At 44.8% G+C, this 57,671-nt stretch carries 52 protein-coding genes and 2 riboswitches (1 of these 54 running past the window's edge); of the genes, 37 read left to right on the forward strand and 15 right to left on the reverse strand.

Features of this window, described 5'->3' with window-relative positions; genetic code table 11:
* The 4 genes in view from anmK to LCL96_RS17115 are tightly spaced (at most 12 nt apart) and all read right to left on the reverse strand, a layout consistent with a single transcriptional unit that may run on beyond the window.
* Window positions 1–927: the 5' portion of an anhydro-N-acetylmuramic acid kinase AnmK gene (gene anmK, locus LCL96_RS17100; RefSeq protein WP_224943144.1), read on the reverse strand. The gene continues 237 nt to the left of window position 1, outside the view; 927 of the gene's 1,164 nt are visible here — the first part of the coding sequence; the start codon lies at window positions 925–927; its stop codon lies off the left edge, out of view.
* Window positions 920–1,834, reverse strand: a complete 915-nt coding sequence (locus LCL96_RS17105; RefSeq protein WP_224943147.1) for a BadF/BadG/BcrA/BcrD ATPase family protein — start codon at window positions 1,832–1,834, stop codon at window positions 920–922. The genes anmK and LCL96_RS17105 overlap by 8 nt, the downstream gene beginning before the upstream one ends.
* Entirely contained in the window at window positions 1,835–2,932 is a 1,098-nt protein-coding gene (locus tag LCL96_RS17110) for a DUF871 domain-containing protein (RefSeq protein WP_224943149.1), read from the reverse strand.
* 12 nt (window positions 2,933–2,944) lie between these two features.
* Window positions 2,945–3,283 (reverse strand): PTS lactose/cellobiose transporter subunit IIA, encoded by a 339-nt coding sequence (locus LCL96_RS17115; RefSeq protein ID WP_224943152.1) that lies wholly within the window; start codon window positions 3,281–3,283, stop codon window positions 2,945–2,947.
* Between the two features lie 160 nt (window positions 3,284–3,443).
* On the opposite strand from LCL96_RS17115, the gene LCL96_RS17120 reads away from it, so the two are divergent.
* From LCL96_RS17120 to LCL96_RS17150, 7 genes are all read left to right on the forward strand, one after another.
* The gene (locus LCL96_RS17120; protein ID WP_224943156.1) at window positions 3,444–4,310 is read left to right on the forward strand and encodes a MurR/RpiR family transcriptional regulator; all 867 of its coding nucleotides are present in this window, start codon (window positions 3,444–3,446) and stop codon (window positions 4,308–4,310) included.
* A gap of 2 nt (window positions 4,311–4,312) precedes the next feature.
* Window positions 4,313–4,618, forward strand: a complete 306-nt coding sequence (locus LCL96_RS17125; protein WP_060673327.1) for a PTS sugar transporter subunit IIB — start codon at window positions 4,313–4,315, stop codon at window positions 4,616–4,618.
* A 27-nt stretch (window positions 4,619–4,645) separates the two neighbouring features.
* Window positions 4,646–5,926 (forward strand): PTS sugar transporter subunit IIC, encoded by a 1,281-nt coding sequence (locus tag LCL96_RS17130; protein WP_224943159.1) that lies wholly within the window; start codon window positions 4,646–4,648, stop codon window positions 5,924–5,926.
* Window positions 5,927–6,137: 211 nt separating this feature from the next.
* Complete coding sequence (locus LCL96_RS17135; protein ID WP_224943162.1) at window positions 6,138–6,428, forward strand: hypothetical protein; 291 nt, start codon at window positions 6,138–6,140, stop codon at window positions 6,426–6,428.
* Between the two features lie 16 nt (window positions 6,429–6,444).
* Entirely contained in the window at window positions 6,445–7,776 is a 1,332-nt protein-coding gene (locus tag LCL96_RS17140) for a 6-phospho-beta-glucosidase (protein ID WP_224943165.1), read from the forward strand.
* A 390-nt stretch (window positions 7,777–8,166) separates the two neighbouring features.
* Window positions 8,167–9,090 carry a DMT family transporter gene (locus LCL96_RS17145; protein ID WP_224943167.1) on the forward strand — a complete coding sequence of 308 codons (924 nt, stop codon included), beginning with the start codon at window positions 8,167–8,169 and terminating at the stop codon, window positions 9,088–9,090.
* Window positions 9,091–9,108: 18 nt separating this feature from the next.
* Complete coding sequence (locus tag LCL96_RS17150; protein ID WP_224943169.1) at window positions 9,109–9,660, forward strand: cysteine dioxygenase; 552 nt, start codon at window positions 9,109–9,111, stop codon at window positions 9,658–9,660.
* A 38-nt stretch (window positions 9,661–9,698) separates the two neighbouring features.
* Here the strand turns inward: LCL96_RS17150 and LCL96_RS17155 are convergent, their stop codons facing one another.
* Window positions 9,699–11,255, reverse strand: a complete 1,557-nt coding sequence (locus tag LCL96_RS17155) for a glycoside hydrolase family 10 protein (RefSeq protein WP_412103596.1) — start codon at window positions 11,253–11,255, stop codon at window positions 9,699–9,701.
* 270 nt (window positions 11,256–11,525) lie between these two features.
* Between LCL96_RS17155 and mnmH the strand changes: the two genes are divergently transcribed.
* From mnmH to LCL96_RS17220, 13 genes are all read left to right on the forward strand, one after another.
* Window positions 11,526–12,569, forward strand: a complete 1,044-nt coding sequence (gene mnmH / locus LCL96_RS17160; protein ID WP_224943173.1) for a tRNA 2-selenouridine(34) synthase MnmH — start codon at window positions 11,526–11,528, stop codon at window positions 12,567–12,569.
* Window positions 12,570–12,674: 105 nt separating this feature from the next.
* The gene (locus LCL96_RS17165) at window positions 12,675–13,025 is read left to right on the forward strand and encodes a MerR family DNA-binding transcriptional regulator (protein WP_224943175.1); all 351 of its coding nucleotides are present in this window, start codon (window positions 12,675–12,677) and stop codon (window positions 13,023–13,025) included.
* The gene (locus LCL96_RS17170) at window positions 13,018–13,473 is read left to right on the forward strand and encodes an SRPBCC family protein (protein WP_224943177.1); all 456 of its coding nucleotides are present in this window, start codon (window positions 13,018–13,020) and stop codon (window positions 13,471–13,473) included. The genes LCL96_RS17165 and LCL96_RS17170 overlap by 8 nt, the downstream gene beginning before the upstream one ends.
* Before the next feature lie 492 nt (window positions 13,474–13,965).
* Window positions 13,966–18,564 carry a glutamate synthase large subunit gene (gene gltB, locus LCL96_RS17175; RefSeq protein WP_224943180.1) on the forward strand — a complete coding sequence of 1,533 codons (4,599 nt, stop codon included), beginning with the start codon at window positions 13,966–13,968 and terminating at the stop codon, window positions 18,562–18,564.
* Between the two features lie 17 nt (window positions 18,565–18,581).
* Window positions 18,582–20,069 carry a glutamate synthase subunit beta gene (locus LCL96_RS17180; RefSeq protein WP_224943183.1) on the forward strand — a complete coding sequence of 496 codons (1,488 nt, stop codon included), beginning with the start codon at window positions 18,582–18,584 and terminating at the stop codon, window positions 20,067–20,069.
* 650 nt (window positions 20,070–20,719) lie between these two features.
* The gene (gene nagE, locus LCL96_RS17185; RefSeq protein ID WP_224943186.1) at window positions 20,720–22,162 is read left to right on the forward strand and encodes an N-acetylglucosamine-specific PTS transporter subunit IIBC; all 1,443 of its coding nucleotides are present in this window, start codon (window positions 20,720–20,722) and stop codon (window positions 22,160–22,162) included.
* Window positions 22,163–22,439: 277 nt separating this feature from the next.
* Complete coding sequence (locus LCL96_RS17190) at window positions 22,440–23,156, forward strand: DUF2161 domain-containing phosphodiesterase (RefSeq protein WP_224943189.1); 717 nt, start codon at window positions 22,440–22,442, stop codon at window positions 23,154–23,156.
* Window positions 23,157–23,262: 106 nt separating this feature from the next.
* Window positions 23,263–25,134: a squalene--hopene cyclase gene (gene shc, locus LCL96_RS17195; RefSeq protein WP_318246439.1), complete on the forward strand. Its 1,872-nt coding sequence runs from the start codon at window positions 23,263–23,265 to the stop codon at window positions 25,132–25,134.
* Window positions 25,135–25,192: 58 nt separating this feature from the next.
* A complete protein-coding gene (locus LCL96_RS17200; RefSeq protein WP_224943192.1) occupies window positions 25,193–26,131 on the forward strand; it encodes a heme-dependent oxidative N-demethylase family protein in 939 nt (312 codons plus the stop codon).
* Window positions 26,128–26,610, forward strand: a complete 483-nt coding sequence (locus tag LCL96_RS17205; protein WP_224943195.1) for a hypothetical protein — start codon at window positions 26,128–26,130, stop codon at window positions 26,608–26,610. Before LCL96_RS17200 ends, LCL96_RS17205 begins: the two co-directional genes overlap by 4 nt.
* Window positions 26,607–27,560 carry a PDR/VanB family oxidoreductase gene (locus LCL96_RS17210; RefSeq protein ID WP_224943198.1) on the forward strand — a complete coding sequence of 318 codons (954 nt, stop codon included), beginning with the start codon at window positions 26,607–26,609 and terminating at the stop codon, window positions 27,558–27,560. Before LCL96_RS17205 ends, LCL96_RS17210 begins: the two co-directional genes overlap by 4 nt.
* A gap of 135 nt (window positions 27,561–27,695) precedes the next feature.
* A complete protein-coding gene (locus LCL96_RS17215; RefSeq protein ID WP_224943201.1) occupies window positions 27,696–28,271 on the forward strand; it encodes a sigma-70 family RNA polymerase sigma factor in 576 nt (191 codons plus the stop codon).
* Complete coding sequence (locus tag LCL96_RS17220; protein WP_224943204.1) at window positions 28,268–28,963, forward strand: DUF3600 domain-containing protein; 696 nt, start codon at window positions 28,268–28,270, stop codon at window positions 28,961–28,963. The genes LCL96_RS17215 and LCL96_RS17220 overlap by 4 nt, the downstream gene beginning before the upstream one ends.
* A 57-nt stretch (window positions 28,964–29,020) precedes the next feature.
* On the opposite strand, the gene LCL96_RS17225 is transcribed toward LCL96_RS17220, so the two are convergent.
* The 3 genes from LCL96_RS17225 to LCL96_RS17235 form a co-directional block, all read right to left on the reverse strand.
* Window positions 29,021–29,206 (reverse strand): hypothetical protein, encoded by a 186-nt coding sequence (locus tag LCL96_RS17225; RefSeq protein WP_219167074.1) that lies wholly within the window; start codon window positions 29,204–29,206, stop codon window positions 29,021–29,023.
* Window positions 29,207–29,301: 95 nt separating this feature from the next.
* A complete protein-coding gene (locus LCL96_RS17230; protein WP_224943214.1) occupies window positions 29,302–30,552 on the reverse strand; it encodes a helix-turn-helix domain-containing protein in 1,251 nt (416 codons plus the stop codon).
* A 108-nt stretch (window positions 30,553–30,660) separates the two neighbouring features.
* Window positions 30,661–31,323 carry a VC0807 family protein gene (locus LCL96_RS17235; protein WP_224943217.1) on the reverse strand — a complete coding sequence of 221 codons (663 nt, stop codon included), beginning with the start codon at window positions 31,321–31,323 and terminating at the stop codon, window positions 30,661–30,663.
* A gap of 205 nt (window positions 31,324–31,528) precedes the next feature.
* Here LCL96_RS17235 and LCL96_RS17240 point away from each other — a divergent pair, with 205 nt between their 5' ends.
* Window positions 31,529–33,592: a hypothetical protein gene (locus LCL96_RS17240; protein WP_224943220.1), complete on the forward strand. Its 2,064-nt coding sequence runs from the start codon at window positions 31,529–31,531 to the stop codon at window positions 33,590–33,592.
* Between the two features lie 12 nt (window positions 33,593–33,604).
* On the forward strand, window positions 33,605–35,575 hold the full coding sequence (locus LCL96_RS17245; protein WP_224943222.1) for a beta-propeller fold lactonase family protein: 1,971 nt from the start codon (window positions 33,605–33,607) through the stop codon (window positions 35,573–35,575).
* 37 nt (window positions 35,576–35,612) lie between these two features.
* Here LCL96_RS17245 and LCL96_RS17250 read toward each other — a convergent pair whose 3' ends face one another.
* Complete coding sequence (locus LCL96_RS17250; RefSeq protein WP_224943225.1) at window positions 35,613–35,987, reverse strand: hypothetical protein; 375 nt, start codon at window positions 35,985–35,987, stop codon at window positions 35,613–35,615.
* A gap of 318 nt (window positions 35,988–36,305) precedes the next feature.
* On the opposite strand from LCL96_RS17250, the gene LCL96_RS17255 reads away from it, so the two are divergent.
* From LCL96_RS17255 to LCL96_RS17265, 3 genes are read left to right on the forward strand one after another with little or no spacing between them, the layout of a single operon-like run.
* Window positions 36,306–37,190 carry an ABC transporter permease subunit gene (locus LCL96_RS17255; RefSeq protein ID WP_224943227.1) on the forward strand — a complete coding sequence of 295 codons (885 nt, stop codon included), beginning with the start codon at window positions 36,306–36,308 and terminating at the stop codon, window positions 37,188–37,190.
* Window positions 37,183–38,187, forward strand: a complete 1,005-nt coding sequence (locus LCL96_RS17260) for a hypothetical protein (RefSeq protein ID WP_224943230.1) — start codon at window positions 37,183–37,185, stop codon at window positions 38,185–38,187. Before LCL96_RS17255 ends, LCL96_RS17260 begins: the two co-directional genes overlap by 8 nt.
* An 11-nt stretch (window positions 38,188–38,198) precedes the next feature.
* Window positions 38,199–38,453 carry a hypothetical protein gene (locus tag LCL96_RS17265; RefSeq protein ID WP_224943233.1) on the forward strand — a complete coding sequence of 85 codons (255 nt, stop codon included), beginning with the start codon at window positions 38,199–38,201 and terminating at the stop codon, window positions 38,451–38,453.
* A 32-nt stretch (window positions 38,454–38,485) separates the two neighbouring features.
* On the opposite strand, the gene LCL96_RS17270 is transcribed toward LCL96_RS17265, so the two are convergent.
* The gene (locus LCL96_RS17270) at window positions 38,486–38,959 is read right to left on the reverse strand and encodes an acyl-CoA thioesterase (RefSeq protein ID WP_224943236.1); all 474 of its coding nucleotides are present in this window, start codon (window positions 38,957–38,959) and stop codon (window positions 38,486–38,488) included.
* A gap of 152 nt (window positions 38,960–39,111) precedes the next feature.
* Window positions 39,112–39,303, reverse strand: a riboswitch (cobalamin riboswitch).
* Between the two features lie 81 nt (window positions 39,304–39,384).
* Here LCL96_RS17270 and LCL96_RS17275 point away from each other — a divergent pair.
* The 4 genes from LCL96_RS17275 (at window position 39,385) to LCL96_RS17290 (ending at window position 42,659) form a co-directional block, all read left to right on the forward strand.
* Window positions 39,385–39,639: a zinc ribbon domain-containing protein gene (locus LCL96_RS17275; RefSeq protein ID WP_224943239.1), complete on the forward strand. Its 255-nt coding sequence runs from the start codon at window positions 39,385–39,387 to the stop codon at window positions 39,637–39,639.
* 31 nt (window positions 39,640–39,670) lie between these two features.
* Window positions 39,671–40,603 carry an AraC family transcriptional regulator gene (locus tag LCL96_RS17280; RefSeq protein WP_224943242.1) on the forward strand — a complete coding sequence of 311 codons (933 nt, stop codon included), beginning with the start codon at window positions 39,671–39,673 and terminating at the stop codon, window positions 40,601–40,603.
* 13 nt (window positions 40,604–40,616) lie between these two features.
* The gene (locus tag LCL96_RS17285) at window positions 40,617–40,985 is read left to right on the forward strand and encodes a DUF1761 domain-containing protein (protein ID WP_224943244.1); all 369 of its coding nucleotides are present in this window, start codon (window positions 40,617–40,619) and stop codon (window positions 40,983–40,985) included.
* A 183-nt stretch (window positions 40,986–41,168) separates the two neighbouring features.
* Window positions 41,169–42,659, forward strand: coding sequence for a flotillin family protein (locus LCL96_RS17290; protein WP_224943247.1), 1,491 nt, complete (start codon window positions 41,169–41,171; stop codon window positions 42,657–42,659).
* Between the two features lie 252 nt (window positions 42,660–42,911).
* Here the strand turns inward: LCL96_RS17290 and ade are convergent, their stop codons facing one another.
* Window positions 42,912–44,657, reverse strand: a complete 1,746-nt coding sequence (ade, locus tag LCL96_RS17295) for an adenine deaminase (protein ID WP_224943250.1) — start codon at window positions 44,655–44,657, stop codon at window positions 42,912–42,914.
* A 77-nt stretch (window positions 44,658–44,734) separates the two neighbouring features.
* A riboswitch (purine riboswitch) is annotated at window positions 44,735–44,836 on the reverse strand.
* Window positions 44,837–45,261: 425 nt separating this feature from the next.
* Here ade and LCL96_RS17300 point away from each other — a divergent pair.
* From LCL96_RS17300 to LCL96_RS17330, 7 genes are all read left to right on the forward strand, one after another.
* Window positions 45,262–45,732, forward strand: a complete 471-nt coding sequence (locus tag LCL96_RS17300) for a DinB family protein (RefSeq protein WP_224943253.1) — start codon at window positions 45,262–45,264, stop codon at window positions 45,730–45,732.
* A 121-nt stretch (window positions 45,733–45,853) separates the two neighbouring features.
* Window positions 45,854–47,242 (forward strand): bifunctional metallophosphatase/5'-nucleotidase, encoded by a 1,389-nt coding sequence (locus tag LCL96_RS17305; protein WP_224943255.1) that lies wholly within the window; start codon window positions 45,854–45,856, stop codon window positions 47,240–47,242.
* A gap of 118 nt (window positions 47,243–47,360) precedes the next feature.
* Window positions 47,361–48,323, forward strand: coding sequence for an alpha/beta hydrolase (locus LCL96_RS17310; RefSeq protein ID WP_224943257.1), 963 nt, complete (start codon window positions 47,361–47,363; stop codon window positions 48,321–48,323).
* Between the two features lie 12 nt (window positions 48,324–48,335).
* Window positions 48,336–49,436 carry a threonine aldolase family protein gene (locus LCL96_RS17315; RefSeq protein ID WP_224943546.1) on the forward strand — a complete coding sequence of 367 codons (1,101 nt, stop codon included), beginning with the start codon at window positions 48,336–48,338 and terminating at the stop codon, window positions 49,434–49,436.
* Between the two features lie 229 nt (window positions 49,437–49,665).
* Window positions 49,666–51,063: an FAD-binding oxidoreductase gene (locus LCL96_RS17320; RefSeq protein WP_224943259.1), complete on the forward strand. Its 1,398-nt coding sequence runs from the start codon at window positions 49,666–49,668 to the stop codon at window positions 51,061–51,063.
* The gene (locus tag LCL96_RS17325) at window positions 51,060–52,040 is read left to right on the forward strand and encodes a bile acid:sodium symporter family protein (protein ID WP_224943261.1); all 981 of its coding nucleotides are present in this window, start codon (window positions 51,060–51,062) and stop codon (window positions 52,038–52,040) included. Before LCL96_RS17320 ends, LCL96_RS17325 begins: the two co-directional genes overlap by 4 nt.
* A gap of 92 nt (window positions 52,041–52,132) precedes the next feature.
* Window positions 52,133–52,498, forward strand: coding sequence for a PH domain-containing protein (locus LCL96_RS17330; RefSeq protein ID WP_224943548.1), 366 nt, complete (start codon window positions 52,133–52,135; stop codon window positions 52,496–52,498).
* A gap of 127 nt (window positions 52,499–52,625) precedes the next feature.
* Here LCL96_RS17330 and LCL96_RS17335 read toward each other — a convergent pair whose 3' ends face one another.
* The 4 genes from LCL96_RS17335 to LCL96_RS17350 form a co-directional block, all read right to left on the reverse strand.
* Window positions 52,626–53,633: a FecCD family ABC transporter permease gene (locus tag LCL96_RS17335; RefSeq protein WP_224943263.1), complete on the reverse strand. Its 1,008-nt coding sequence runs from the start codon at window positions 53,631–53,633 to the stop codon at window positions 52,626–52,628.
* A complete protein-coding gene (locus tag LCL96_RS17340; RefSeq protein ID WP_224943554.1) occupies window positions 53,630–54,637 on the reverse strand; it encodes a FecCD family ABC transporter permease in 1,008 nt (335 codons plus the stop codon). Before LCL96_RS17340 ends, LCL96_RS17335 begins: the two co-directional genes overlap by 4 nt.
* Window positions 54,638–54,707: 70 nt before the next feature.
* Window positions 54,708–55,628: an iron-hydroxamate ABC transporter substrate-binding protein gene (locus tag LCL96_RS17345; protein WP_224943273.1), complete on the reverse strand. Its 921-nt coding sequence runs from the start codon at window positions 55,626–55,628 to the stop codon at window positions 54,708–54,710.
* Window positions 55,579–56,424 carry an ABC transporter ATP-binding protein gene (locus tag LCL96_RS17350; protein WP_224943275.1) on the reverse strand — a complete coding sequence of 282 codons (846 nt, stop codon included), beginning with the start codon at window positions 56,422–56,424 and terminating at the stop codon, window positions 55,579–55,581. Before LCL96_RS17350 ends, LCL96_RS17345 begins: the two co-directional genes overlap by 50 nt.
* A gap of 184 nt (window positions 56,425–56,608) precedes the next feature.
* On the opposite strand from LCL96_RS17350, the gene LCL96_RS17355 reads away from it, so the two are divergent.
* Window positions 56,609–57,658, forward strand: a complete 1,050-nt coding sequence (locus LCL96_RS17355) for an NAD(P)/FAD-dependent oxidoreductase (protein ID WP_224943278.1) — start codon at window positions 56,609–56,611, stop codon at window positions 57,656–57,658.
* The last annotated feature ends 13 nt before the right edge of the window (window positions 57,659–57,671 follow it).

Below are 57,671 nucleotides of genomic sequence, written 5' to 3' on the forward strand. Positions count from 1 at the left end.
GATGATCACCTCTTTAATGGGGTGTTCTGGGAAGATGAACGTCTTATACGCATCCGAAATAGAAAGGGCGGTAAAGTAGGTGGCTGTCGCTACCAGATCTTCTTTCGACAGATCGCCATATTCCTGAAGGATCCGGTTCACGAACACCTCACCAAACAGTTCCCGCCCTGTGGATTTAGGCGGTGCTTTCTTGAAAAATTCCTTTTCCCATGCCATCCATGCCCTTGCGGCTTCCGGATGTATAGTGCCATTGGCTGCAATCGTTCCATCTTCGTCATAAGACAAGCCGAATAGCTTCTCACAAAGTCCATCCATCACCATATTTCCGGGGCCGGTATCGAACGCGAATACGTCATCTAGGGAACAATCTTTCGGTAGGACCGTCACATTTCCTATCCCTCCGATATTCTGTAGTAGTCTGCCTTCGTCCTTTCTTCGGTAAAGGAGGAACTCTGTATATGGGACGAGTGGAGCACCTTCTCCTCCTGCCGCCATATCCATGGAACGGAAATTGGACACGACCTGTGTATTGGTCCTATAGGCAATCACGCTCGGTTCCCCGATTTGAAGGGTGGAAGCAACCAAATCCTCCGTGTGAAACGGTTGATGATAGACCGTTTGGCCATGGGAACCGATAAAGCTGAGGTCTTCTACTGAAATGTTAGCTTCCAGACACACCTTCAATACGGCATCTGAGTAAACCTCCCCTAATTCAAAGTGAAGGCTTGATAGGAGGGGAGTGGAGGAATCGGTGGGACTCATCACATCAAAGATTTTCTTTTTTACCTGCTGCGGGAAGGAAATGGTTGAATAATGAACCAGCTCCACCACCGTATCCGTACCGGCTCCCTCAATGGAAACAAGGGCTGCATCCACTCCGTCAACAGACGTACCGGACATTAATCCTACTGCTAAACGCTTACTCACATCTAAACCTCCCTGCCTGTATGGCTTCAATTACATCCACTGCACCAGTCGCAGGGGATGTGGAATCGACGATAAAGGTTGTATCGTTAAACCGTTTTAAGATCGTTTCTTTAAAAGAGGATTGCACAACCGGATTCTTCTCAAGGACACTGCCTTTTAGTGCTATGATCGGTTTTGAATCAATCTGTAACTTCTCGATTAATGCGACGGTTTGCCGGGCAAGCTGTTCGCCGGCTGTTTGTAATAAATGAAGCGCACTTCCATCGCCAGCTTCTGCTTCCTTGTGGATCACTTTCGTGAGTTGGGCAATTTCCCCTTTTGAAGAAGCATAGATGAATCCCTTTAATCCTTTGGCATCCTTTGCGTTGATTTCGTTCAGCAGGCTGCGGGAGAGGGGGGAGAGAGGAATGCCGCAGTCCCATTCATCTGCAATCTGCTTACTTGCCTGGATGGCGAGGTGATACGCACTGCCTTCATCCCCGATCAGATGACCCCATCCCCCTGTGGTCCCTTCCTGGTTCCCATTCCGTCCATAACAAATGGATCCCGTGCCTGCGATGGTCATTACACCATCCCGGTTCCCGATCAAACTAAAGTAGGCAAGAGTAGCATCATTTAAAAGAATAATAGGAAGGGAGGTCATTCTACTCAATTCTGCCTGAATTCTTTGTGATAGATTTCCAGAACCTCCTCCCGCCATCCCGATCACAATATGAGTGACCCCATCGGACGCGGAATGCTCCAGGCATTGTTGGACGACGGATGATAGATTTCTCAAAGCTTCCTCATAGGAAACAGAAGGGTTTCCGTGGCCTGATAAGCTTTGGAATAGGATCGTCTTATCCATATTCATAACAAGACCTTGAACCTTTGTTCCTCCTGCATCGATTCCTATCACTCTAGTCATCTATTGAAACTTCCCTGATTGAAAGGCAAATTTGGCCCAAGGCTTCAGATAATCCAACAAGAAAATTTCTTCTTCGCGGATTCGTCCCACTACGTTCGTTTTGCCGGAATTCTCCATATCCTGAAGGGCAATCTGTAGTTCGCCGGCGTATTGGGCATACAGATCATTCTCAATGATGATATCGCCGCGTTTGATGTCGGCCGTGTTATGAGGCGTAAATTCCCTTCCTCTATATTTGACCCTGCTTTGAGTGGAACGGATCATGTAATCCGATACGTCTCCCCGGTAAAAGTGAGGTTCTTCAAAGATGATCGTTTTTTCTAAATCGGTGGTCGTTTCATGGGTGTGGACGGTAAAGGTCAGCTTCGATGTGTTCAGTGAGCTGAGGAGCTGCATTTCCTGCTCTGATGCGTAGGCGTTACTGATGATGACGTCATCAATCAACCCGGTGGCAAATAGATGCTTCGCCTGCACATCAATAGGAAGAGAACGGTGCATTTCAAGCGTCGGCAATCCTTCCGTGACCGGCCAGGGACCGAATGTGGCGTCGGAGGAAGACACAAAGGCTGCTGTTCTCATGCCGAAGTCTTTGAATTTCTGACTGCAGTCGATAAAGAAAGTATAAGATAAGCCGGAGTAGCGGTGCGGATAAAAATTATGACATCCTAATAATTGATCCTTATTGGGCTGGTACGTCATGATATTATCAATGTATTTCGTGGCATTGCTCATATTCAGTTCGATTTTTAAATCATGGGGGTTGTACGACATCATCGCTTCTTCATGGCCGGTATATCCCAGGTCAAGCCGGATTCCGTGAGCACCGAGTTCTGCAAAGAAGGAAAGGTCATCGTAAGAGATATTCAGTTCCTTGAAAATACGGGGGCTGATGTCGGCTATGACTTCCATGTTTTTCTCACGGGCAAATTTGATTGTTTCTTTGAAGTTCGAGATGATCCCATTCTTGTCCCCATCAACGGATAATAAGCAGGTAAACACACGCTTAAAACCGTAAGAAGCTGCCAGTGCCAGATATTCTTTATCTTTTTCTGTGGTAGAATGGTTTGGATAGATGGAAACGCCAAGTCTTTTACTCATGGGGATGCCTCCTTAATTCGATTTGCTTTCAAGTGTGTGGATTCTCTTTAACATTGGAATCATTTGTTCAATCAGGGACAATTCACTGATTGAAGTCATCAAGTGATCCTGTGCATGAATCATGAGAAGGGATTTCTCAAATTCTTCGCCGTTGATTTCGGCCTGGATCAGGCTGGTTTGCGTCTTGTGGGCTTTATTCAATTCTTCATGGGCGGTTTTGATCATTTCTTCCGCTTCATCAAATTTTCCCTCATGTGCCTTTGCAAGGGCTTCATAAGCGGTACTTTTCGCATTCCCGCCGTTTGATATAATTTCAAAGATCTCCATTTCCACGTTGCGGATTTCTGCCATCCTGTATTCCTCCCTAATCCTTTTTAGAACTCTTTTCTACCAAAATTGTAAAATAAAAGTTTAAATATTTTAAAATAATATTGAAATTTAATTTCATTATCGCATATAATCATATTAAACTGAAAGCCTTTTCAAAACAATCATTTTTTTGGAGGTGACCATGACAGAATTCCAGGTTTTAAAACACATCAAAAGTCAGATGGAAAACTATACTCCGTCTGAAATAGCAGTTGCTCAATACGTGCTGGAGTTTCCAGAGAAAGTAATGGAAATGACCACAAAGCAACTATCGCAGTCTTGCGGCAGCAGTGAAGCTGCCATCATCCGATTCTGCAAACGGATCGGGATCAACAGCTTCAGCGGCTTGAAAATCGAGCTCGCCAAAAGCACGAACATCGAAGAAACAAAGAGTCATGACATCAATACGCTCCTTCATTTTGAAGATAATCTTGAAACGGTCTTCAATAAGGTATTGGTCAATACTTACCAAGCCATCAAAAATACGGAAAAGCTTTTTTCCATTGATGAACTGGATCGTGCAGTGAACGCCTTTCACGAAGCCGAAAGAGTATATCTGTATGGAGTCGGCGGTTCTGCTGTAGTGGCGGAAGATTTCACACAAAAATTGTTGAGGCTGAATTATCTGGCGTTTCAGGCAAGTGATATCCATGTTCAGATGATGATGGCTGCGAACTTAACGGAAAGAGACGTTTTGTTCGTCGTTTCCACTTCAGGTCAGACAAAAGAAATATTGAAGCTGATGAACGTCGCGCAGGAAAAGGGAGCCACCATCGCCCTCTTGACCCAGCACGGGAAATCACCGGCAAGGAAGCTCGCCGATATCGTCCTGACAATTTCCGAGGAGGAACACAACATCCGAATCGGGACCATGACGGCAAGAATTGCTCAACTCGTCGTGATCGATGCTTTATTCGTGGCATTATGCATGAAAAAAGGACATGGCGTTTACGAGCAAATTATCCATACACATGAAGTGGTTCAGCGAATGAAAGAGGAGGAGGAATAGGGATGAAAGTATTATTCGTATGCTCTGGGGGAATGTCCAGCGCAATCGTTGTCAATGCCCTGAAGAAAGAAGGGACAAAAGAGGGGATCGAAATGGAGGTCCATGCCATCGGAACAGGGGAAGTATCCGAGGAAATCTCAAAGGGATGGGATGTATGTATGGTAGCACCTCAGATCAGACACCGTTTTGACCAGGTAAAGAAAGCCGCCGATGAAGCCAACGTTCCGTGCGGGCCGATTCCTCCGCAGGCATACACGCCACTTGGCGGGCCGACTTTACTGAAAACAGTAAAAGAGTTGACCAATTAATTAAATAGGAAACAAGGGGGTAATAACATGCAAAAGTTTGTGAACTTTCTAGAGAACAATTTGTCAGGTCCAATGGCCAGACTCTCTGAACAAAGGCATTTGCAAGCAATCCGGGATGGGGTTATTTCAGCACTGCCATTTATTATCGTCGGTTCATTCTTTTTGATCTTAGCGTTCCCGCCACTGCCGGACGCCGGAGTATTCGGCGACATCAAGCAGTGGGCCGCAGACAACATTGTCGAAATCCTGATTCCTTACAGACTGACCATGTTCATTATGTCGCTCTATATAGCCTTCGGGATCGGATACAATCTCTCGAAAAGCTATAAACTGGATCCATTATCCGGTGCACAGATTTCAGTGGCAGCACTGCTTTTAACCATTACACCTAAAGTAATGGACGGGGAAGGCTGGGTCCTTCCGATGACCAACCTTGGTGGACACGGATTATTCGTTGCCATGGTCGTTTCAATCCTTGCTGTCGAGATCCTCAGATTCTGTAAAACAAAGAACATCACAATCAAAATGCCTGAGCAAGTACCGGCATCCGTTTCACGAAGCTTTGAAGCACTTATACCTGTAGCAATTGTTATCTTATTAGTTTCCGGGGTTACAGTATTAGCCGGAGTCGATCTTCACCACATTGTCGAAGTGGCTGTTGCTCCTTTAGTTACAGCAGGTGACAGTATCTTTGGCGTATTGGTTCCTGTATTCCTGATTGATTTCTTCTGGTCATTTGGGATTCACGGTGTATCTGTCGTAGGAACAGTAGCACGTCCGCTTTGGGAAGTATTCCTCGTGAACAATGCAGATGCTGTTGCCAGCGGCGGTACCATTCCACATATCGCTCCAGAAACGTTCTACCAATGGTTCATCTGGATCGGTGGATCAGGAGCAACCCTTGGCTTAGTTCTTGCCATGGTATTCTTTTCACGCTCCAAGTATTTAAAAGCACTAGGGAAAACATGTCTTGTACCAGGTCTTTTCAATATTAATGAACCAGTGATCTTCGGTGCTCCGATCGTATTAAATCCGATTCTGATCATTCCTTTCATCACAGTTCCATTGATCACGGCAACCATATCGTATGTGGCAACCGTCGTGGGATTAGTATCACCAACCTACATCATGCCGCCATGGACACTCCCTGCACCAATCGGAGCATACCTGGCAACAGGTGGTGACTGGAGAGCGATCGTCATGGTTCTGATCAACATCGGAATCTCATTCGCAATCTATTTCCCATTCTTGAAAATGTACGACAAAAAAATGCTGAAAATGGAAGATAACGAGCAGCAAGCGGCATAAAAGAAAAACGTAAGGGGCTCGCCCTGAGGCGACAAGCATAAGGCGAACTAACCGGAAAGGCGCTCTTTGCCTTTTTGGTTAGTTTGACTTATGACCTCGAGGGACTAGCTGCCGGAGTTTTACAAAAAAGCAACTCTGAATATGTTTTATACAAAACAGAAGTGGGGGTCCTAGGATTCCCACTTCTTTACTAGCGTCAGGAGGGAAGGAAATGACAGAAACAGTTGTGCCAAAGAGGATCGGTTTCAGGAGTGTGTTTGTACTATTGATCTCTGTGTCTATCGGACTTTTACTTCTTTCTAAACCATTGATGAATACCGGGTTGGCAAAAGAGTGGAGTGTGTTTTTAGCAACAGGAATTTCGGCAACAGCTGGACTTTCACTGATTCTATTGAAAATCGAAGGTCCTGTTGAGAATGCGTCCATTAAAAAGAAACGGATCGTATTAGCGCTTGTGGTCAGTTTCACCATTAGTTTCATTTTGGCCTTTGTGGCCAAGTAAACAGGAGGCATTCACAATGGAAAACGGAATCAAGATCGTTACGATCGGCGGGGGTTCAAGCTATACTCCCGAGTTTGTGGAAGGGTTGATCAAGCGCTATGATGAGCTACATGTTCGTGAGCTATGGCTGGTGGATATTGAAGCAGGGAAAGAAAAGTTAGACATTGTTGGAAGCCTGGCCAGGAGAATGGTGAAAAAAGCGGGATTACCGATGGAAATCCATCTAACATTAGATAGGAGAGAAGCGTTGAGAGGTGCTGACTTTGTCACCACGCAGATGCGGGTGGGGCAGTTGAAAGCACGGATCCAGGATGAACGTCTCCCGATCAAGTATGGGATGATCGGTCAGGAAACGAATGGGGCAGGTGGATTATTCAAGGGAATGAGGACGATTCCGGTCCTATTGGAAATCTCGGAAGACATGCAGGAGCTTTGTCCGGATGCCTGGCTGATCAATTTTACGAATCCTGCAGGTATGGTGACGGAAGCACTGCTGCGTTACGGGTCTCATCCTAAGGTCGTGGGTGTCTGCAATCTTCCGATCAACACGAAAATGACTTTGGCCCGGCTACTAGGCGTAGAGGTTGAACGCCTGGAGATCGACTTTGCCGGTCTTAATCATATGGTTTACGGATTGGACGTGCGGGTGGATGGTGAGAGCGTATTGGATGAAGTGCTGGACATCATGAGCGATCCTGAGAAACAGGTAAGTATGAAAAATATTGCCCCGCTTCCGTGGGAACCTGGTTTTATCAAGAGTCTAGGCATCATTCCATGTCCGTATCACCGTTATTTTTATAAAACCGGAGATATTTTAGAAAAGCAGTTAGAAGAATTCAAGACGGGTACAACACGTGCAGAAGTTGTTCAGCAATTGGAGAATGAGCTGTTTGAGCTTTATAAGGATGAACACTTGGCGGTTAAGCCTCCACAGCTTGAAGAACGGGGAGGAGCCTATTACAGCGACGCAGCATGCAATCTCATCTCTTCCATCTATAACGATCGTGGGGACATTCAGACCCTGAACGTCCGCAATGATGGAGCACTCAGTGATTTGCCACGGGAATCGGCCGTCGAAGTAAACTGTGTCGTAACGAAAGCGGGACCGAAGCCGGTTCCTGTCGGAGAACTTCCCGTTTCCGTAAGTGGTCTCGTTCAGCAAATCAAATCCTTTGAACGGGTAGCTGCAGAAGCATCCGTCACCGGTTCTTATGAGAAGGCATTGCTTGCCATGACGATCAATCCTCTAGTTACGAGTGACGTGAAGGCGAAGCAGTTGCTGGATGAAATGTTAGAGGCACATAAAGAGTATTTGCCACAGTTTGATGGGGAATTGACACATAGATAATGGCAGGTAGCGTCCCGAAGCGTGATTTGGGACGTTTTTTGTTGCAGGGTGGGGACTTATTATCGAGTTTGGCCGGTTTATTATCGACTTTTCGGATATATTATCGAGTTTGGACCATTTATTATCGACTTTGACAATATATTATCGACTTTCCCCCTTTTATTATCAACTTCCAATCCATAAACAAATGCCTGCACCAGAGCTGCTTCCCGTTTATTTTCAAAAACATGATACTTATTTTCAAAACTGCCGCTTTTATTTTCAATATCCAGGATATATTTTCAAAACAGACCAACTTATTTTCAAATCCATCCAACCACCCATACATCTTTCCCTTGGACGAGCATACCTTGATAAAAAGAACCCATGCTCAGAAAGGATGCCCCGTCCATGATTCCAGTCAAAGCAAAGGTTGCCGCCTCTTTATATGCCACAATGTCCATCAGCTTCTGGGGGATATCCTTCGTATCGACGAAAGCGGTGCTGGATACCCTTGATCCGTATACTCTCCTCGTTCTCCGGTTTGCGATCGGAGCACTGTTTCTATTCATGCTGTTACTTTTAAAAAGATATCGAATCACCATTCCCCTGAAGTATATTCCTCACCTGATCATACTGGGTGTACTCGGGGTCTTCATTCATCAAGTCATCCAGGCTTCGGCCTTGCTTACGATCGATGCTTCATCAGCAGGATGGATGATTTCATTTTCTCCTGTGTTCACCGTCCTCCTCTCTATGGTGTTTCTACATGAAAAAATGACTATCCCCAAAGCGGTGGGGATGGTCGTTGCGATTACGGGTGTGTTGATGGTGACGACAGCGAGGAGCGGGCAGTCTATCGGTTTTGCAGTCAATATCGGGTACATCCTGATGATTCTCAGTACACTGAACTGGGCCATCTACTCCGTGCTGCTGAAGAAACTTCAGATCGAGCTGCCATCTCTCGTCATCACATTTTATATGAGTCTGCTCGGTTTGAGTTTGACCATCCCTTTTCTGATCCGGAACCGGGGGTGGGAAGGGATGTCCCTTTTATCACATGTGGAATGGGCCCACTTGATGTTCCTTGGTGTGTTTGTCTCAGGTATCGCGTATTGGTATTGGGCGAAAGCTCTGGAAGTATTGGATGCTTCCAAGGTGTCGATGTTTCTGTATTTGGAACCTGTCACTACTCTCATAGCGGCGATTCTTCTCCTGCACGAGAAAATTTTCTTCATAAGCATCTTGGGGGGCGTCATAATTATAATAGGAGTTGTTATTGTAAATGGCCAGATGATTTCTGTTTTCCATCGGTTTCTATGGAGGAGACGATAACATCAGGGGGGGATCGCTGTGACCTTACGTGAACGGATTAAGAATAGATTGAACGAATGGACCAACCCGTCATCCAAAGAACTGAAAGAAATCTTGCAGTCTCTTAACCTAAGTCTTGATGATCTAGAACCATACTTACAATCTCCAGAAGGAAAGCCATATTATCGAAAGCTCCTTTATCAAAATGAAATAGTAGAAATTCTCGTGATGAATTGGTCTGAAATCGAATGTGCTCCGCATGATCACGGTGAATCAAAAGGATGGATTCAAGTCATGAATGGGACTTCAGTCAATACAATCTTTGAAGTTAAGGAAGACGGGCTTCCACGTGAGATATTTGATCGCGAATATAGGGAAGGTTCATTCTTCTTTGCACCTAAAAAAGGTGTTCACAAAATGAAGAAGGAGGGAAGGGAAGATTTAGTGACCCTCCATATCTATTCCCCGCCCATTCAAGGGATGAAAGTGTATGACTTGGAAAAATGCGCTGCCTGTGTTGTTTCTGAAGAGTGTGGGGCATGGTGGCCGGATCATATTAGGCAAAAGGTGAAGGAAATGCAATTAAAATAGAAAGAGCGTTTCTCCATGTCGGAGGAACGCTCTTTCTATTAATGCACTCTTACCGTTTTAGCATCTTTGCTTTCCACGCCTGTAGGAGAAACAGAGGTTACCCCATAGGTGTACATCCCGTCTTTTTCAACGGAAATATCTTCATAGGTTGTAAGATCATCTTGGGAATACACGACATCCACGATGTTCGCAGGGTTCGTGTAATCTCCCTCTTTCACTCCATCAAAGCGGTAAATGACATACTTTCTGGCATCTGAGTGTTTTTTGTCATCAATGGTCAAGGTAATAGCCTCTGCCTGTTTGGCTGCTTTCACCGTGTTCGGTTTCTTTGGAAGGGCATCATTGTTCCAAGGCGTGGCCGGAGTCAAGGCTTTCTCCGTATAGATTTCATTTCGTAAGATGTCGGCATATCCAAGACGGTTTGCAAAAATTTGACGAAGTGAGAAATGCATTTGTCCAAGGGCTGTTCCATTATCTCGGTTATCCGTGATTTGTCCTGGCAGTTCATAAGGGTTGAACCATTCCTGGTCAAAGTTGTCGCCTACCTTATAATCGGCCATCCCGATATAAAGATTGACAGGATGCTCGTAGGAATATTCATTCACTTCATTGCTCCACCAATCGAGAAGGATGGAGTAGTTGGCGACAGCGAGTTTCCTGGACCAATAGATTTGTGGAGTAATATAGTCGATGCTCCCATCTTTGATCCATTGGCGGGTGTCGGCATATAAGTCATCATAATTCGTTTGACCTGCCTGTGTTTCACTACCAGTTGGATCATCGGCGATGTTTCTCCAAACGCCAAATGGAGAAATCCCAAATTGGACATACTCTTTGATGTCTTTGATTGCTGTGTTGATGTCTGCTACTAGCTCATCGACGTTGTTACGTCTCCAGTCGTCGATTGAATCGAAGCTACTGCCGTATTTCTCGTATGTATCTTGATCTGGGAAGGTTTCTCCTGCAATTTTATAAGGGTAGAAATAATCATCCATATGAATTGCTTCTATGTCATAGTTGCTCACTAACTCTTTTACAGTATCAATCAAGTATTCTTGTACTTCAGGGATTCCAGGGTTGAGATAGTACTGCTTGCCATACTTCAGGACCCATTCCGGATGAAGCTTGGCCACATTATCGTCTGCGAGTGATTCGATCGTTTGATTCGCCATCGTGATCCGGTAAGGGTTCACCCAAGCTTGGACCTCGATTCCGCGTTTATGCGATTCCTGAGTCATAATGGCAAGCGGATCATAGCCTGGATCGGTTCCTTGCTCGGCACCCGTAATATATTGGGACCACGGGGCAAGCTCGGAAGGATACAAGGCATCAGCTGTCGGTTTGACCTGATAGACCACCGTGTTGAAATTCAATTCCTTTAATTCGTCGAGGGTAGTGACCACCCAATCGGTAAACTCCTGCTTGTCCATTCCGGCCGCCATGTCAATATTGACTACTGTGGCAATCCACGCAGCCCGCATCTCGTGCTTCGGTGATTGAGTTTCAGCAGCGCTTGCTTTTCCGGTTGAGAAAGGGAGAGCAAGTGAGAACAACATCACCGCCATGATCATGTACTTTACTGTTTTCATTAACATACTCCTCTCGTTTTGGTAAAAGTAACCGTTTTCATTTTGTTGAAATAATACTTCAATAAAATTCAGAAAAATATGAAATATTATTTCTAATTTCATTATAATAGGTCTTGAACTAATGGTATATAGTACCAACGAGGTGAAAAATCTGAATATTCAATCGGTAAACAGGATAATAGGACTAGGTGAATCGTTCTAAAATACATGAAAAAGGAAAGAATGAATACCAATCTGGTGTAAAATAGGAGAGAGGCCAATTGGGGAGTGGATGATATGTTCAAGGACATAGCCATAGATCAATGTGATTTCGATCGGTATACATTCGTGGATGTCCGGTCTCCTTCTGAATACAGGGAAATAACGATTCCGGGAAGCGTGAACATTCCTGTATTTGATGATGGAGAGCGGGCAGAAGTAGGGACGCTGTACAAGAAAGTAAGTAAAGAAGTGGCAATGGAGCGGGGATTGGAGATCTTTTCGGCTAAGCTTCCCCGTTTCATCAAAGAATGTAAGAAGCTGGATGGTCAGATTGTTGTGTTTTGCTGGAGGGGTGGCATGAGGAGCAAAGCCGCGGCAACCTTCCTGGATTTGATGGGGATGAAGACATTACGGGTCCAAGGCGGAGTAAGAGCTTATCGGCACTGGGTGTTGAAGGGGCTTGAGGAATTTGAAATGAAATCGGACACCTTTGTATTGAACGGTGGGACAGGCATCGGAAAGACCGCTATTTTGAAAGAACTTCAGAAGGAAGGGTATCCAATTCTTGATATTGAAGGACTGGCCAACCATCGAGGCTCCATCTTTGGGGAAATCGGGCTGACCGCCAACAATCAGAAAACATTCGATTCCCTCCTTTTCCAAGAACTGAAGAAGCTGAAGAAATCTCCCTTTCTCTTATTTGAAGCAGAAAGTAAACGGATCGGAAAGCTGCTTCTCCCAGATTTCCTGGTGGAGGTGAAAGAGAAGAATGCGTTTCATCTCTTCATCGAGATGCCAATGAAGATGAGGGTGGATCATATTTTACAAGAGTATCGCCTGCACGAGCATCATGAGGAATTTGTAGAAGCGTTCAGGTTGATCAAGAGAAGGATCCACAGCCCGGTGGCAAATGAAATTGAGGCTGAGTTGAAAGAGAAAAACTACGAGCGAATTCTGGAGCTGCTCCTGGAGTATTATTATGATCCGCGATACAGGCATATGGCGAACCAATATCCTGCGGAAAGAAGGGTCACGATCAAGGTCCATTCAATCGAAGAAGCCTATCAGGAGATCAAAAAGCTTCTTCAGGAAAAAAGTTCATTGGTTCCTGTGCAGTAAGACCTTGGCCATGGGGCAAGGTCTTTCTTTTTATAAAATGTTCATAGAATGGGTTGACCGTGTAGTGCACCACATGGTTTAAGATTGAAGTGTGAGGTGATGGGGGTGTACAAGGTAAGCGAATTCTCCAAGATGACGGGGCTGAGTAAGGAAACACTGCGTTACTATGCCGAAATCAAGCTGCTTGAACCTGTATATATAGATCCTGCAAACCATTACCGCTACTATGATAATGGATCTTATCTTGTGGGGCGACTATTGGTTTACTTGAGGAGATTTAACTTTACCATACAAGAAATGCTCGCTGTCGTGAATGATGAATCCTTTGAGAATCTGGAGGAGTTAATCAAGGCGAAGAAACGGGGCCTGCAAGCTGAAGTAGAGCGAATACAAACGGTTATTCAGGAAATGGACGATTTCTTTGAAATGGGAATGGGGGATGAAATGGATGATTAAATGGCATGAAGAACGGATCATACCAGTCAATATTGAAACGGTATGGCATTTATTCGAGCTTGAAAACATTCAGCGCATTATGCCTAATGTCGTTGAAAACAAGGTGCTGGAACAAAAAGAAGGAGTGGTCGGCTCGACCTACCAGCAGAAATACAAAGAGGGAAAAAGGATTGAAACGTACATCGTTGAAGATCTGGAATACGAAAATACTCCTGACAAAAAGCACAACAAAATCGGCTTCACACTGGCAAAGGCATTTGACATTGAGGCTGCATTCACCCTGCATAAAATAGATGAGCAGCAAACCAGATTCATCTATACAGGGGAAAACAGAGGACTGAACTTCCTGGGCAAAGTACTCCTCAAACTCGGTGGAGAAAAAAACAACAATAAAGTCGTCACCGAATTCATGGACAGAGTGGAAGCAGAAGCACGGAAAGAAGCGTAAGAAAGAGGGACGGACCTCCGATTTTTTCGGAGGTCCGTCCCTCTTTCTTGTGGTTTGGAAAAATGATTATCTGGGAATAGAAGAAGAGTTTCAGCTGATGAATGGTCGATTGGTCCCATTTGAATTAGAGGTCCGTCCCTCCTAGCATTACGGAAATTTCTTGCATGTTAAAAAATTTTTTTTAGTTATTATTTTGCATGAAAATTCATGTTGATTTCTGGTTGGATTTGCTTAGGAACACGAATTATTGTAAGCGATTTCTTTATTATAACATCAAGCTTTTAAAGATTCTGAATATTAAGTTAATGAGAGTGTTAATCTAACAGGCTTCCACTTTATTATTCCATATATATTTGTAAAATATACACTTTATCCATTAACATAATTTTTCGTTTTTTCTAAATTTCATGATATACTAACGAAAATTAAGAAAATTTAATTAATCGGTTATTTATTCAAAAAATATACAAGTTTAGTAGAGGAGGACATTGGATGAAAACGAATCTTCCTGTAGCGCAAGGGATGTATGATCCTGCGCAAGAACATGAAGCATGTGGAATTGGAATGATCGCAAATATTGATGGGACGAAGAGTCACAGCATCGTACAAAACGCCATTAATATTTTATGTAACTTAGAGCATCGCGGGGGACAATCGGCTGATACGAGTACCGGGGACGGTGCAGGTATCCTCACCCAAATCCCTCATCATTTCTTTAAAAAGCAATGTGAGAAAGAAGACATCATCCTTCCGAGAAAAGGGGAATATGGGATTGGAATGGTGTTCCTTCCTGAAAATTATGAGAAGCGCCAAAAGAGTAAAGAAATCTTTGAACGCATCATTGAAGAAGAAGGTCAAAAGACACTTGGCTGGAGACCTGTTCCTCTCAACGATTCCTTTGTAGGGAAAGTAGCATCGAAGTCAAAACCTTTCATACGACAGGTTTTCATCGGAGTATCCGAAGACATTCAATCCCGGATGGATTTCGAACGCAAGTTATATGTGATAAGAAAGCGAATTGAAAAAGAAGTCGCAACGGTAGAAGGGCAAGAGGATGTATATCTATGTAGCTTGTCTTCCACGACCATTGTCTACAAAGGGATGCTCATCCCGGAACAGCTCGATTCCTTTTATATTGACCTCAACCACCCTGAGTTCCGTTCAGCATTAGCACTTGTACATTCCCGCTTTAGTACAAACACTTTTCCAAGCTGGCAACGGTCTCATCCAAACCGATATACGATTCATAATGGAGAATTCAATACGCTCAGAGGGAATGTGAACTGGATGCGCGCACGTGAAAACCTGTGCCGATCAAGTGCATTTAAGGATGAAGATTTGGAAAAAATCCTCCCCGTTATTGATGAGACAGGCAGTGATTCCTCCATGTTTGATAACTGCTTTGAATTCCTTCATTTATCAGGAAGATCCCTTGCCCATACGGCCATGATGATGGTTCCGGAACCGTGGGAAAACGATGAAACGATCCACCCCAAGAAGAAAGATTTTTACGAATACCATAGCTGTTTAATGGAGCCTTGGGATGGACCGGCAGCCCTAGTATTTACGGATGGAACCCAGATAGGTGCCTGCCTTGACCGTAACGGACTGCGTCCAGCCCGCTACTATGTGACTAAGGGGGGCATGATCGTTCTTGGATCTGAAGTAGGTGCCCTCGATATCTTTGCCGACGACATCGTGTACAAAGACCGTCTGCAGCCAGGGAAGATGCTTCTTGTCGATCTTGAGAAAGGACGAATCATACCGGATGAAGAAATCAAACTGCGTGTTGCTTCTGAGCAACCATACAGACACTGGCTTGATAATAACAAATTCGAACTGGATGATCTGCCGGAAACGACCCATGAAGTGGTTCAATTAGATTCGGAGGAAGTGCTCCTGCAGCAGCAGGCATTCGGCTATACGACAGAGGAATTGAACAAGATCATCAAGCCAATGGTGACGGATGGTAAAGATCCGGTCGGCTCGATGGGATATGATTCACCTCTGGCGGTTCTATCGAAAAAGCCCCAGCTTCTTTATAACTACTTCAAACAATTATTTGCACAAGTCACGAACCCGCCGATCGATGCGATCCGGGAGCAGATCATTACTTCAGTCGGAACCACGATTGGTGCAGAAGGAAATCTGGTGAATCCGGGACCGGAAAGCTGCAGGCATATCCACCTCAAGACACCGATCCTGACTGGTGAAGAACTGGAAAAGCTTAGACACCAAAATGAAAAAGGCTTTAAAGCCGTAACGTTACCAATTTTGTTTGATGTAACTGAGGAAGGAAATCAACTTGAAGGTACTCTGGATGCTCTATATGAAAAAGCTGACCAGGCCGTAGCAGGTGGCGCGACCCTCCTTATTTTATCCGACCGAGGTGTGGTGAAGGATAAGGCAGCGATTCCAGCCCTTCTTGCTGTTTCCGGTCTGCATCACCATCTGATCCGCAAAGGGACGCGTACAACCGTCAGCATCCTGCTCGAATCGGGAGAGCCACGGGAAGTCCATCATTTTGCAACCCTTCTTGGATACGGGGCAGAAGCTATTTATCCATATTTAGCGTTTGAGACATTGCGGGATTTGATTGGAAAAGGTGAGCTTCAAGACAAAACGTATGAACAAGCGGTGAACAGCTTTGTGAAATCGGGAACAGACGGTGTCATCAAAGTTCTATCCAAAATGGGGATTTCTACTATACAAAGTTACCGTGGTGCGCAAATCTTTGAAGCGGTGGGCATCCATAAGGATGTCATCGATAAATACTTCACCCGTACCGCCTCAAGACTCGGTGGAATCGGGATGGATATCATCGAAAAAGAAGTGCTTTTAAGACATCGAAAAGCATTCAATGATCGTAAAGACAATCAACGTACATTGGAGTCGGGAGACGAATTCCAATATCGTAATAACGGAGAGGATCATGCGTACAACCCAAGTACGATCCACACACTCCAACATGCATGCCGTACGAATAATTATGAACTATTCAAGAAATATTCCAATATGCTGACGGATGAAAAGCAGAATCTGCAGTCATTGCGAGGACTCCTTTCATTTAAAGAAACGAAGCCTATCCCGATTGAAGAGGTGGAATCAGTCGAAGAAATCTGTCGCCGTTTCAAGACCGGCGCGATGTCATTCGGCTCCATCAGTCAGGAAGCCCATGAAGCATTGGCAATTGCCATGAATAAAATCGGTGGGCGGAGTAATTCAGGAGAAGGCGGGGAGCATCCAAACCGGTTCGTTCCGGATGAAAATGGGGATTCACGCCGCAGTTCGATCAAGCAAGTGGCCTCAGGACGCTTTGGTGTCACAAGTCACTATCTCGTAAACGCAGACGAAATCCAAATCAAGGTCGCCCAAGGGGCAAAACCGGGTGAAGGAGGACATCTTCCTGGTAAAAAGGTTTACCCATGGGTTGCTGAAGTTAGGGGATCGACCCCGGGAGTGGAGCTCATCTCGCCACCGCCCCATCATGATATTTACTCAATCGAAGACCTTGCCGAACTAATCTATAACCTGAAAAATGCAAATCCCCAAGCCCGCATCAGCGTAAAGCTGGTATCAGCCGTAGGAGTTGGGACGATTGCGGCAGGTGTGGCAAAAGGTCGAGCGGACGTTGTGTTGATCAGTGGGTACGATGGTGGAACAGGTGCTGCACCAAGAACCAGTCTGAAACATACAGGATTGCCTTGGGAAATCGGTCTTGCCGAAGCGCATCAGACTTTATTGCTAAATCGCCTTCGCGACCGGATTGTCGTCGAGACGGACGGTAAGATGATGACGGGCCGCGATGTGGTCGTGGCATCACTTCTTGGAGCAGAAGAATACGGCTTCTCGACAGCGCCTCTTGTTGTTCTTGGCTGTGTCATGATGCGCGTATGTCATATGAATACATGTCCTGTCGGAATTGCGACACAAGACCCTGAGTTACGCAAAAAATACACCGGTGACCCGGAACATGTAGCGAACTTCATGCGCTTTGTTGCCCAGGAAACCAGGGAGCTGATGGCTCAGCTTGGCTTCAGGACAATCAACGAAATGATAGGAAGAACCGATATCCTGGAAGCCAATGAGGCAATCGATCATTGGAAAGGAAAAGGAATCGATCTTTCCGCGCTTCTGTATCAACCTGATGTACCTGAGAAGGTAAGCCGTTATGCTACCAAAAAGCAGGATCATGAGCTTGAGAAGACACTTGATTATCAAGAGTTGATTCCACGCTGCAGGAATGCAATTGAAACAGGTGAGCCGGTTGAATGGACGACAGCAATCCGTAATATTCATCGTGTAACCGGGACGATGCTTGGAAGCGAAATCACGAAACGCTATGGTGCAGAAGGCTTACCTGAAGATACAATCCGTCTGACATTCAAAGGATCTGCCGGACAGAGCTTTGGTGCTTATATTCCAAAAGGACTGACATTAAGACTTGTTGGAGATTCCAATGACTTTGTCGGAAAAGGATTATCAGGCGGTAAGATCATCGTCCATCCTGATCCGACAGCGACGTTCATCCCTGAACGAAACACCATCATCGGAAATGTGTCCTTCTACGGAGCATCCGGAGGAGAAGCCTATATTTATGGAGTGGCAGGCGAGCGCTTCTGCGTCCGTAACAGTGGGGCACAGGTTGTCGTGGAAAGCGTCGGGGATCATGGCTGTGAATATATGACTGGAGGAAAAGTCGTTGTCCTTGGCCTTACAGGAAGAAACTTTGCAGCCGGTATGTCTGGCGGAGTAGCGTATGTCCTGGATGAAGATGAAACCTTCCGTTCAAGATGTAATCAGGAACTTGTCCTTGTGCAGCCTTTATTTGATCCGGAAGAAATGAAAGATGTATACCAGATGATCAAAAAATACGTTCATTATACAAACAGTAATAATGGTAAGAAAATATTAGCGAACTGGGATTCCTACGTGTCCAAATTTGTGCGCGTGATTCCGAAATCCTATCTCAAGATGAGAGAGCGGATCAGTGAGCTTGAAAATAGTGGATTAGAGAAATTCGATGCGGAAATGGCCGCATTTGAAGAAGGTACGAAAGAAGAGAAAAAAGTACTGGAACCTGCGAATTAATCAGGGAGGGGGATATAATGGGAAAAGCAACTGGATTCATGGAATATAAACGACGAACATTGGATGAACGGCATCCGGCTGAAAGGACGAAGGATTGGAACGATTATACGTCGCCTCTTTCGGAAGAAGAGGTCAAGAAACAAGGTGCGCGCTGCATGGATTGCGGCGTTCCCACCTGTCAGTCCGGAATGGAAATCAACGGATCGACTACTGGTTGTCCCGTTTATCACTTGATACCGGAGTGGAACGACCTGGTCTATCAAGGACAATGGAAAGAGGCATTAAAGCGAGAGCATCAGATGAATAACTTTCCCGAATTCACCGGCTTTGCCTGTCCGGCACCGTGTGAAGGGGCTTGTGTCCTCGGTATCAATGAGCCGCCTGTAGCGATCAGAACCGTGGAACGCTCGATTATCGAAAAGGGCTTTGAAGAAGGCTGGGTCATTCCTGAGCCTCCGGAGCACCGTACCGGCAAACGTGTGGCCGTCGTGGGATCAGGGCCGGCAGGATTGGCGTCTGCGGCACAGCTGAATAAAGCCGGTCACCTTGTCACTGTTTTTGAGAAGAATGATCGAGTAGGCGGACTATTGACGTATGGTATTCCTGAAATGAAGCTTCCATACTCAGTCGTAAAGCGACGTGTCGATATTTTAGAAGAAGAAGGCATTGAATTCGTGACGAATACAGAGGTAGGAAAAGACTATACAGTTGAAAACCTCCGTGAAAACTTCGATGCCGTCATTCTGTGCGGCGGAGCAGCCGTCCATCGCGATATCCAAGTGGATGGTCGTGATTTGAAGGGCGTGCATTACGCCATGGAATTCCTGCATTCCAATACAAAGAGCTTATTGGATTCCAATCTGCAGGATGGTAACTATATTTCTGCTGAAGGAAAAAATGTCATCGTCATCGGTGGTGGGGACACGGGCACAGACTGCCTGGCCACTTCCGTAAGGCATAATTGTAAAAGCCTGACGCAATTCGATATTTATGATAAAAAGGGTGCCATTCGTGATGAAGTCGGCAACCCTTGGCCGCAATATCCGGTCATTCACCGAGTGGAGTACGGACAAAAAGAAGCGGCTGAAGTACTTGGAGACGATCCGCGTGCGTACGCTGTCATGACCAAGAAATTCGTCGGTGATGAAAATGGACACATTAAAGAAGTGCATACGGTTAACGTGAAACTTCGATATGACGAAGATGGTAATAAAATTCGTGATGAAATCCCTGGAACCGAAAAAGTCTGGCCAGCGGATCTTGTCCTTCTCGCCATCGGGTTCAGCGGTCCCGAACAAGACCTGATCAAGGAACTTGAAGTCGAAACAAACAGCAACTCCACAGTGAAAGCAGAGTACGGAAACTACATGACCAACGTCGACGGCGTCTTCGCTGCCGGAGACATGCGCCGTGGCCAAAGCCTCATCGTCTGGGCCATCAACGAAGGCCGTGAAGCAGCCCGCGAATGCGACCGCTACCTCATGGGCACAACAGAACTACCTTAATAGAAGAGGGACGGACCTCCGTCGGGCTGGATGCCTGATGGGGGTTTTTGTTGTTTGAGGGACGGACCTTTGTGGGGCATGAAGCCTGATGAGATTTCTGTTGTATGAGGGACGGACCTCCACGAGGCAAAGGATATCCTATCGGTGGAAGTAGTGAATGATAGTCGGAGGGTCTTTTTTTGGGAGGGTGTGGGTCGGAAATTGGTTAAAAAGTGAGGGAGTCAGCTATTTTCTATGTGGAATGTGGTGACGCATTCCTTTGATCGCTCTGAACTTGCGCTTAGAAATATAAATAGGTCTCATTAGATGGTCCTGAAGAAGCTTTCTATTGAGGTATTGAAGATAATTGCGTCATTTTGGCCCGTGATTGCGTCATTATTAAGTTTTTTGCGTCATTTTCATCATTAATTGCGTCGTTCTACATAATAATTGCGTCATTTTCCATTTTATTGAAATTGAACAAACCTTCACTAACCCAAATCCCCATCTAAGGTCCGTCCCTCTTCACCTATAATTCCACTAAAAGTCCTGCATACACACCGACACCCACTTCTAAACAAGTACATGCCGGAATATTTTTTATAGAAGGGGTTTTGTCCGCTATAAAGAGACAAAGCATTTTCAAAACAGACTGATAGGGGGAGAACAAAATGATGAAATACTTGCAGCGTATTGGTCGTTCGTTGATGCTGCCTGTAGCCGTGTTACCGGCAGCGGCGATTCTGATGGGGATCGGGTATTGGATCGACCCGTCTGGATGGGGAGCCGATAGTCCAATTGCCGCTTTCCTGATTAAGGCAGGGGCATCGATTATTGACAATATGGCGATTCTGTTCGCAGTAGGGGTCGCACTCGGGATGGCGAAAGCGAAGGATGGTTCGGCTGCACTGAGCGGATTGGTCGCTTATCTTGTTATTACCACATTGCTATCGACGGATTCCGTTGCTTTGTTGCAAGGGATTGATAAAGAGGCGGTGAATCCGGCGTTTGCCAAGATCGGAAATCAATTTGTCGGGATTCTCTCTGGGATCGTCGCAGCCAGTATGTACAATCGCTTCAGTTCTGTGAAGCTTCCGGATGCACTTGCCTTTTTCAGCGGGAAACGATTGGTACCGATCATGTCGGCCGTCGCTATGCTGGTTGTTTCAGGCGTGATGCTGTTTGTGTGGCCGGTGATTTACACGGCGCTTGTTTCGTTCGGGAAGGAAATCAGCGGTCTCGGGTTTACAGGGGCCGGATTATACGGTTTCTTTAATCGGTTATTAATTCCTACTGGCTTGCATCATGCACTGAATTCCGTGTTCTGGTTCGATGTGGCCGGAATCAATGATATCGGGAACTTCTGGTCCGGCACTGGGGAAAAAGGTGTGACGGGGATGTATCAAGCGGGATTTTTCCCGGTAATGATGTTTGGTCTTCCGGCAGCAGGTCTTGCCATTTATCATGCAGCGAAACCGGCTAAGAAAAAACAGGTCGCCTCGCTCATGCTTGCAGCAGGATTTGCTTCGTTCTTCACCGGAGTAACGGAGCCAATTGAATTTGCTTTCATGTTCGTTGCGCCACTCTTATATGTAGCACATGCCGTGCTGACAGGGTTATCCCTTGCGATCGCTTCCTTCTTCCACTGGACGGCAGGTTTCGGCTTCAGTGCCGGGTTCGTCGATTTTGTCCTGAGCTCAAGGCTTCCGCTGGCAAATCTTCCGTATATGCTTTTGATTCAAGGTGTGGTATTTGCTTTCCTTTATTATTTCTTATTCCGTTTTATGATTGCGAAGTTCAATCTGATGACACCGGGGCGTGAAGAGGACGGCGAAGAGGGGCAGGCGTCACCTATCCTCACAGGGGAAGATAAGTTTGCCGTCATGGCAGCGGAAATCTACGCTGGACTTGGCGGAGACGAAAATGTAACGTCTGTTGAAAACTGTATTACCAGATTGAGAGTGGAAGTGAAGGACATGGGGGGAGTGGATCAGGAGCGAATCAGAGCGACCGGCGTTCCGGGCATTCATGTGGTTGGTGAAAATAGCATTCAAGTGATTGTCGGGACATCGGTGCAATTTGTGGCGGATGAAATCGAGAGGATCCGGGGGTAAGATTTTTCTTCCTGATGGCTGGGGGGAGGATTGTTGTTTTTTGTCGAATGGCAGATATATCGTGATAATGGCAGATAAACGATTATTTTGGCAGATATATACTCCAAATGGCAGATATATTTCTCAAATGGCACATAAATCCCCCAAACCGGCAGATAAACAAATTCCACCCACTCTCCCCAAAAAGGAGTGGGTTCTCTTTCTCTTCTACACTGCAAAAACCTTTCTAATGGTCTATACTTATCTTATAGAAATTACCACGGAAAGGTTTTTACCCATGACGAAACTGAAAGAATCGGATCTTTATCAACCGATCCAGAAGCATTTTCATAAACAGGGATATCAGGTGAACGGTGAAGTGAACGACTGTGATTTGACGGCAATGAAAGAAGGGGAGCTGTTGATCGTCGAGCTGAAGCTTTCCTTGAATGTCGAGCTTCTGATCCAGGCAACGAAGCGCCAGCGTCTGACGGATCTTGTGTACATTGCGATTCCGAAGCCGAAGCGAACCCGATCTAAGCGTTGGAATGATGTACGCCATTTGGTCAGGAGGCTGGAGCTTGGTCTGATCACGGTTTCATTTACGACAAAGACTCCGAAGCTTGATTTTGTCATTCATCCGGAACCCTTTGATCGGAAGAAGACCATGAGGAATAGCAAGAAGAAACGTGCGGCCCTGGTAAAAGAAATCGAAGGACGTAGTGCGGATTACAATGTGGGCGGGAGTAATAAAACGAAGATCATGACCGCTTATAAGGAGAGCTGCATTCACATCGCCTGCTGCCTCGAAGCTTACGGACCCATGTCCCCAAAGAACTTGGCAAAGCGTGGTACGGGTGACAAAACGCCATCCATCCTCCAGAAGAATTATTATAAGTGGTTCGAGAGGGTGAAAAGGGGTGTGTATCAACTCACGGACACGGGTAGAAAAGAGCTTCAGGAATATCCTGAACTTGTAAGCTATTACTCACAGAAAATAGAAGAAAATCAATAAGAGCCTGCCTCACGGGAAACCGGGGCAGGCTCTTATTTGCTTCCCACTACTAGTACCCGCGTTCTATTCATATACATAAGATTAATGAAGGTACCCGGGAGGACGAATGATGAAAAAAAATATAGAAAGTACGATCCGTCGTTTAATACATGACCTTAAGCAGCGGCAAAGTGAACAAGGCAGCTGGTCCTTTTGTTTTGAAAATAGTGTGATGACCGATGCGTATATGATCATTCTTATACGCTCACTTGAGGCGGATGAGGATGAACTAACAAGGCGACTGGTTGACCGCCTTTGGAAATGTCAGACAAGGGAAGGGACGTGGAAACTCTTTGAAGATGAGAGGGAAGGCAATCTGTCGTCCACCATTGACGCATATTTTGCTTTGAGGTTCAGTGGGTTGGTTGAAAAGGAAGATAAGAGACTGCTGAGAGCCGAACAGTTTATCAAGAAAAAGGGTGGATTTCATAAGGCTCATTCTATCACGAAATTCATGCTGGCCATTTTTGGCCAATTTGACTGGAAGCATCTCCTACCGATTCCGATTGAATTTCTGTTGCTTCCGAAAACATTCCCACTGAATTTCTGGGATCTAAGCAGTTATGCACGCGTCCACCTGGCACCGCTCTTGCTGCTGAAAAATGAACGTTTCATTTTGAAAAAAAGCAACATACCGAACATCCGGGATCTTTCCCGTTCCTCTGAAATCGTCAGTTTCAACGACCGTGAGCTGAGGTTATTTTCAAAAATCAGTGAAGGTATACAGGGGTTGGCAAGCATTCCATCCCAACTCCATCAAAAAGCCCGTCAGTTTGCCCTGTCTTACATGCTGCAACGGATTGAAAAGGACGGAACCTATCTCAGTTACTTCAGCACGACCTTCTATATGATTTTTGCACTGCTGTCACTGGGATATAAGAAGAATGATCCCATTATCGTAAAGGCTATGCAGGGATTGAAAGAGATGGCCTGTGAAACAAACAAGGGGATTCATATTCAAAATTCTCCTTCCATCGTTTGGGATACAGCCCTGATCAGTTATGCCCTGCAGGAAGCAGGAGTGGATGCAGGAGAAGGTTCCATAAAAAAATCGGTGGGTTATCTTCTCAAGGAGCAACACTTTAAATACGGGGATTGGGCAATAGAGAGTGGGGTGAATCCCGGAGGATGGGGGTTTTCAGAGAGTAACAGTATCCACCCTGATGTGGATGATACGACAGCCGCTCTCAGGGCTATCACTTACTCCGCTGCAGAAAATCCGCTTATCCGTCCATCGTGGGATCGTGGGATTGAATGGGTGATCGGTATGCAGAACCGGGACGGAGGGTGGCCGGCTTTTGAAAAAAACAAGACCAAACAGATTCTCACGTCTTTTCCGTTGGATGGTGCTGAAGCTGCGGCCATCGATCCTTCCACTCCTGATTTAACGGGGCGGACACTTGAATTTCTTGGGAGCAGGGCAGGATTGACAGGGGACCATCCGCAGGTGAAAAAGGGTGTTGAGTGGTTGAAATTAATGCAAAAGGAAGACGGATCCTGGTACGGTCGCTGGGGTGTGTGCTACATCTATGGAACATGGGCCGCGATCACGGGAATGAAGGCGGTGGGAGTGCCCTCGTCCCATAAACAGATTCAGAGAGCAAAGACTTGGTTGGAAAGCATTCAACAAAAAGACGGAGGTTGGGGAGAATCCTGTTACAGTGATCAGAAAAAGACATTCGTACCCCTTTCCTTCAGTACTCCCTCACAAACCGCATGGGCATTGGAGTCGCTTATCTGTATTGAAGATAAACCGACACCTGCGATTGATCTTGGTGTCACGGCGCTTCTCGAATTATTGAATGGTGCAGCAGGAGGCATAAACAGAACATACCCAACGGGAGTCGGCCTTCCAGGAAACTTCTACATTCATTACCACAGCTATCAATGGATCTGGCCGCTCATCACCCTCAGCCGGTACAAAGAGAAATACGGTTGAGGTCCGTCCCTCATAGAGGTAGAATAAAAGTAAGAATATTCTAATAAATGGTGGTGGCATGGTGAAAGAGGCTTCGTTCCCTTATCCCTTTAAGGGGGATGTGTATCGGTATTCAAATAATTCGATTCCATTGGAAGAGGCGGGGAGTGTGGAAGTAACTTCTTCTTATCTGGAAGAAATCAAGCTTAAACGGAAATTGTTGACTCACCATCCCGACCGGTGCTTTCAGTCTCTGCCGCATACCTTGAAAGCTCAATGGGAAATAGCGGAGCTTGTGATCGGGCATCTCATCCGGCAATATCCTCAGAAGTTTTCTCTTGAAAAAAATGGAGGGAAATGGACGTTCCATAACCATATCCTGGATGAGCAAACATCCTTTATACCGGGGGATGACTCCACTTTGTCCATGGAGCCACTTGATTTCATCGGCCGTCATGTTCAAGAGGACCTGATCTTCATGATGCAGCGGGACGGGGATTTATTTCTGGATGCGGGGCAGCTTTGTTTTCCAGCCAACTGGTCCCTGGTGTTTAATACCGGAATGAATTTCAAGGAAATACACGGACCGATCCCAGGTTTTAAAGATGAGGGTTTGGATCAGCGGATATTAACGTTTTTAATGAGAATGGAAGCGGGAGATCCGTGGGTAAGGAGGAATTGGTCGTTAATGGCGGGAAATCGCCTGGATACTTCTCTGGAAACATTCGATGAGTGGGGAAAAGGACGAAGAAATGTCTCAAAAGAAAACGTTGGAGAATATGTTCACCTGCGGGTAGAGGTACAGAAGCTGTTTCGTTTGCCTGGTTCAAATGGGCTGCTCTTTACGATTCACACCCATCTTCTCTCACTTGAAGAATTTACGGAAAATCAGGCTTGGACGGATCAGTTTTATCATATTCTACAGGAGCTTCCTGACCGGATTGCCGATTATAAAGGCATCATCCTATTTAAAGAAGAGGTCATGGATTACTTGAGAGAAAAGAGGGTGAGGAATTGAAGGGAACATTGCAGCCTTCGTTTGTACCATCCAAACGAAAGTATTTATTCTGCGGTGATCAAGAAGGAATGGAGCGACTCTCCTCTGTTATCGAAAAAGTACGTAAGGATCATCTGCCTTTTGAATCGTTCATGGTGAATGGAAAGCAAGAAACGGATATCGCTCGATGGATGGAGAATCAGAAAATGGGGAGTTATCTTTACATAGCAATGGAATGGAACAGGCTTACAGATGTCAAAAAAATCGCAGAAGAGTGCGGATTTTCAGAAGAGGAAGCACAGTATATCGGTCACGGAGAAAGGTTCATCAATGTGTACTGTTTTAAATGTCATCAGAAAATGAAAGTGAATAGCGGGCTGATCCACTCATGCACAACCTGTTTACAATGCCATTTGGTGTTATCCATTTCCGATCACTACTCTTCCTTACACGAATCCTATCTCGGTTATGCAGCAACGACAGGAAGTGACCTCAGTTGAATCAAGATAAAACCATACCCGTCATCGTCCAATGGATTCATCAGGAAACTGCGCATGTCAAACGCTTTTCACTTGCTCCTGTAGGGAATGAGCCCCTTCCTTATTTTAGTGGGGGTTCCCATATCACTACGTATGTAGAGGGGGAAAACGAGACGATTATCAGGTCCTATTCCCTCACGAATTCTCCCCAACAATCGGATACTTATCACATAGCCATCCGTTTACATGAACAATCCAAGGGCGGATCCCGTTTTTGGCATGAGAGAATGAAAGTAGGAGACACCCTCCGCATCAGTCATCCACAGAATCATTTTCCATTGAGCTTTAAAGCGAAGCATCATGTATTTTATGCCGCTGGAATCGGGATCACTCCATTCCTATCCATGATGGCAGAACTTAAAGGGGAAGAGCGCTCCTTTGAACTCCACTATGCAGCAAAGTCAGAGAAAGATTGTTCATTCTATTCTCATTTAAAAAACAAGTATCCTGAAGAGACCCACTTTTATTTTTCAAACGAAAAGAGACTGAATGATGAGAGTCTTTGGGAACATAGAATCGGGACTCATGTGTATTTTTGCGGGCCATCTTCTTTTATGGATGAATTCATTGCAAGCGCCACTAACATAGGATATCCCCGCTCAAGCATTCACTATGAACGGTTCACCCCTCCACAGTCAATCGTCCGTCATGACTTTTTGGTAGAGTTGGAGAGTGGTCCCACCATTCAGGTGACACAGGATATGACCCTATTAGAAGCCCTTCACAATGCAGGAATCAAAGCACCTTATTCATGCCGGGTCGGTCGATGTGGAACTTGTGAGATTAACGTATTAGAGGGAGAAGTCGAACATGGTGATTCTTTCTTGAGTGAAAAAGAAAGAAATGAACACCGCTCGATCTTAACATGTGTCTCCAGGGCAAAGACAAAGAGATTACGGATAGAACTGTAATGTGTCATTGCCATAACATGAGATGTCTGCCGCTCATAAACACGCCCTTGCGTGTTTTTTCTTATTTCAACAAAAAATCGAACGAAAAAGGAAAAACTCACCAATATATAGTATACATGCAAGGGGGGATCGTCTTTGAATGACAAAGAGGAAGACTTAAAGAGCCTGGTGAATCAGGTAAAAGCGGACAATAAAGAAGCCTTTGGAAAATTGTATGATGCAACCATCGGGGATGTTTATAAGAATGTCTATTTTCTATTATCGAATAAAGACGGAGTGGATGATCTGGTTCAAGAAATCTATATGGGCGTTTATCGTTCACTAAGGAAGTTTAACGGTGACCAGCCGTTTACACCATGGCTCATAGGAATCGCGGTCAATCAGGTGAAGTCCTTCAGAAGGAAGAACTGGGTATATGAACGCCTCTCAAGAAAAGTCGCAGAGAATGAGCGGAATAAGGAGAAAGTGGCTGAGATCATCACGGGCATAGAAAATGATTTTCTTTATCAGACGATTGAAGAACTTCCCTTTAAGTTAAAGCAAGTGATCATCCTCCGCTATGTAAATGAGTATTCTCAAGAGGAAGTAGCAGCAATCCTGCACATTCCCATCGGAACCGTCAAATCCCGTATTCATGCTGCTTTGAAAAAGTTGCGGATGAGCGGGGAAAAGCAGAAGATCTTGATGAGAAGGGTGGGGGATTTATCATGAATTTGGAAGATCAAATCAGGGAAAATCTACAGGTTAAAGGGCAAAGAATCAGTCCGCCTCCACGATTAAGGATGGCCATCATGAATACGCTGCCCGAGAAACATAAAAGATGGAAAAAAAGACTGATTACAGTGATACTCCTGCTCATGTTCTTTGTTCCGACCACGACCATCGCTTACCAGTCTTATGCCGCCGACAGTCTCTACGGTTCTTTTGACAATCTGAAGAGACATATTTCCACCGCAACAATGAAAGGGTATTTCCTTCTCGATGCGAAGTTTTCCCAGGCAAAAGGAGAACTGGATAAGGAAGAGTACGATGAATTCAAGGAGTTGTTGAAAAAGATCACCCAGGCTAAATTGACTTACGCTGATTCATATGGAAACATCGACTACACAACGTTACCTCCTGAGAAGGCTTTGGAAATGCGGGAAACCTTTTTTCAAATCCAACCGTATTTTGATGAGTTGAACAATCAGGTGTCAAGTAAGGATGTGTTATCGGGCGAAGAATATAATCGTTATATTGATGCCCTTATGCTGTACGAAACCATCGTTTCCCAAAGTGGCGTCGATCCATCAAGCGGTGTCAAAGTGGAAGATATCCTCCCAGAATTCCAACGTACATTTCTGGATATTAGTTCTTACCTGGAATATGTAAATGAAAAGCAGGTAAATTTGAAAGCACAATGAATGTAAACAATATCTAATACAAAGAAAAGACCCGGAACAGATCCGGGTCTTTTTCATTCACTTACCAAGTATCGCCATAATCCCTTTATAGATTAAGAAAAGTGAGAATATGAGAATAGCTAAAATACCGATGATGTCCGTTACCGGGGATACACTTGCTAAAAATGTACCGGCCAATGGAACCTTTAACAATGCGAAACCGGAAAGAATTCCTGCTACTAACAAAAGAATAAATCGATCCATTCTGTTATGCCTCCTCTCGGGCTATTATATGTAGGAGGGAACGGGAAGTTGAACCCAATATTTGTTAGCGGATGTGAAAATGGAGTGAGCCTTGGTCATTCCAATTCATAATAGCTGATTTCATTGGACATCTTCTCGGATGCCAGCTGGAACCCTTTTTCTGTTTGCCCGGTTTTGACATAATGCAAAAATAGCATTCTTTCATAATGCTGATTCATCAACTGATTACCTGTATGTTTAAAATGGGGAAGGGCGGTTTGTTCGATATATGTATAAAGCTTGTTCTCATCTTCTTTCAGGGTCAATAGGTAGATCTCGAAGAATACATGCGTGGGATCCTGATGCGCCCTGGACATCTTCATTCCTCTTTTTACCAAGTGATCAAGCTCTTCTTTAGGAAGCAGGTTTCCTTTCAAACAGGAAAAGATATACCCGCTCAGTGTGACTAAATAAGAGGAAGCGGGCGTTTTCTCTGTCGTCAGGGCTAGAGCTTTTTCGTACGATCCCTTTGATTCTGAATATCGTTTTCTTCGAAAATACTCAAACCCCAGATTATTGTGGATCTTGTGTGCCCTTTCTTTCGAATTGACAGATTCACAGACTCTGAGAAGTTTATCGTATTGTTGCTTGGTTTGCTCCATGTCGAACGGTTCTTTGGCATTCAGTTGAATGAGTATAAGGATTTCAGAATCAATGACCCTGAGGATATTTAATGTTTTTTGAAAGTATTGCAGTGCCCTTTGTCCATAATAATAGGCGAAGGTGTTTGAATGAACGGAATGATAGGCTGTTGCCAGATGGTAATAGTATTCAGCGTTCGGATATTCATCATCGATCCCTTTCAAGGCTTGGATGCAGGAGTGGAATTCCCTCGTTGAATAGTGATAGATTCCTTTCACATGCAGTAATAAGTTGAGCTCGTATGGGGAAAGTGTGTCCTTTTTATTCTCTAGCATGTCCAGGAGGTCTTTTGCTTTCTGCGGGTTTTCCATAAGCAAATAATACCTTGCTAATAATAAATGGTATTGTACAAAGAAGTCGGATAGAAATCGCAAGGGTTCTTTTTCAATTTCTGTTTTTAGATGATGGATTTCACGGATACGTATCATAATGATCGCATCGTTCCATTCTGCTAATGTAATCTGAAGAGATTGATAGCGGGATCGTTCAGCATCCATATCGACTCCGAGCCTGTCAGCAAGTAAGTCTGTGATTTCACTGGAATACTCTGTGATCCCTCTTTCAATTTTACTTAGATGCGTGGCCGAACAGATTCCCCGTGCCAACTGATCTTGAGTCAATCCTGCATCTTCACGATGGAATTTAATTAATTTACCTTCAATCATAGTACACCTCGAAGTAAAAGAGTTTATTATCCATTATAGGAAAAATATTCTCCGTGTACTATAGAAGTGAAACAAGACGGAGGTCTGAAGGCAGAATCATCCATACCGTTATACGGCTTTAGTCTTTTCTTCCTCGAGTTCATCCTGCACTTCCTTGATTAAATGAGGTGATTTGTTGATGATTTTCCCGATATAGAAGAAGCCTGCAAAGGTGATTCCTGACATGATCCAGCTAAATGCCTGGCGCAGGATGATCCCTTTATCGAATGCTTCTACACCATACTCAATAATAAGCCAGGTCTTCACGATAGCGAGAATCCCGCTTCTCATGGCGAAGCAAAGAGTGATCAATTGAAACAAGGTATATAAAGGTTTCTTATAGAAAAGCCGATGACTAAACGTGCGGTCATAGCCTTGTAGCTCTGCAAAGTCGAGAGCAAAGTATAGGGCAATGGGTCTTTTGATCATCATGGTCACTAAGAAAAACAAACTCATTCCAGCCGCGTAATAGACATTATTCCAAAGAAGCTGTAAGGACGAACCAGCCAGTACGTCAATGAGCGTACCGACGATCAATGTAAAGAGAATGAACAGGCCGAATGTATTCACTTTCTTCATTTCAATGAAACGGTAGATCGTGTACACTATTCCGGGAATAGAGGAGAGTAGCATCGCATAATAATCTCCTGTGTAATCTCGTAAAATATTCCAAACAAATAAAGGGAGGGCCACATAAATCATCAGATCCAATAGAACAATATTTTTCTTCACTTCTATCACTCTTCCTTTTTTTCGTATACAAAGATTACGGTTCCCAAGATCATAAAGTTTCAAAGAATGGAAATCATTTGTACTGAAATCGTTTTATTTTTTTATGAAAATCTTATTGAGATTACTTCTCAATTACACTATACTGATAAATAGTAATGAGAATCATTCTCGGATGGTTCAGGATCGTTGAGAGGGGTTACATAGAATGAATAGACCATGGAAAGTATTATCAGCATCTGTATTGGCATCTTCACTATTACTTGCTGGATGTGTCAGCGAAAAGGAAGAAGTGTCAAAATCAGACGGAGAAAAGAAAACAGGAGCAAGCAAGGTAAGTGTATCTGATTATACATTCGATACTGCCGGGAATATGTTTGCGTATGCAGAATTTGAATTATCCGGTGAGCCGTTGGCAGAGAGCCTCGGTTTGGATTTAGATATATTAGATATCAATACGTTGGATCAACCAACGAAGTTTGATTACACAGCTGGCGTTGAATCATATGAATACTCTGAGGAAGCCATGTATGAAGTGGTTGAAAAGTCAGGGATGGGACTGCATCTGATCAATGGTCCAGCCGTAAAGACTTTAGAGAACGGCAACACATCTGATGAAAAGCTGGGCAATCGTTTCTATGAATTGGCCGATGCTGTCGGATATCCACAGGATGAGATATTCCGAAATATGTATCCGACATTTATCGAATACTCTGCCGGTGATCCACACTATAAAAACAAAGTAGATACGAGTGAGTATGCTTCAAATGATGATGGAAGCTATGTCCCTATGTATCAAGTAAACTTCGAATCACTGCGCTGGGATCGTGATAAAATGGAGAAAACACTCGTACCTTCGGCGTACGGAGCAACCTTCTTGAAGCAGGCACTTTGGGCAGGGGATTTCATGGGCGGATTCCATACAGTAGATGGTGATGAAGAACTCGCAGGCGAAACGTCAAAGGATGACGATGACAAGAATGTTGCACTCGGTGTAAGCTCTGCGGATGGTTTCCAGGGAGCGGTCCTGACGGAAGAAATCTGGAATAAAGTGAATTATATTTCAAATGAATTATTTGTTGATGGCGCGACAGGGGAATTAACGGCTGCGGGACTCGGAAGCCAGTATGATCCCGATAAAGGATTTGTTTACTTACCACATAGTGTGGAAGTGACAGAAGACGGTAAAGAGGCGCCAATGGCTAAATCACTGTCTGTCAAAGATTCAAACAGTGTTCTTCAAGATCAGTGGATGATGCTGTGGCCAAGTTCAGAATTCTTCGGAATGACCGACCAAAGAGAGAGTAATCCAAACACTACGCCTTCATTCCAGGCATTGTTCGACGGTGCCCCGTATCCTTCCGCACCTAAAGAGAATACGGATGACTCAACGGATAACGATGTGAACGGAACAGATCCTTTCACGGCCAATCAAAATGTGATGCTTCATGTATTCAAGAATATAGATGCCATGCATTTTAATGACGAAAAAGGAATGTTTGTCACTGAGAATGATGGAAAAGAACAAGGTACGTATATGGATACATTCCAGGCCGGATACACGATGGAATCGATGAGGATTTTCCAACGTGCGATTGATGGGCTTCCTGTTGGATATGCTTCAGGAGAATCTGCTGAAGGATTGAAGACGCCGGAAGGAAAACGTGCACTGGAAATGATCCGTAAGCAGGCAGATTTCATCATGGATAACTTAGTTATGGATTCTGGTCTCGTAGCAAAAGGATTCGATACTAAAAACGGTGCGGACAATCAAGTGACATTGGATGCCCAATTAGGTGCAATCAGGGGATTGACAGCAGCTTACTTAGCAACGGACGATGAGAAATATCGTGAAGCGGCCCGTGCGATTTATGAAGCGATGGATTCCGAGCTATGGGAAGAAGATCTGAAAGCATATGAAACGTCCAAAGGGAAAATGGATTACACCCCTTATACAGCAGGCGCATTGTCTGCAACCTACCGTGTTGCCCTGCAAAACTTAAGCAACAGGGAATCGGATTCAGAGGCACCTGAAAGCCTTGAAATCGATGCGATCACCTCAAGGTACAGTGATTTCTATGATACGGTCATTGATGGTCCGTCCCTCAAAGAAGGGATGCAGGCAAGTGAATTCTGGGACACTGGGGATTATTACAACAGCAAGGATTCATCTGGAAATACCGATGGAGATCATGTTCCACAAATCCAGGCAGGACATGGGGAAAACGGAATTGCACCCGTTCTTCTTCCAGTCACAGTCGAAAAACGATAAAGAAGGGATCCTATGAAGAAGATAATAGGATATGCGGCAGCGTTTCTCATAGCAGGAACGCTTGTTGCATGTTCCATCCAAACCACAACAAAAGATGACCCGAGCTTCGATACGATTCGCAAAGAAGCTGTCAATAGCGATAACATCCTTCAAAATAAAGAAGGTACTGAGCTTTATATTGCCAATCTCGATGCGAATACCGTATCCATTGTGGATGAAAAGACCCAGGAAGTACAAAAAGAAATTCCTGTCGGGAAAGAGCCGGTCCAACTGGCTCTATCACCAGATGAAGATCGCCTGTATGTTTCGTGCCGATACGATAACAAGATTGATGTCATTTCATTGGAAGAAGGGAAAGTAGTAGATTCCTATAAAGTAGGATCGGAACCCTTTGGACTCATGACAAGCCAAAACGGTAAGACCTTGTATGTGGCCAATTACCGGGAAAACACGATTATGATGGTGGATGTGAAGAGTGGGGATGTGACGGAGACAATTTCTGTTCACGATCGACCAAGAACGTTGGCTCTTACTGCAAACGGGAAGAAATTATACGTTCCCCATTATTTATCCGGTGAAATTTCTGTTTTAAATACTGAAACGAACAAGGTGACGAAAACGATTGAACTGGCAGACTCTCCTGATGTGCAGGATCCGAAAAAAAGCCAGGGGATCCCGAATACCCTTGAGCAATTTGTCATTTCCCCTGATGGGAAAACAGCTTGGATCCCTCATTTAGTGACCAATGTTGATACAGCCATTCAGTTTGAAGAAACGATCTTTCCTGCCATATCCATCATCGATCTTGAAAAAGACGAAGAGATAGTGGATCAACGAAAACAATTGTTTGAAGAAATCAATGTGCTGGATTCAAAAAATGAGACGATGATTGTTTCAAATCCATATGATGTGACCTTCCAAGAGGATGGTTCTAAAGCATATGCGATCATGTCGGGGAGTGAGGATCTGGTCGTCTTTGATTTGAAACGTGGTGGGAATGCCACTCAAATTTTAAGAAGAATCGAGGGGGACAATCCCAGGGGAGTCTTATTAAGTAAAGACGGCGAAACCCTCTATGTTCATAATGCCATGAGTCACGATCTTGCGACCATTGATTCTGGAGGGGCTTCTGTACATTCCAGGGCGAAGAAGCTCAATGACAACATTTCCTTGATTAAAAAGGATCCGCTCGACCCGCAGGTTCGTAAAGGTAAGACGATTTTCTACAGCGCCAACAGCGATGAGTTTGAAGCGGATATTACCGGTAATAACTGGATGAGCTGTGCGTCTTGCCACAGTGATGGAGAAATCAATGGGCTTACTCTCATGACGGGAAAGGGGCAGCGAAATGTCCCGACCAACACGCAAACCTCAGAAAACGGCCTCTTCCTTTGGGATGGCAGCCGGGATGACTTCACGGACTACCTCCTGACCGTTCAAGGTGAAATGGGAGGGATGATGAAGTATGAACCAGGTGAAGAACTGCCGGCAGAGGTTGAGAAGATGTATGATGATTTATTTGCCTTTCTGAAGGAACCGACCTCTTTTCCTGTACCACAAAGTCCTTATAAGGAAAACGGGGAACTGACAAGCTCTGCTAAAGATGGGAAGGCTCTGTTTGAAGGGAAAGCTTCCTGTATCTCCTGCCATAGCGGCAATCAGTTTACAGATAGTGTGAAAGCGACCGGTGAGAATGGAAAGTTGACCACGGACATGACAGACTATCTTCATGATATTGGCACAGCCAACCAATTTGATGTTCCATCGGAGGGGGACGCAAGGGCAGCCTTCTCCAATCCAAGGGACGGCAAAAGCTTTGATACGCCTAGCTTAGTTGGCGTGTGGGCAACGGGCCCATATCTGCATGATGGTAGTGCGAAGACGATTGAAGAGTCTATTGAGCGTCATCAATATGATGAGAAATCCGAGCTCAGTCAAATTGAAATGGCTAAGATTGCAGATTATGTGCGTTCCCTGGATTAGTAAAAAAAAGCTTGAGGATTGTTTCCTCAAGCTTTTTTTATGGTGTATTCTGTTTCGGAATGAAATCCATCGTAATATTGTCACCGAATACTTCATCTTCTTTGAAGATATTCACATGCAGAAGCATCCCCGTTACGGTCTTACCGTCGACTTGAAGAGAAGTGAACCCCTCAGTGTCATCTATCTTTTCCTCAAGATTAACATCTTCCGGTTGTTTGTCTGGAATGAATAGAAGATCCAAGCGGTACCTTTTGTTCGAATCTGGCCGTTTCATTACCGTTAATTCAAGTGAACCATCATCATTCACCTTTGTGGTGGAGAACGTGACCACATTGTCTTCTGGTTCGATTAGATAGGGCTCGATTTCTTCCCGGGGGGTATCATCATTATAAGGTTTTAATGCCAAGTCCAAGATTGACCCCGGAGGAAGAGTGGAGTTTCCCCGTATGATGATTTTCTTCGACTTTAAATTGACCGTAGCATCAATCTTTACTGTTTGCGGTTTTATTGGTTTTTTGTCTGCACCTGAAGCTTCCTGGGTCAAAATTACTCGGCAACCGCTTAGCATGCTGAGTAAAGTGATGATGATTACGATAAAAAGGAACTTTGTTTTTCGGATTGGTTCCCCCTCCTGTCTTCCTTTTCAGAATTGTGTTTACAATTATATTACATTATTGTAACATGAATATAGAAAAATTGTATCATTTTGGAAATTGTTTGGAGGGATTGTATGAGAAGGGTGTTAGAGACTCCCTTTCAATTTTTGGTGGTCGTACTGGGATTGTATTTACTTAGCGGGATCGGCTCGCTTCTCGCTTATGATACAGAACTGCTGATCAATCTCGCGGCCTATGGTGACCGGTTGCAGCAGACGTGGGTTGAGATTATGCATCCTTCATCGATATATATCTATTGGGGAGAGGGAAATAAGCAATACAGCATCACGGAAGTCTTCTCTCAAACGTATACGTACTCTTTTCTTATTCTATTCAGTTCTTTCTTCTTGGCGGTCTGCCTGGCGGTGATCTTAAGTTATTCCCTCATGTTATTGCCCCGGAAAGTATATCGTTTCTCTGTAAAGATCGTCAATGTCCTGGATGCCTTACCGGATGTGTTCATTGTCGTATTATTTCAGCTTTTCATCATCTGGTTATTCAAAAAGACGAACCTGCTCGTGTTGGATATCTATGCCCTCGGTGAAGAGCGAATCTACTTTTTACCTATTCTCTGTTTGTCCGTTTTGCCTGTCGTATTCTTGTTAAAGCAATTTCTGTTCCAGCTCAAAGAAGAAGAAAGCAAGCCATATGTGGAGTTCTCTTATTCAAAGGGATTCAGAAGGGCCTATACGGTTTGGCATCACTTGTTTCGGAATGTGTGGGTTCACTTCTTCTTTCATCTGAAACCGATTTTTTTACTGATGCTTTCTAATCTATTAATCATTGAACTTCTGTTTAACATTAACGGATTTATGCAGACGTTGCTTCGCACGGCGACAAGTTCACCTTCTGCGTTCTTTCTCGGGATGCTTCTTATATTTGTCCCGTTCTTTGTCGTTTTCACGATAGGGTCTTATATTCTATCAAAATGGTTGAAAGGAGGGGAAATGGATGAATAGTTGGATGACCAGAAGATTGGCACTTCCCGTCCTGGTCCTTGTTGCTTTCATCGCCGTCAGTTTCCTGGTTCCGGTTTTGAATCCCGGGTATGATGAAGTTGTGGATTATCTCTCCGATGAAAATGGGAGAGTAATCGCAGCACCACCGTTCACCCCAAGTGAAATGCCTCCACTGGGAAGCGATAAACTGGGGAGGAACTTTCTGCTTTTACTATTGGTCGGAGCCAAATATACTATTTTTGCAGCTTTGGCCATCGCATTATTGCGGATGGTTTTAGGCTTTTTCTTTGCTGTTCTGTATACGTTCCTCCCAGATTTTGTAGGGAGATTGATGAAAGGACTGGGAGAGTCTTTTCAGTACATCCCCCTCGTCATTATTGTGTTTGCGTTACTGGTTCCCTTAGAAGGTGCTTTTCATTCCGGGGTGCTTCCTTCCAACCGTTACTTCTTCATTCAAGTGATCGCGATTGCCGCTGTGACGATCCCCTCTCTCGGAATCTATTTAGGAGAAGAGATGAAACTCTTTATGAAGAGCGAATTCATTCAGGTGTCACGAACGATGGGGGCAGGAAGATTCCATCTTTTTAAGCAGCACCTGCTTCCACAGTTCAGAAGGCATTCGATAGTGCTATTTTCAGAACAGGTGTCCCAAACTCTGGCTTTACTTATTCAACTCGGCATTCTCCATATGTGTCTTGGCGGCTTGAAGATCGCTAACTTTGGCATCATGGAAAGTATCCCTGTATATTTTTCCGAAACGAACGAATGGGCAGCGACGATCGCCATCAACATTCAGCAGATCTTCCTGCGTCCGATGCTTGTCGTCGTCCCACTGACTTTATTCGCCATCTTGATCCTATGCGTGAACTCGATCAGTGCGACCCTTAGAAGATCTTTGATTGAAGGGGAAGGAACCAAGGTGAAGAACAAGGCAGGGGAGGATCGTCGAGAGAAGGCTGTCTCAGTATCATCGGATCTATTTACTTTGAAACAGTAAGGAGAGATTGTATGAAGGAAAAACAAGGCGGAAAGGCCTTTCTGATTGTATCCGTACTTTTATTTGTGTTTGCGGGATTTGTTTCGATCTATACGGGATTTCAATCAGACTCTTACAAGCCTATATGGTTCCCGCTCATCCTTCTCGCTACCAACATTATGTATGTGGTCATCAACATAAAGGAGCGCCGTCGCTATTATACAATAGGCTTTAGCGTGATGACCGTTGCGGTTCTGATATACATCCTTTTTCCATACTTTATATAGAAAACACTCAGAAATAATCTGAGTGTTTTTTTTTATAATATCAATGCACGGTTTTTTCTATGTTCTTTCCGAAGAGGTGCCGTCTTAAAAAGTCTCTTCTCTTCTTCCGACTGAGGGATGACCTTTGGCACCGGTTTCGGCTTACCATTCTCATCCACAGCGACCATTGTCAGAAATGATTCCGTCGTTAACGTTCTGACATTCGTCAGCAGATTGGTCGAGTACACCTTCACATATACTTCCATGGATGTTCTTCCTGTCGATGTAACATACCCCTCAAGGCTCAAAGCGTCGCCCACCGTTGCAGATGATAAAAAATCCACAGAGTCGATCGATGCTGTTACAACGACGGAATTTGAGTGCTTCATGGCCGATAACGCCGCGATTTCATCGATATAAGAGAGGACTTTCCCTCCAAAGATGGTTTGCATGTGATTGGTATCCGGCGGCAGTACCAATCGGGTTTGTACGGTTCGTGAACGCTCCACAGAAAAAGCTTGTTCCATTTTCTCATCTCCCTGATTGTATTATGTTGAAACAAAAAAACATCTCCTTTGTGAAAAGAAGATGCAGCTACCCTGAGTGAGCGTCGGGGATCCTTTGATTCCCTGTTAGACGTTTCATTCGCGTAACACCCTCCTATCTCCCGTAGGAACTTTCGTGTTCTTCTCGAATTGGCAGGTCTCCTGGCTCAGCGTCTCCAATTCCATATTCCTTCCCATTTCAACGTGAAACAGTGGATCCATATGAAACCTCAGCCTTACAGTGGCGGGACCGCGTTGGATTTTCACCAACTTCCCTTTTAAGAAAATGACCAACGATCATTTTCACCAACGAGCAATGATTAAATTGTGAACGTTTCTATTTTACCATACACCTTCCGTGAATGAGCATCCTCTATGGTAAAATGGTAAAAAGGAGATGGAGTGCTATGAAGAAATTCAATAAATGTCAAAGTTGTGGTATGCCTCTGAAAAAAGTAGAAGATCGAGGTACGGAAAAAAATTCAGAGGAAAGTGCCATGTATTGCAAGCACTGTTACCAACAAGGAGAATTCACTCAAAAGGATATCACTCTCGACGAAATGAAGGTCTTTGTGAAAAAAAAATGCATTGAAATGGGCGTTCCTTCTTTCTTATCAGGTATGTTTGTGAGGAATATGCACAAGCTTGAGCGATGGAAGTAGGGAGATTTAAAGGTACAGGTGAGGAATTGACATGACATATAGTGATCAACAGACGCAGATTGATAGAGTAATACAATACATAGATGAACATCTTACAGAGGATTTATCTTTAGAGCAGCTCGCCAAAGTCTCTACCTATTCACCCTTTCACTTCCAACGATTGTTCAAAGGGTTCATTGGCGAGACGCCAGCCGGCTATGTGAAAAGACTTCGTTTGGAAAATGCCGCACATATGCTGATTTATGAGCCAAGGGTACCAGTAACAGAAGTTGCCTTGAAATGTGGATTTGCATCATTGTCCTATTTCACATATTCATTTCATCGCTATTTCAATAGTAATCCAAAAAGCTGGAGGGAAGGTGCGTATTTAGAACGATTTCCAAGGGAACATCTGAATAGCAAGAAATCTAAACTTTCCAGCACAAATCCGAAAGCTTCCAGAGATCGAGAGACTTATAATGAGTTTAAATGGCTGGATCTTTCCAATGTGAAAGTCGCACAATTACCAGAGTGCTCCACCATCAACCGGTACCATACAGGATCCTACGTCAAAGGCATTCCTGCAACTTGGCAGGATCTTTACCATTGGGGGAATGCTAGGGATCTGTTGGACGATAGCCCGCTGATATTCGGAGTCCCGAAGAGTAACCCGTACATCACCCCGCCTGAAAAAAACAGGTATGAATGCCGTCTGGCCGTTAAAGATCGAGCTACCCTTGGTGAGGAACTTGGTCATTTTTCCGGAGGCAAGCATGTAATATATGAGTTTTCGGAGCCTGTCGATTATGAGGAAAGAGGCATGCTGATTGAATGCTACTCAGAACTTTATAGTTATTGGCTGCCCCAAAGCGGATTTAGGTATCTCGGGAATCCGGTTGAGCTTGTTGAAGTAGAGAGCATCGAAGGATCCCTCGATGTAAGGTGTGGCATTAAGGCGATCGCTCTGGCCATTGAACCCAAATAATGGAGGAATAAGGATGACCCTAGGTTTGAATTTGCCCGCGTTTTTAGCGGGGACCGTGTTGTATATGATCTACGGAGGAGTTTATTACTCAATCCTTCTTGGAAAGAAAGATCAGGAAGGCACAGGACCGGTGAAATATGTAGTGGCTGTTTTGGTAGCGTTCATCGGTTCAGCCCTGGTTGGAGTTCTTGTTCAAGGGACGGGATCAAGTGGTTTAGCTTCCGGGGCGCTCATTGGAGGAATCGTTGGAATGTTGATTTCCATCGTCTATTTGAAAAATGCCCTATTTGGACTCATGACGAAAAGGATGTTTCTAATTGCTGTCGGAGATCATCTCATCGTTTTTACTTTGCTTGGCGCATTGCATGGGTGGTTATGGTAGTAACCTGAACTTTTTTAAGTTCAGGTTATTTTTATATAAAAATATAAAAATAGGATATTCGCCTAAAAAATTGAAACTTTTTAAGGGTGGGCTCCGTATATAGTAGTGTAGCTAGCACTTTTATTTAAAAATTAAATCAGACAGCATGCTGGTTTAAACAAAATGTCGAGAGGGGTTGTCAGAATGCTAGGATCATTGAGTGTTATCGGATTTTTCGTTTTCTTGATTCCTGTACTGGTCATTGCGGCAATTGTAGGGATCGCATATTATTTCTGGATGAGGTTCCGTTATCGTACCGCAAGATCCAATCAGGCACTGATCATTACCGGACCGAAACTGGGGGATCCTGAAAAGGAATCGAATATATTTACCGACCAGGAAGGCCGTTCCATGAAGATCATCCGTGGTGGAGGATACAGATTAAGACGTTTCCAAACATCCACGCCTGTTAATCTAACATCTTTCCAATTGAAACTATCGACTCCACGTGTATACACAAACGGAGGAGTTCCTATTGTGGCCGATGCAGTGGCCATGGTAAAGGTTGCAGACACCTTGAACGGAATTGCCAACTATGCCGAGCAGTTCCTTGGGAAGGATCAAAAGGAAATTGAAGATGAAATCATCGAAGTGCTTGGAAGTAATCTTCGTGCCATTTTATCTAAAATGACCGTTGAGGACATTAACAGCAACCGAGAGAAATTCAATGCCGATGTGTCAGAAATCGCACAGAAACAGCTTGATTTGATGGGCTTTAAAATCACGTCTCTCGGATTGACAGATATCCGTGATGCCGATGAAGAAAACGGCTACTTGAAAAACCTCGGTCGTCCACGTATCGCAGAGGTTCGAAAGCAAGCGGAAATCGCAGAAGCAAACACAGAGCGTGAAACACGGATTCACCGTGCTCAGACCGACCAGGAAGCGAAGGAAGAAGAGTACAAGCGTCAAATTACAATTGCTCAATCCAAGAAAGAAAAAGACATCAAAGATGCTGCGTTCAAAGAAGAAACCGAACGCGCAAGAGCAAAGTCCGAGCAGTCCTATGAACTTGAAAAAGCCAAACTTGCCAAGGAAGTAAAAGAAGAAGAATTAACGCTTCAATTCCTTGAGCGGGAACGTGCGGTTAAGCTTGAAGCGGAAGAATCCAAGGTCCGTAAAACAAAAGCTGATGCAGATTATTACGAAACGACTCGTAAAGCAGAAGCCGAAGCACGTAAGTCGGAAATCGACGGGGAAGCCAAAGCGAAGATCCGCAGGGAAGAAGGGTCTGCAGAAGCAGATGTCATCCGTGAGCGCGGTAAAGCAGAAGCAGAATCCCGTAAGCTCCTTGCAGAAGCCATGGAAAAACACGGCGATGTCATCATCACCGAGAAACTCATTGAAATGCTGCCGATATTCGCAGAGAAGATCGCTCAGCCACTGAACAATATCGATTCAGTCAAGATCATCGATTCAGGCAACGGCCAAGGGGTTCCTTCCTTTGGAAAAAGCATCACGAGAACGATGCTTGACATGCAGGAGCCACTCCGTGAAATGACCGGTATCGATGTAGGTGAGTTACTGAAGTCGTATGCCAATAGAACACAGCCGGTTCATTATCAACCTGCAATTTCTGAATCGGCAGATAAGGAAGTGGCGGCCTCTAATGAAGTCGAAGAAAAAGAGTTATAGGAAGCCGGGCAAGGAAGTAAATAGGGAATAAGAAGAGAGATGTTTTCCGGTAGGGAGAACATCTCTTTTTTGTGTGGAGAAGGTACCATACCGTAGTTGTACCAGGTACAAATTGAATGGAATGTACCAGGTACAGATTAAATAGTATGTACCTGGTACAACTGATTCAGCAGCTGAAAACATCCTGAATTTCATCTGTCAAAAAAAACACCATTATTCAGCAGTCAAACCAAACTTGAATAATCCCAATCCTCAATCCTTCACCCCTACCTCAATATGACGGCAATCCCCCACATCGAACAAACCTAGATCAGTCAGCTTTAATTCAGGTATTACGGGCAGTGTCAGGAAGGAAAGGGTGAGAAAGGGATTGAAATCCCCGGTGAATCCCAGCTGTACAAAGGCATCCTTTAACTGAAGAAGTCCGGCCGCAACTTCTTCATAGCTGCCATCAGACATTAAACCTGCGATGGATAACGGTAGGGAAGCGATGGTCTCTCCATCTTTCACCATGACAAGACCGCCGTTCATATCATCCAGTGCTTCGATGGCTTTCAGGATATCTCCGTCATTTGTACCCGCTGCCACAATGTTATGGGAATCATGGGCAATGGTTGTGGCGATAGCGCCTTCTTTCAATCCAAATCCTTTTACGATACCTAATCCAATATTTCCTGTGTGGTGATGCCTTTCCACAACGACCATCTTAAGCTGATCCTGTGCAGTGGAAGGGATGAAGGCACCATTCACTGAATGAACCTCTTCTATCCGTTTATTCGTTCTGAGCTGATTGGGAATGATCTCAATGATATGGGCCTTTTTTGTATCGCCTAATCTGATTTGAAGATCATGATCTGTAAGTTCGGGCGTTTTGACAGTTGAAGTCAGAGCTGGTTGGGCAGTTTTTTTTACAATCGGTCTCCCGGTATATGTTCCATTTCCGGCGACATGCTTTCCGGCTTTGTACACGCTCGATATTGCGATTGTTTCAAGGTCGTCAAGAAGGATAAAGTCAGCTTCATAGCCCGGTGCGATGGCTCCTTTTTCGTGAAGTCCGTAGCATTCGGCGGCGTTTAGGGAGGCCATGGAGATCGCTATGATCGGGTCGAGTCCTTCCTTGATGGCCAGACGGACATTATGATCGATACTGCCCTCTTCAATTAAGTCATCGAGATGTTTATCGTCGGTACAGAAAAGGCAGCGGCGGGCATTTCTTTCATTCACGACACCGATGAGGGATACTAGGTCCTTTGCCACACTTCCTTCCCGGATCAACAGGTACATTCCCCTTTGAAGGCGTTCCTTAGCTTCATGAACAGTGGTGCATTCATGATCGGTCCGGATGCCGGCTGCTTTATAGACATTAATGGCATTCGTGTCAAGGCCTGCCAGGTGTCCGTCGATATTGTGGGTGAAAGGAGTGGTGGCCGCGATCTTATCCAACATCGAATCTTCCCCTTTTTGGAGGGAGGGATAGTCCATTACTTCTGCGAGTCCAAGGACACGTTCATAGTGATAAAAAGGTTTCAGGTCATGTGCTGTCAATGTTGCCCCTGCATTTTCGAAAGGAGTGGCGGGGACGCAGGAAGGGAGCATGGTGAAGACGTCTAAAGGTATGTTTTCAGAATCATCCAGCATGAACCGGATTCCTTCTTCGCCTGACACATTACCGATTTCATGAGGATCTGTAATGACGGTCGTAACACCATGTGGGAGAACAACTTTGGCGAATTCAGAAGGAGTGACCATGGAAGATTCAATATGAACATGTGCATCTATAAATGAAGGACTTACATACTTCCCTTTTGCATCAATCACTTCTTTGCCTTCGTATTTACCGATTCCGACGATCATCCCATCTGAAATTGCCACATCACCTTCCGTGATCTCCAGATTGAAGACATCAATGATTTTCGCGTTTTTTATGACCACGTCTGCAGCGATATCTTTATTGGCCACTGCAATTCGCTTTTTTAATATTTGTTTCTGTGTATTCATGTAATCCTCTCCTTATCGAATAGAAAAACCCCGAGATGCACCCGGGGTTTGACATAGAGAGAGAAGTGCAGGGACTCCTGTCACTTCTTTGCTCTCGTAGTCAAACCATTTACGGTAGTTTGGTAGAAACTTTTGGACCATATTTCCAATATTATACGAGTGTATGGAACGTTTTATTTATGCAAAAGCTCTTTTCGTAAAGATTGTTGTAAATCTTCACAGTCTATGACTGGTATATGCTCTGTCATTGAGCTGTGCCAGAGGAAGAAGCAATTGTTTGATTGTAAGTTATCCTGACAATTACACGGTTATACTGAAACATTTATGCTTTGACAGTTGATTGGAGCGGAAGGTGCTCGACTCCTGCGGGAAACGCTGGACAGGTGAGAGACCCCACAGGGCTTTAGCCCGAGGAGGCTCACCGCCAGCCTCGCGGAAAGCGAGCACCTGGAGCGGAAATCAACCACCACTTGCTTGTTCAAAAGCAACAATGTTTAGGAAAAACGTTAACAAAATATTATTTCACATTCTATATGCATCTTATGGACTGTGTCAATGCTAATCTCCTTGTATAATAAGGTAAAAGATCAAGAGGAGAATGAGTATGAATGTTTACTGTCAAGGTACACTGCACCAAATGGAAGTAGCACTTACATCGATTCTTGAAATCATGGACGGTCTAACAGAGGAAGACTTGCAAAGTAGACCTACTCCTTCCAAGCATTCCATTGGGGAGCTAATATCCCATATCTCCCTTATCCCAAGGGCGGACTTTCTTATTTCCGAGGGTGCGGGTCAGAAGGAAATGAGCGATTTTTACTCGTGTCAATCATTGACTACTCTGGGAGAAATGAAACAAGAGCTACAGAGGAATTTCCACTACCTGAAAGAGCAGGTTGCAGTTTTAACAGACGATATGCTAACGGAAGAAATAACGTCCTATTGGGGCGTAACGTATACCCGGTTCGAATGGCTCGTCGAAATCGTAGCCCATCTCTATCATCACAGGGGCCAGCTTCATGCCATGCTCGTTCACTGTTGTGAGCACGAACCTCATGTATCGTTGTTTGAATAGTAGTTTTCCTACTGGGTAAAAAAGATATTTTTACTATCTTTTTCCATAAAATACTTTACACCTTATTATATTGCTTTACTATTAAAAGAGAGAGTTTTCTGAAAAAGACATGGAGGTTAAGATGAAACTAAAAATCATACATACAAATGATGTACACAGTCATTTTGATGCATTTAAGAGAGCAGCCACCCTCATCAAAGAACATAAGGATGAGAACACGATCATTTTGGATGGGGGAGATTTTGCCGATTTTAAAAGCATTGAGCTCCAGGGAACGAGGGGGATGGCAGCGATTGAACTTCTTCAATCCGTCGGATACGATGCACTGACCATCGGGAACAATGAAATGTTCAACGGTTTCGATACCCTCGAGCATATGGCCGGGAATAGTCCCATTCCATTTATCAGCAATAACCTTTTTAGAAAAGACAAAGCGGCGATTGAGGGAGTGAAGTCAAGCGTCATTCTCAATAAGAAAGGTCTGCGGATTTTCATTACAGGTTCATCCCCTGACTTGCAGGGGTTCAATGATGGCCTCGGTGTCCATATAACGGATTACAAGAAAGAAATAAAGAAGGAACTAGAACTCTACCGCGGTCAATATGACCTGTGCATCCTTCTAAATCATGTAGGAACGGTGGCGGATGAAGAGCTTGCCTGTGAGCTGAATGAGGTGGATGTCATTCTTTCTGCTCATGATCACCAGCTTTATCCGGAGGCAAAGGTGGTCAACGGTACTGTGGTGAACAGTGCAGGCTGCTATGGCGAATATATCGGCGTGGTTGAATTGGAAGTGACAAACGAAGGGGTTTCACTACTACGTGGGGAAACGATTGCGACTCGGTCTGCCACATCGGATCAAGAGGTCACGGATATTCTCAAGAAAAACAAAATGGTCGCGATTAAAGTGTTAAGCAAACCGCTTTATACCATCGATCTGCCGCTTTGGCATGATGTGTTGGAAGAGAATCCGATGACCAATTTAATTGCCGATGGGCTGCAGGACATGTTGAACTGTGATCTTGGTCTGATCAATAGTGGAATTGTGAATGCCGGGGCTTTTCATTCCATCAGTCATAAGAATCTCATTGAAATCTGTCCATCGCCATTGAACCCGACCTCTTTTGAAATCCAGGGAAAGCATATCAGGGAAGCGATTGGGGAATCCCTTGATGCAGAGGTTTGCCTGGCAGATGGAAAAGGCCCTGGATTCCGGGGGAAATTCGTAGGCAGGCTGCATGTATCGGGGGCTGAAATTATCCATGATGGCAAAGTAGTTTCTGATATTCTTATAGGGAATAATCCTTTAGAAGATGAAAGATGGTATACAGTCGCCTCTTCCGATTATTTACAGCGGGGTTCCGGATATGAATCCCTCGGACATGCCCGGAATGAAAAGTATCGGCCTGAGGAAATTCGGGATGTGATCAGGTTATATGGAAATCGAGCTGAATTCGTTGAAAAGGCACAGGTGAACCGGTGGAAAGAAAGTAGTAAGGTAATGTCGTAGTTTTTATCATTCAGCGCTCAGCCGTGCCTGAGCGCTTTTTATTGTGGCTTTTTCTATGAATCTAGTATCTGATTCGGGTAAAATAATAGTAACGACTCTGTACGAAGGAGACCATGCCATGAAGAGGAAAATAGTGTGGATTGCAAGCAGTTTGCTATTGCTGTTTTTTATTGGTTTGCTCGTTGCCGGCAACTATTTCTATGATGTAGCCATTAACCGAAGCAATGAAGCGGTGGAACTTTACGGCGGCACAGAAGAAGCGGTTGAGGCGGTCAGTGCCTTGGAAGAGGAACAGGAGAAATTGAGAGATTTGCAAAACTGGACAAGTAAGCGGGATTTTCAAAAGGTTGAGGTGAAATCGGAGGATGGATTGACTCTCAGAGCCCAATATCTCGAAAACGAGTCACCAAATGGGAAAACGGTGATTCTTGCACATGGGTATAAGGGAAACAGCGAGCAAATGCCTGAAATAACAAGATTCTATTATGAAGAGGGCTACAATATCCTTAAGCCCGATGCCCGTGGACATGGTAAGAGTGAAGGAGATTATATCGGCTATGGCTGGGACGACCGGCTGGATGTGAAAAAGTGGATACAATTCCTGACCGATGAAAAAGGGCAGGACACCATCTTCCTACACGGGTTTTCGATGGGGGCTGCAACCGTGTTGATGACGAGCGGAGAAATACTTCCAGAAGAGGTCAAGGGAATCATCGCGGATAGTGGATATACAACTGTCGACGAAGAGCTTGCCCACCAATTGAAGTATCTTTATCGTTTACCGGCGTTTCCGATTATGGATATTACGGGTGTAGTGACCAAGGTGAGGGCTGGTTATTCATTTAAAGAGGCATCCGCATTGGAACAAGTTAAAAAGAACCGTGTGCCCCTTTTTATCATTCATGGGGACAAGGATGAGCTTGTCCCAACGGAAATGGCCCATCGATTGTACGAGGCAGCAGGCGGCCAAAAAGAATTATGGATCGTTCCCGGTGCCGGGCATACGGAAGGTTTCACGGTGGAAGAAGAAGAATACAAAAAACGAATCAAGAGGTTCATTGCCGGAGCGATGAAATCATAGAAGGGGAGAATGATGATGGGAGAAAAGCGATTATTTGAAGCCTATAAAAATGCTGCACATCCTTTACAGGGGCATGGGAAGAGGAATCTCAATGTATTGAAAGAGGCTCTGGAGCAGTTTGATGGTAATTTGGATAGCGACATATACGGATCGGGAAAGATCATAGAAGATTTTCAGCAGAAGATAGCGGATGACCTTGGTAAAGAGAGTGCTGTATTCTTTCCGAGCGGAACGATGGCACAGCAGATTGCCCTTCGCATTTGGTGTGATCGAAAAGGGGTAGACAGGGTTGCTTATCATCCCTTATGTCACCTCGAAATTCATGAAGAGGATGGGTTGAAGAAATTACACGGCATTGAACCGATATTGCTGGCCGATAAGGACCGGGTGATTGGTCTCGAGGATGTTGTAGGTTTGAAAGAAGAAATTTCATGCTTATTACTGGAGCTGCCTCAAAGGGAAATAGGAGGACAGCTGCCTGAATATGAAACCCTTGAAGCCATCTCGCGTTTCTGCCGGGATAACGGGATCAAGCTCCATCTGGATGGTGCGAGACTTTATGAAGTGCTCCCTTATTACAGAAAAACGGCAGCAGAAGTATGCGAGTTGTTTGATAGTGTTTATATTTCTTTTTATAAAGGGTTCGGTGGATTAGCGGGGGCAATCCTTGCAGGAAGAGCGGAATTCACGGAAGAATCCAAGGTGTGGAAGAGACGGCATGGCGGCGATTTAATCAGTCTATATCCTTATATTATCAGTGCGGACTATTATTTCGATCAACGTGTCGGGAAGATGGAGCAGTATTATGAAGGTGCAAAGGAACTGGCGTCTCATCTCAATGAATGCTCAGGTATCTCCACACTCCCAGAAAAACCTGTCTCTAATATGTTCCATGTACATTTCCACCTCCCGCAAAAGCAGATCGAGTCCATCTTGATCGACGTCTATGAACAAACCGGTATCGGAATAACCGGGTACGTGAAAGAAATAAGCGACAATGAATGTACATTCGAAGCAAGCATTGGAGATCAATACGAAAACGTACCCAAAGAAGAACTGAAAAATATGTTCACCCTCTTGAACCAAAAACTAACCCAACACAATCAATCATAATCCTGTGGTATCGGAGCAGCTCCGATACCATTTTTATTTGAGGAGGGACGGACCTAGCCAGAATCCCGGTATGGTAAGGATATGCCTGCTGAAATGCCCTTTATATAGGTCCGTCCCTCACGAAAGTCCTTAACATGTGATTCAGATTTATACCTTTTTACTATTGAAATATTCTGATTATTAGGTATAATTCGATGCATTATACATTTTTTTGAAGGGGAGAGGGCTTATGAGTGTGAAGGATAGTCGTTTATTGGATGAGTTAAGGGAGGTTGTGGGCAGTCATCAGGTGACAGTGAATGAAACGGTTTTGGATCAACATAGCAGGGACGAATCGTATCATACGCCGAGTCCCCCGGATGTGGTAGTGTTCCCTGAGAGCAGTGAGGACGTGAGTGCGATTGTGAAAGTGGCATCGGCTCATCAAATTCCCATCATTCCATTCGGGCTTGGAACGAGCCTTGAGGGACACGTGATTCCATATGATAAAGGGATCACGATTGACTTCTCCCAAATGAATAAAATTCTTGAGGTGAGGGAGAAAGATTTCCTCGTTAAAGTTCAACCCGGGGTGACGCGCACCCAGCTCAATAAAGAGTTGAAGAAATATGGCCTTTTCTTTTCAGTTGACCCTGGAGCGGATGCTACTCTCGGCGGAATGGCTGCGACGAATGCGAGTGGAACGACTTCTGTGAAGTATGGGGTCATGCGTGATCAGGTCCGTGATCTGGAGGTGGTGTTGCCGGACGGCGAAGTGATCCACACGGGGAACATGGCACAGAAATCTTCCTCTGGATATCACTTGAACAGTTTGTTCGTGGGATCAGAAGGAACCCTCGGGTGCATAACGGAATTAACCCTCCGCGTCTATGGCATCCCTGAACATATCGTGGCAGCACGGGCATCGTTCACTACTGTCGATGATGCGGTGGAGGCGGTCGTTTCCATTTTACAGGCGGGAGTCCCGATTGCGAGAGTGGAGCTGGTGGATGAGCCTTCCATGATACAGGTAAACCGGTTCAGTGACACGGATTATAAAGAAAAGCCTACGCTGTTCCTTGAATTTCACGGTAATGAAGCAGGTCTGAATCAAGATGTCGAGTTCACCAACGAAATCGTATCGGACCATCAATGTGAAGAAATCGTCTTTGAAACAGATACGGCCGCGCGGAACAAGCTGTGGGAAGCAAGGCATAATCTGGCTTATGCCTATGTGCATGGATATCCTGGCAGGAAACTGATGGTGACGGATGTCTGTGTCCCGATATCCGAATTATCCGGAGCCGTTCAGCACGCGCGGGAAAAGCTTGAAGAGCTGAAGCTGATCGGAGGGATCCTCGGGCATGTGGGAGATGGGAATTACCATACCTCACTCATGATCGACTTAAATGATCACGACGAAGTGAAGAGAGCCGAATTGTATAACGAGATGATTGTGGAATATGCTCTTGAGCGAAACGGGACATGTACGGGAGAGCATGGTGTAGGAGTCGGGAAGATGAAGTATCAAGAGCGAGAACACGGTGGAGCTTTAAAGGTAATGGAGAAGATCAAATTTGCACTGGACCCTGAAGGAATCTTCAATCCTCATAAATTGGTACATACAAAGAAGGAGGAATTAAGATGAAGCTGCTTGAAACCATCAGCAATCTGGCAGGAAAGTACTTTGCCGTCTGGGTCATCCTGGTAGCGGCCGTCGCTTACTTTGTTCCCGCTCCTTTTCTGTCGTTGGGGGCATATATTACGATTCTGTTAGGCGTCGTGATGTTCGGGATGGGGCTTACGTTAAAGCCTGTTGATTTTCAACTGGTGCTGAAGAACCCTCTTCCTGTCATCACGGGTGTCATGGCCCAGTTTCTTATTATGCCACTGGGTGCCTTTTTGATTGCCTATATACTCGGGCTGCCGGATGAACTGGCCGCCGGTTTGGTATTATTGGGCTCTGTTCCCGGTGGGACGGCATCCAACGTCATGGTATATCTGGCAAAAGGGAATCTGGCTTTATCCGTTGCCATGACATCTCTGTCAACGCTCTTGGCTCCGATTGCTACGCCCCTGATCCTTCTTGGGCTCGCGGGTCAGTGGTTGCCGGTCGACCCGGTCGCCATGTTCCTATCAATCGTTCAGGTCATTATCCTTCCTATCACGATTGGGTTGGTGATTCGAAAGCTCTTCCCGGGTACCGTTGAAAAAAGCCTGAATGTGATACCTTTAATCTCTGTGCTGGCGATCATCATCATCGTGTCAGCCGTTGTTTCGGCAAATGTTGAGAATATTGCCTCCTCCGGAGCGATTATTTTCACGGCCGTCATCCTTCATAATGTATTTGGACTTGGCCTCGGATATGGTACGGGTGTCCTTATGAAGCTGGATGAAGGAACGAGACGGGCCATTTCTATCGAAGTGGGAATGCAGAACTCCGGGTTAGGCGTTGCCCTAGCAAGCGCCCATTTCGGTCCCCTTGCTGCCCTGCCGAGTGTCATTGCTGCTGTATGGCATAATATTTCAGGGCCGATCCTCGCAACATTTTGGAGTAAGAAGCCTGTGAGGGAAGAGAGAGAAGAGGAGTATAGGAGAGAAGAAGTCAATGTAACGGTTAGATAGAAGTGGACGGGTTGAATACGTATTCCCTAAAACTGGATAATGAATCTGCTATACTTAAATGGAAGATACAAGTTTCATAGGGAGGCGTAATGATGGTAGAAGTAAAAAAGACTATGAGATTCACATTTTTTGAAGAAGTGGAGGTACCTCAAGAAATCTATACGATGTTAATCGACGGAGAAAAAGCGGAAGTTGCTTATAAAACCATCCGCGACGTAGCGGTCGTCACAAATAAACGAATCATGATAGCGGACCGCCAGGGGGTGACTGGAGAAAAAATCGAAGTGTATACGATTCCCTTCAAATCGATCATTCTCTACTCCAGTGAAAATGGGGGAGCCCTCGATATCGATGCCGAACTTGAATTATGGACGAAAGTAGGAAAAATGAAACTTAGCCTCAACAAAAAAGTGGACATCCGCAAACTCGATCGCCTGATTGCCACTCATATCCTATAAAAAAATGCTGCTCCCCGCCTGAATGTGGGGAGCAGCATTTTTTATTTGGAGGGACGGACCTCTCATATACACTCGCAAAGCGCGTCAACATCACATTCTTCCTTGAAAATCGAGGTCCGTCCCTCCACTACTTCTTCAGTAACAGGTACATGAAGTAGGGGGCGCCGATGAGGGCGATCATGATGCCGGCTGGGATTCCGTCGGGTTGGAGGATGTTTCGCCCTATGGTGTCTGCAAGGAGCAGGAGCCATCCGCCTAGTAAGATGGCGATCGGGATGAACAGTTGATTCCGTGGTCCCACCATTGCTTTCGCCATATGAGGGGCCATTAAGCCGATGAAGGCGATGCCTCCTGTGACTGAAACGGCAGAGGCGGCCAAAGCGACTGCTACAATCAGCATCGTGAATCGCTCACGGTTTATGGAGACCCCTACCCCAATCGAAACGGGCTCACTCAATCCCAATAGATTAAGCATCTGTGATTTATAAAGGGCAAAAGGGATCAAAATGATAAGCCAAGGGAGGATGGCCCAGATAAACGGCCAATCGGCACCCCATATATTCCCCGCGAGCCACTTGGCGATGAAATCAACTTTTGCACGTTCGGCGCTGGAGATCAGGATGATCATGAGCCCTGACAACGCCATGGAGAATCCCACTCCGACTAAAACCAGCCGAACGGGCTGGATCCCATTTCTCCTGCTGTATGAAAATAAGTAAATCAAGCAGGCTGTAACGAGTGCCCCCGCGAAAGCAACAATCGGAAGCAGATAGGCAAATGAACCCGCATCGATAGGGAAGAACAAAAAGAAGACGGCAATCGCTGCCCCAGCTCCCGAGTTGATACCGATGATACCGGGATCAGCCAGATCATTCCGTGTCATCCCCTGGAGGATGGAACCGGATAAGGCAAGGGCCATACCTGCAAGAATCGTGATGATGATCCTCGGTAATCGGATGGAAAAGAGGATGAATTCTTCCTTAAATGATCCTTCACCTAATAGAGTAGGGATGACCCTGCTAAATGAAACGGAAGAATAGCCCATTCCAATGCTGATAACGGCCGTTGCCCCAATAAGTATAAGTAAAGCGATAAGAAGCATACGCTGTTTTTTAATCAAATCCGGATGTATCATGAGAAACCTTTCCCTCCTTTATGAACGATGAACAGGAAGAAGGGCAGCCCCAGCATCGAAACGATCGCTGCCACAGGTGTTTCATATGGAGCATTGATCGTGCGTCCCAGTGTGTCTGCTAGAAGCATGAATGAAGCACCAAACAGGGAGGAGACGGGAATGATGAACCGATAATCCGTCCCAACGACTGCCCGGACCATATGGGGAATCATCAATCCGATGAACACCATATTCCCGACAAGGGAAACGGCGGCACCTGCAAGGAGGACGATCACGATGAAAAGAACCGTTTTGACAAATGCCGTACGCTGTCCCAAGCCTACCGCCACTTCCTCGTTCAAACTCAAGATCGTCAGCTGTCTGGAGAAAAATAAAGCTACCAAAATACCGATCATTATAAACGGAACGATCACGTGCAGCTGAGACCAGGTCGTTCCGATCATTCCACCTGCAGTCCACATAGAGACATCTTTCGATAACTTGAAAAATAAACCGATTCCTTCTGCTATGGCAAATAAAAAGGCAGATACTGCAGCTCCCGCCAGTACGATTCTAAAGGGGGAAAAACCGCCTCTTTTCATGGAACTGATCCCAAATACCATAAGGGCTCCGGCGGCGGCACCTATAAAGCAGGCAATCATGATTCCGTAATAGCTGATGGAGGGGATGAATGCGAGAGCGATTGCCAAGGAAGCATTCGCTCCTGCGGTTAAGCCCAGTAAACCAGGATCGGCCAGGGGATTACGCGTCATGCCCTGCATGATGGCGCCTGATACGGCCAGGGATGCCCCGACCACGATGGCAGCTACTTCCCTGGGGAAGCGGATTTCTTGAAGGATAGTGATTTTGTCTCCTTCAGCCGAGAAAGTCAAGGCATGCAACACATCCATCACCGTTGTCTCTGCAGCTCCAAATGTAACAGAAACCAAAAAGGCAGCTCCAAATAGGAGGGTTGCACCGATCAATTTATAAAAAAATGGAAATCGTTGATTTTGAGTGGTCATCATCCATCATCTTTTCTTTATAGAATAGTGAAAAGGGGAATTCTCATCATAAGAATTCCCCCTGTAAGAATTAATTGCCTAGAAATTTCTCTTTGAAGAAGTCCAACTGATAATCCAAAGTAAGAGGATCGTTAAAATAAAATTCCATCATATTCACTTCAAATACCTGGTTGTTCTTCACTGCAGGAATGTTTTTGTACGTTTCGGTTTCCATAAAGGAGTTATCTGCTTTAGGATCTTTACTTAAGATCAAATAGTCTCCCGCAAACTCGGGCATCACCTCAGTGGAAAGGGCGAAGTATCCAGGTTCCAAAGCTTGTTCTTTTACTTTTTCAGGCATATTCAAATCCATTTCTTGATAAAGGATTTCTGTACCGCGACCCCAATTGTTTCCGTATACGTATAACTGCTTATTAAAGCTTTCAATGACGGAAACGGTTGCATCTTCCCCGATTTTGGCTTTAATATCATCACCGGCAGTTTGGGCACGCTTTTTGAAATCATCGACCCATTGTTGAGCTTCTTTTTCTTTGTTTAATAGTTTCCCAATTTCGATGTGTTGAGTTAAATAGTCTACTTTTCCATAAGTGTATGTAACCGTAGGGGCGATTTCATTTAACTTATCGACATTTTTGATATTGGATAATCCAATGATTAAATCGGGATCGAGTTCGATGATTTTTTCCAGATTTTCGTCGGTTACTTCTTCAACCCCTTCGAGTTCCTTATCCCAGCGAGGATTCATCTTGGACCAGGAATCCACACCGACGAGATTTACATCGAGTGCCATCACGTTTCCGGCAAATGAAGATAGAACGACGACACGCTGTGGATCGGCCGGTACTTCAACGGGACCATTTTCTGATTGATAGGTAATGGTATCTGATGCTTTTTCTTTTTCTTCTGAACCTTCTTTTGATGTAGAGCTGTTGCTGCATGCACTAACGAGTAGCAACAGCAGAATAGTGAACGGGATCATCCATTTTTTCATATTTATTTTCTCCTTTTAGTAAGTTATATGTCATACACATTGGCTTATTTGTTCGAGGATCTCTTCCAATCTCGGCATCTATCTGGAATACTTTTTTCAATACATCATGGGTGATGACTTCCTCACATGTACCCGATTTTACGATTTCACCCTCCTTTAACGCTACAATATAATCGGCAAAACGGGCTGCCTGATTCAAATCGTGAAGGACCATGACGATTGTACGGTTCTGTTCTCGATTGAGCGTCTGCAATAGTTCCAATACTTCGAGCTGGTGAGCCATGTCTAAGTATGTAGTAGGTTCATCGAGGAAGATAATGTCCGTTTCCTGAGCGAGTGCCATGGCAATCCACACCCGTTGTCGCTGACCACCTGATAATGCATCCACTTCCCTGTATTTGAATTCTTGGGTTCCCGTTACATCAAGCGACCAGTTGATGACATCATAATCTTTTTTTGTCAATCGACCGATTCCTTTTTGATGGGGGAAGCGCCCATAAGACACTAATTCCCCAACGGTCAGACCGCTGGCACTTTCAGGTGTTTGGGGAAGGATCGCCAACTTTTTGGCCAGCTCTTTCGTGTTTCCTTTCGAAATGACTTCCCCATCCAGCACAACATTGCCGGAGTGGTGGGGGATGATGCGGGTAATCGCTTTCAGCAAGGTGGACTTGCCACACCCGTTGGACCCAATGATGGTGGTGATCTTTCCGTCCGGAATGTCGACGCTGAGATCCTTCACAATCAATCGGTCTCCGTATCCAATGTTTAATTCATCTGTATAGAGGCGAACCATTTTATGCCCTCCGTTTAGTAAAAGATAAGTTGATAATGATTCTCATTCTCGAACAATTTCAATACTATAATCCTTTTTTCTTAAAGTCAATAGAAAATTTGGTTGTCAAACTAGTGAAAAAGAGGTAGGATTTAATTGAGAATGATAATCAATTAGAATGAGGTTGTGTGAGGAGTGAACGAAAATGGATCATCAAGATGTATTTGATGTTACAGTCATAGGAGGCGGCCCGGCAGGTCTTTACTCGGCTTTTTATAGTGGTCTAAGGGAAATGAAAACAAAGATTATTGAGTATCAGCCAGCATTGGGTGGTAAAATCCATGTTTATCCCGAAAAAATGATTTGGGATGTCGGTGGACTTACTCCAATACCGGGTGCTCAGCTAATTCACCAGCTTGTTCAACAAGGTTTAACCTTCGATCCTACAGTTGTTTTAAATGAAAAAGTTGAGACCATTACACGTCAGGAAGATGGAGTATTCATATTGAAAGGCTCGTCAGGGCAGAAGCACTATACAAAAACGGTGATCGTTGCCGTCGGAAGTGGCATCATTACCCCTCAAAAACTTGATATCGAAGGGGCAAAACGGTTTGAGGTTACGAATTTGCATTATACCGTCAAGTCATTGAGAAGTTTCAAGGATAAAACCGTTGTGATTTCAGGTGGGGGAAATTCGGCGGTCGACTGGGCCAATGAATTGGAACCCGTGGCGAGGAAGGTGTACGTGACATATCGGAAAGATGCCCTTAACGGTCATGAAGCGCAGTGTGCCCAGCTAATGAACAGCTCCGCCACCTGTCTGTTCAATACCTCAATCACCAAGCTCATTGCAGCCAACGATCACCAGACTATTGACGGGGTCGAGTTGACCAATCATCAAACAGGTGATGTATCGCATTTATCCATTGATGAAGTCATTATCAATCATGGCTATGAAATCGATACAGAACTGCTGAAGAACAGCTCATTGGGAATTGAAATGATCGATCAGTACTACATTGCAGGGACTTCAAACAGTGAGTCGTCCATCAACGGACTATATGCAGCAGGAGATATATTAAAACACGATGGGAAAGTTAACCTCATTGCAGGAGCGTTCCAAGACGCCGCAAACGCCGTCAATAAAGCCAAACAATATATACAACCAGAAGCAGAAAGCTCCGCCATGGTATCCTCCCATAACGAAGTCTTCAAAACCAAAAACAAACAACTCGTTAAAGAGATGATGAAATAGAGGGACGGACCTC

The organism is Rossellomorea aquimaris (assembly GCF_020172085.1).
GTDB lineage: Bacteria > Bacillota > Bacilli > Bacillales > Bacillaceae_B > Rossellomorea > Rossellomorea aquimaris_E.

Bases quoted from the DNA above. Each gene is read 5' to 3' on its own strand.
- LCL96_RS17105 (WP_224943147.1), bottom strand. From the start codon at position 1,834: ATGACTAGAGTGATAGGAATCGATGCAGGAGGAACAAAGGTTCAAGGT.
- LCL96_RS17110 (WP_224943149.1), bottom strand. From the start codon at position 2,932: ATGAGTAAAAGACTTGGCGTTTCCATCTATCCAAACCATTCTACCACA.
- LCL96_RS17115 (WP_224943152.1), bottom strand. From the start codon at position 3,283: ATGGCAGAAATCCGCAACGTGGAAATGGAGATCTTTGAAATTATATCA.
- LCL96_RS17120 (WP_224943156.1), top strand. From the start codon at position 3,444: ATGACAGAATTCCAGGTTTTAAAACACATCAAAAGTCAGATGGAAAAC.
- LCL96_RS17125 (WP_060673327.1), top strand. From the start codon at position 4,313: ATGAAAGTATTATTCGTATGCTCTGGGGGAATGTCCAGCGCAATCGTT.
- LCL96_RS17130 (WP_224943159.1), top strand. From the start codon at position 4,646: ATGCAAAAGTTTGTGAACTTTCTAGAGAACAATTTGTCAGGTCCAATG.
- LCL96_RS17135 (WP_224943162.1), top strand. From the start codon at position 6,138: ATGACAGAAACAGTTGTGCCAAAGAGGATCGGTTTCAGGAGTGTGTTT.
- LCL96_RS17140 (WP_224943165.1), top strand. From the start codon at position 6,445: ATGGAAAACGGAATCAAGATCGTTACGATCGGCGGGGGTTCAAGCTAT.
- LCL96_RS17145 (WP_224943167.1), top strand. From the start codon at position 8,167: ATGATTCCAGTCAAAGCAAAGGTTGCCGCCTCTTTATATGCCACAATG.
- LCL96_RS17155 (WP_412103596.1), bottom strand. From the start codon at position 11,255: ATGTTAATGAAAACAGTAAAGTACATGATCATGGCGGTGATGTTGTTC.
- mnmH (WP_224943173.1), top strand. From the start codon at position 11,526: ATGTTCAAGGACATAGCCATAGATCAATGTGATTTCGATCGGTATACA.
- LCL96_RS17170 (WP_224943177.1), top strand. From the start codon at position 13,018: ATGATTAAATGGCATGAAGAACGGATCATACCAGTCAATATTGAAACG.
- gltB (WP_224943180.1), top strand. From the start codon at position 13,966: ATGAAAACGAATCTTCCTGTAGCGCAAGGGATGTATGATCCTGCGCAA.
- LCL96_RS17180 (WP_224943183.1), top strand. From the start codon at position 18,582: ATGGGAAAAGCAACTGGATTCATGGAATATAAACGACGAACATTGGAT.
- nagE (WP_224943186.1), top strand. From the start codon at position 20,720: ATGATGAAATACTTGCAGCGTATTGGTCGTTCGTTGATGCTGCCTGTA.
- LCL96_RS17190 (WP_224943189.1), top strand. From the start codon at position 22,440: ATGACGAAACTGAAAGAATCGGATCTTTATCAACCGATCCAGAAGCAT.
- shc (WP_318246439.1), top strand. From the start codon at position 23,263: ATGATGAAAAAAAATATAGAAAGTACGATCCGTCGTTTAATACATGAC.
- LCL96_RS17200 (WP_224943192.1), top strand. From the start codon at position 25,193: ATGGTGAAAGAGGCTTCGTTCCCTTATCCCTTTAAGGGGGATGTGTAT.
- LCL96_RS17220 (WP_224943204.1), top strand. From the start codon at position 28,268: ATGAATTTGGAAGATCAAATCAGGGAAAATCTACAGGTTAAAGGGCAA.
- LCL96_RS17225 (WP_219167074.1), bottom strand. From the start codon at position 29,206: ATGGATCGATTTATTCTTTTGTTAGTAGCAGGAATTCTTTCCGGTTTC.
- LCL96_RS17230 (WP_224943214.1), bottom strand. From the start codon at position 30,552: ATGATTGAAGGTAAATTAATTAAATTCCATCGTGAAGATGCAGGATTG.
- LCL96_RS17240 (WP_224943220.1), top strand. From the start codon at position 31,529: ATGAATAGACCATGGAAAGTATTATCAGCATCTGTATTGGCATCTTCA.
- LCL96_RS17245 (WP_224943222.1), top strand. From the start codon at position 33,605: ATGAAGAAGATAATAGGATATGCGGCAGCGTTTCTCATAGCAGGAACG.
- LCL96_RS17255 (WP_224943227.1), top strand. From the start codon at position 36,306: ATGAGAAGGGTGTTAGAGACTCCCTTTCAATTTTTGGTGGTCGTACTG.
- LCL96_RS17260 (WP_224943230.1), top strand. From the start codon at position 37,183: ATGAATAGTTGGATGACCAGAAGATTGGCACTTCCCGTCCTGGTCCTT.
- LCL96_RS17265 (WP_224943233.1), top strand. From the start codon at position 38,199: ATGAAGGAAAAACAAGGCGGAAAGGCCTTTCTGATTGTATCCGTACTT.
- LCL96_RS17270 (WP_224943236.1), bottom strand. From the start codon at position 38,959: ATGGAACAAGCTTTTTCTGTGGAGCGTTCACGAACCGTACAAACCCGA.
- LCL96_RS17275 (WP_224943239.1), top strand. From the start codon at position 39,385: ATGAAGAAATTCAATAAATGTCAAAGTTGTGGTATGCCTCTGAAAAAA.
- LCL96_RS17280 (WP_224943242.1), top strand. From the start codon at position 39,671: ATGACATATAGTGATCAACAGACGCAGATTGATAGAGTAATACAATAC.
- LCL96_RS17285 (WP_224943244.1), top strand. From the start codon at position 40,617: ATGACCCTAGGTTTGAATTTGCCCGCGTTTTTAGCGGGGACCGTGTTG.
- LCL96_RS17290 (WP_224943247.1), top strand. From the start codon at position 41,169: ATGCTAGGATCATTGAGTGTTATCGGATTTTTCGTTTTCTTGATTCCT.
- ade (WP_224943250.1), bottom strand. From the start codon at position 44,657: ATGAATACACAGAAACAAATATTAAAAAAGCGAATTGCAGTGGCCAAT.
- LCL96_RS17300 (WP_224943253.1), top strand. From the start codon at position 45,262: ATGAATGTTTACTGTCAAGGTACACTGCACCAAATGGAAGTAGCACTT.
- LCL96_RS17305 (WP_224943255.1), top strand. From the start codon at position 45,854: ATGAAACTAAAAATCATACATACAAATGATGTACACAGTCATTTTGAT.
- LCL96_RS17310 (WP_224943257.1), top strand. From the start codon at position 47,361: ATGAAGAGGAAAATAGTGTGGATTGCAAGCAGTTTGCTATTGCTGTTT.
- LCL96_RS17315 (WP_224943546.1), top strand. From the start codon at position 48,336: ATGATGGGAGAAAAGCGATTATTTGAAGCCTATAAAAATGCTGCACAT.
- LCL96_RS17320 (WP_224943259.1), top strand. From the start codon at position 49,666: ATGAGTGTGAAGGATAGTCGTTTATTGGATGAGTTAAGGGAGGTTGTG.
- LCL96_RS17325 (WP_224943261.1), top strand. From the start codon at position 51,060: ATGAAGCTGCTTGAAACCATCAGCAATCTGGCAGGAAAGTACTTTGCC.
- LCL96_RS17330 (WP_224943548.1), top strand. From the start codon at position 52,133: ATGGTAGAAGTAAAAAAGACTATGAGATTCACATTTTTTGAAGAAGTG.
- LCL96_RS17335 (WP_224943263.1), bottom strand. From the start codon at position 53,633: ATGATACATCCGGATTTGATTAAAAAACAGCGTATGCTTCTTATCGCT.
- LCL96_RS17340 (WP_224943554.1), bottom strand. From the start codon at position 54,637: ATGACCACTCAAAATCAACGATTTCCATTTTTTTATAAATTGATCGGT.
- LCL96_RS17345 (WP_224943273.1), bottom strand. From the start codon at position 55,628: ATGAAAAAATGGATGATCCCGTTCACTATTCTGCTGTTGCTACTCGTT.
- LCL96_RS17350 (WP_224943275.1), bottom strand. From the start codon at position 56,424: ATGGTTCGCCTCTATACAGATGAATTAAACATTGGATACGGAGACCGA.
- LCL96_RS17355 (WP_224943278.1), top strand. From the start codon at position 56,609: ATGGATCATCAAGATGTATTTGATGTTACAGTCATAGGAGGCGGCCCG.